General features: G+C 65.1%; 51 protein-coding genes, 3 tRNA genes and 2 pseudogenes. 37 read left to right on the forward strand and 19 right to left on the reverse strand.

Annotated features, from left to right (window positions below):
* The first annotated feature begins 59 nt into the window (after positions 1 to 59).
* The 14 genes from HY058_21935 (at position 60) to dhaK (ending at position 12,660) form a co-directional block, all read left to right on the forward strand.
* On the forward strand, positions 60 to 521 hold the full coding sequence (locus HY058_21935) for a tripartite tricarboxylate transporter TctB family protein (protein ID MBI3499966.1): 462 nt from the start codon (positions 60 to 62) through the stop codon (positions 519 to 521).
* Positions 522 to 533: 12 nt separating this feature from the next.
* A complete protein-coding gene (locus tag HY058_21940; protein ID MBI3499967.1) occupies positions 534 to 2,054 on the forward strand; it encodes a tripartite tricarboxylate transporter permease in 1,521 nt (506 codons plus the stop codon).
* Positions 2,055 to 2,339: 285 nt separating this feature from the next.
* A complete protein-coding gene (locus HY058_21945; protein ID MBI3499968.1) occupies positions 2,340 to 3,671 on the forward strand; it encodes a carbohydrate ABC transporter substrate-binding protein in 1,332 nt (443 codons plus the stop codon).
* 127 nt (positions 3,672 to 3,798) lie between these two features.
* Positions 3,799 to 4,761, forward strand: a complete 963-nt coding sequence (locus HY058_21950; GenBank protein MBI3499969.1) for a sugar ABC transporter permease — start codon at positions 3,799 to 3,801, stop codon at positions 4,759 to 4,761.
* Positions 4,758 to 5,711 carry a carbohydrate ABC transporter permease gene (locus HY058_21955; protein ID MBI3499970.1) on the forward strand — a complete coding sequence of 318 codons (954 nt, stop codon included), beginning with the start codon at positions 4,758 to 4,760 and terminating at the stop codon, positions 5,709 to 5,711. The genes HY058_21950 and HY058_21955 overlap by 4 nt, the downstream gene beginning before the upstream one ends.
* Positions 5,708 to 5,920 (forward strand): hypothetical protein, encoded by a 213-nt coding sequence (locus HY058_21960; protein ID MBI3499971.1) that lies wholly within the window; start codon positions 5,708 to 5,710, stop codon positions 5,918 to 5,920. Before HY058_21955 ends, HY058_21960 begins: the two co-directional genes overlap by 4 nt.
* Positions 5,921 to 5,932: 12 nt before the next feature.
* Positions 5,933 to 7,030 carry an ABC transporter ATP-binding protein gene (locus HY058_21965; protein ID MBI3499972.1) on the forward strand — a complete coding sequence of 366 codons (1,098 nt, stop codon included), beginning with the start codon at positions 5,933 to 5,935 and terminating at the stop codon, positions 7,028 to 7,030.
* On the forward strand, positions 7,023 to 8,039 hold the full coding sequence (locus HY058_21970; protein ID MBI3499973.1) for an ABC transporter ATP-binding protein: 1,017 nt from the start codon (positions 7,023 to 7,025) through the stop codon (positions 8,037 to 8,039). Before HY058_21965 ends, HY058_21970 begins: the two co-directional genes overlap by 8 nt.
* Positions 8,017 to 8,739 (forward strand): dihydroxyacetone kinase subunit L, encoded by a 723-nt coding sequence (gene dhaL / locus HY058_21975; GenBank protein ID MBI3499974.1) that lies wholly within the window; start codon positions 8,017 to 8,019, stop codon positions 8,737 to 8,739. Before HY058_21970 ends, dhaL begins: the two co-directional genes overlap by 23 nt.
* Positions 8,736 to 9,122: a PTS-dependent dihydroxyacetone kinase phosphotransferase subunit DhaM gene (locus tag HY058_21980; GenBank protein MBI3499975.1), complete on the forward strand. Its 387-nt coding sequence runs from the start codon at positions 8,736 to 8,738 to the stop codon at positions 9,120 to 9,122. The genes dhaL and HY058_21980 overlap by 4 nt, the downstream gene beginning before the upstream one ends.
* A 22-nt stretch (positions 9,123 to 9,144) precedes the next feature.
* Complete coding sequence (locus HY058_21985; GenBank protein MBI3499976.1) at positions 9,145 to 9,483, forward strand: HPr family phosphocarrier protein; 339 nt, start codon at positions 9,145 to 9,147, stop codon at positions 9,481 to 9,483.
* Positions 9,484 to 9,565: 82 nt separating this feature from the next.
* Complete coding sequence (locus tag HY058_21990; protein ID MBI3499977.1) at positions 9,566 to 11,164, forward strand: phosphoenolpyruvate--protein phosphotransferase; 1,599 nt, start codon at positions 9,566 to 9,568, stop codon at positions 11,162 to 11,164.
* Between the two features lie 37 nt (positions 11,165 to 11,201).
* A complete protein-coding gene (locus HY058_21995; protein MBI3499978.1) occupies positions 11,202 to 11,630 on the forward strand; it encodes a hypothetical protein in 429 nt (142 codons plus the stop codon).
* A 37-nt stretch (positions 11,631 to 11,667) separates the two neighbouring features.
* Positions 11,668 to 12,660, forward strand: coding sequence for a dihydroxyacetone kinase subunit DhaK (dhaK, locus tag HY058_22000; protein ID MBI3499979.1), 993 nt, complete (start codon positions 11,668 to 11,670; stop codon positions 12,658 to 12,660).
* 4 nt (positions 12,661 to 12,664) lie between these two features.
* On the opposite strand, the gene HY058_22005 is transcribed toward dhaK, so the two are convergent.
* Positions 12,665 to 13,987: an adenylosuccinate lyase gene (locus tag HY058_22005; GenBank protein ID MBI3499980.1), complete on the reverse strand. Its 1,323-nt coding sequence runs from the start codon at positions 13,985 to 13,987 to the stop codon at positions 12,665 to 12,667.
* A 79-nt stretch (positions 13,988 to 14,066) separates the two neighbouring features.
* On the opposite strand from HY058_22005, the gene HY058_22010 reads away from it, so the two are divergent.
* From HY058_22010 to HY058_22040, 7 genes are all read left to right on the forward strand, one after another.
* On the forward strand, positions 14,067 to 14,567 hold the full coding sequence (locus tag HY058_22010; protein ID MBI3499981.1) for a GNAT family N-acetyltransferase: 501 nt from the start codon (positions 14,067 to 14,069) through the stop codon (positions 14,565 to 14,567).
* Between the two features lie 40 nt (positions 14,568 to 14,607).
* On the forward strand, positions 14,608 to 15,717 hold the full coding sequence (gene mtnA, locus HY058_22015) for an S-methyl-5-thioribose-1-phosphate isomerase (protein MBI3499982.1): 1,110 nt from the start codon (positions 14,608 to 14,610) through the stop codon (positions 15,715 to 15,717).
* Positions 15,718 to 15,766: 49 nt separating this feature from the next.
* Positions 15,767 to 16,432 carry an SDR family NAD(P)-dependent oxidoreductase gene (locus HY058_22020; protein MBI3499983.1) on the forward strand — a complete coding sequence of 222 codons (666 nt, stop codon included), beginning with the start codon at positions 15,767 to 15,769 and terminating at the stop codon, positions 16,430 to 16,432.
* A gap of 22 nt (positions 16,433 to 16,454) precedes the next feature.
* The gene (locus HY058_22025; protein MBI3499984.1) at positions 16,455 to 17,168 is read left to right on the forward strand and encodes an SDR family NAD(P)-dependent oxidoreductase; all 714 of its coding nucleotides are present in this window, start codon (positions 16,455 to 16,457) and stop codon (positions 17,166 to 17,168) included.
* A gap of 191 nt (positions 17,169 to 17,359) precedes the next feature.
* Complete coding sequence (locus tag HY058_22030) at positions 17,360 to 19,408, forward strand: bifunctional aldolase/short-chain dehydrogenase (protein MBI3499985.1); 2,049 nt, start codon at positions 17,360 to 17,362, stop codon at positions 19,406 to 19,408.
* A gap of 160 nt (positions 19,409 to 19,568) precedes the next feature.
* Entirely contained in the window at positions 19,569 to 20,474 is a 906-nt protein-coding gene (locus HY058_22035; GenBank protein ID MBI3499986.1) for an oxaloacetate decarboxylase, read from the forward strand.
* 200 nt (positions 20,475 to 20,674) lie between these two features.
* Positions 20,675 to 21,265: a DNA-3-methyladenine glycosylase gene (locus HY058_22040; GenBank protein ID MBI3499987.1), complete on the forward strand. Its 591-nt coding sequence runs from the start codon at positions 20,675 to 20,677 to the stop codon at positions 21,263 to 21,265.
* Between the two features lie 134 nt (positions 21,266 to 21,399).
* Here HY058_22040 and HY058_22045 read toward each other — a convergent pair whose 3' ends face one another.
* The 6 genes from HY058_22045 to sfsA all read right to left on the reverse strand — a co-directional run bounded on the left by HY058_22045 (position 21,400) and on the right by sfsA (position 26,710).
* Positions 21,400 to 22,278: an ABC transporter permease gene (locus tag HY058_22045; protein MBI3499988.1), complete on the reverse strand. Its 879-nt coding sequence runs from the start codon at positions 22,276 to 22,278 to the stop codon at positions 21,400 to 21,402.
* Positions 22,275 to 23,078 (reverse strand): ABC transporter ATP-binding protein, encoded by an 804-nt coding sequence (locus HY058_22050; GenBank protein ID MBI3499989.1) that lies wholly within the window; start codon positions 23,076 to 23,078, stop codon positions 22,275 to 22,277. Before HY058_22050 ends, HY058_22045 begins: the two co-directional genes overlap by 4 nt.
* A 127-nt stretch (positions 23,079 to 23,205) precedes the next feature.
* On the reverse strand, positions 23,206 to 24,261 hold the full coding sequence (locus HY058_22055) for an ABC transporter substrate-binding protein (protein ID MBI3499990.1): 1,056 nt from the start codon (positions 24,259 to 24,261) through the stop codon (positions 23,206 to 23,208).
* A gap of 193 nt (positions 24,262 to 24,454) precedes the next feature.
* Positions 24,455 to 25,153 (reverse strand): DNA repair protein RadC, encoded by a 699-nt coding sequence (radC, locus tag HY058_22060; protein ID MBI3499991.1) that lies wholly within the window; start codon positions 25,151 to 25,153, stop codon positions 24,455 to 24,457.
* A gap of 3 nt (positions 25,154 to 25,156) precedes the next feature.
* Positions 25,157 to 25,981: a type I methionyl aminopeptidase gene (map, locus tag HY058_22065; GenBank protein ID MBI3499992.1), complete on the reverse strand. Its 825-nt coding sequence runs from the start codon at positions 25,979 to 25,981 to the stop codon at positions 25,157 to 25,159.
* A gap of 15 nt (positions 25,982 to 25,996) precedes the next feature.
* Positions 25,997 to 26,710: a DNA/RNA nuclease SfsA gene (gene sfsA / locus HY058_22070; GenBank protein MBI3499993.1), complete on the reverse strand. Its 714-nt coding sequence runs from the start codon at positions 26,708 to 26,710 to the stop codon at positions 25,997 to 25,999.
* Between the two features lie 317 nt (positions 26,711 to 27,027).
* On the opposite strand from sfsA, the gene HY058_22075 reads away from it, so the two are divergent.
* The 4 genes from HY058_22075 (at position 27,028) to HY058_22090 (ending at position 30,725) form a co-directional block, all read left to right on the forward strand.
* Complete coding sequence (locus HY058_22075) at positions 27,028 to 27,786, forward strand: competence/damage-inducible protein A (protein ID MBI3499994.1); 759 nt, start codon at positions 27,028 to 27,030, stop codon at positions 27,784 to 27,786.
* A 144-nt stretch (positions 27,787 to 27,930) separates the two neighbouring features.
* On the forward strand, positions 27,931 to 28,506 hold the full coding sequence (locus tag HY058_22080) for a ferritin-like domain-containing protein (protein MBI3499995.1): 576 nt from the start codon (positions 27,931 to 27,933) through the stop codon (positions 28,504 to 28,506).
* A gap of 249 nt (positions 28,507 to 28,755) precedes the next feature.
* Positions 28,756 to 30,483, forward strand: a complete 1,728-nt coding sequence (locus tag HY058_22085; GenBank protein MBI3499996.1) for an MASE1 domain-containing protein — start codon at positions 28,756 to 28,758, stop codon at positions 30,481 to 30,483.
* 153 nt (positions 30,484 to 30,636) lie between these two features.
* Positions 30,637 to 30,725, forward strand: a tRNA-Leu gene (locus HY058_22090).
* Between the two features lie 230 nt (positions 30,726 to 30,955).
* Here HY058_22090 and HY058_22095 read toward each other — a convergent pair.
* From HY058_22095 to HY058_22105, 3 genes are all read right to left on the reverse strand, one after another.
* Positions 30,956 to 31,312, reverse strand: coding sequence for a DUF86 domain-containing protein (locus HY058_22095; protein MBI3499997.1), 357 nt, complete (start codon positions 31,310 to 31,312; stop codon positions 30,956 to 30,958).
* On the reverse strand, positions 31,312 to 31,611 hold the full coding sequence (locus HY058_22100; protein ID MBI3499998.1) for a nucleotidyltransferase family protein: 300 nt from the start codon (positions 31,609 to 31,611) through the stop codon (positions 31,312 to 31,314). The genes HY058_22095 and HY058_22100 overlap by 1 nt, the downstream gene beginning before the upstream one ends.
* Before the next feature lie 176 nt (positions 31,612 to 31,787).
* Positions 31,788 to 32,108, reverse strand: a complete 321-nt coding sequence (locus HY058_22105; protein MBI3499999.1) for an XRE family transcriptional regulator — start codon at positions 32,106 to 32,108, stop codon at positions 31,788 to 31,790.
* A 367-nt stretch (positions 32,109 to 32,475) separates the two neighbouring features.
* Between HY058_22105 and HY058_22110 the strand changes: the two genes are divergently transcribed.
* From HY058_22110 to HY058_22140, 7 genes and pseudogenes are all read left to right on the forward strand, one after another.
* Positions 32,476 to 32,565, forward strand: a tRNA-Leu gene (locus HY058_22110).
* Positions 32,566 to 32,580: 15 nt separating this feature from the next.
* Positions 32,581 to 33,378 carry a glucose 1-dehydrogenase gene (locus HY058_22115; GenBank protein MBI3500000.1) on the forward strand — a complete coding sequence of 266 codons (798 nt, stop codon included), beginning with the start codon at positions 32,581 to 32,583 and terminating at the stop codon, positions 33,376 to 33,378.
* Positions 33,379 to 33,613: 235 nt separating this feature from the next.
* The gene (locus HY058_22120) at positions 33,614 to 35,587 is read left to right on the forward strand and encodes an ABC transporter substrate-binding protein (protein MBI3500001.1); all 1,974 of its coding nucleotides are present in this window, start codon (positions 33,614 to 33,616) and stop codon (positions 35,585 to 35,587) included.
* 291 nt (positions 35,588 to 35,878) lie between these two features.
* On the forward strand, positions 35,879 to 36,256 hold the full coding sequence (locus tag HY058_22125) for a type II toxin-antitoxin system RelE/ParE family toxin (protein MBI3500002.1): 378 nt from the start codon (positions 35,879 to 35,881) through the stop codon (positions 36,254 to 36,256).
* Positions 36,253 to 36,489 (forward strand): annotated as a pseudogene (locus HY058_22130) (helix-turn-helix domain-containing protein). Before HY058_22125 ends, HY058_22130 begins: the two are co-directional and overlap by 4 nt.
* A tRNA-Leu gene (locus tag HY058_22135) sits at positions 36,487 to 36,636 on the forward strand. Before HY058_22130 ends, HY058_22135 begins: the two are co-directional and overlap by 3 nt.
* A 3-nt stretch (positions 36,637 to 36,639) precedes the next feature.
* Positions 36,640 to 37,501 (forward strand): annotated as a pseudogene (locus HY058_22140) (hypothetical protein).
* Positions 37,502 to 37,701: 200 nt separating this feature from the next.
* Here the strand turns inward: HY058_22140 and HY058_22145 are convergent.
* Both HY058_22145 and HY058_22150 read right to left on the reverse strand, forming a co-directional pair.
* Positions 37,702 to 38,088, reverse strand: a complete 387-nt coding sequence (locus HY058_22145; protein MBI3500003.1) for an XRE family transcriptional regulator — start codon at positions 38,086 to 38,088, stop codon at positions 37,702 to 37,704.
* Entirely contained in the window at positions 38,085 to 38,396 is a 312-nt protein-coding gene (locus HY058_22150; GenBank protein MBI3500004.1) for a type II toxin-antitoxin system HigB family toxin, read from the reverse strand. The genes HY058_22145 and HY058_22150 overlap by 4 nt, the downstream gene beginning before the upstream one ends.
* Before the next feature lie 478 nt (positions 38,397 to 38,874).
* Between HY058_22150 and HY058_22155 the strand changes: the two genes are divergently transcribed.
* Entirely contained in the window at positions 38,875 to 41,940 is a 3,066-nt protein-coding gene (locus HY058_22155) for a DEAD/DEAH box helicase family protein (protein ID MBI3500005.1), read from the forward strand.
* 2 nt (positions 41,941 to 41,942) lie between these two features.
* Positions 41,943 to 44,726, forward strand: coding sequence for a site-specific DNA-methyltransferase (locus HY058_22160; GenBank protein ID MBI3500006.1), 2,784 nt, complete (start codon positions 41,943 to 41,945; stop codon positions 44,724 to 44,726).
* Between the two features lie 99 nt (positions 44,727 to 44,825).
* On the opposite strand, the gene HY058_22165 is transcribed toward HY058_22160, so the two are convergent.
* The 6 genes from HY058_22165 to HY058_22190 all read right to left on the reverse strand — a co-directional run bounded on the left by HY058_22165 (position 44,826) and on the right by HY058_22190 (position 47,848).
* Positions 44,826 to 45,164, reverse strand: coding sequence for an XRE family transcriptional regulator (locus HY058_22165; GenBank protein ID MBI3500007.1), 339 nt, complete (start codon positions 45,162 to 45,164; stop codon positions 44,826 to 44,828).
* 36 nt (positions 45,165 to 45,200) lie between these two features.
* Positions 45,201 to 46,118: a nucleotidyl transferase AbiEii/AbiGii toxin family protein gene (locus tag HY058_22170; protein ID MBI3500008.1), complete on the reverse strand. Its 918-nt coding sequence runs from the start codon at positions 46,116 to 46,118 to the stop codon at positions 45,201 to 45,203.
* On the reverse strand, positions 46,096 to 46,518 hold the full coding sequence (locus HY058_22175; protein ID MBI3500009.1) for a type IV toxin-antitoxin system AbiEi family antitoxin domain-containing protein: 423 nt from the start codon (positions 46,516 to 46,518) through the stop codon (positions 46,096 to 46,098). The genes HY058_22170 and HY058_22175 overlap by 23 nt, the downstream gene beginning before the upstream one ends.
* A gap of 161 nt (positions 46,519 to 46,679) precedes the next feature.
* Positions 46,680 to 46,967, reverse strand: a complete 288-nt coding sequence (locus tag HY058_22180) for a DUF4337 family protein (protein MBI3500010.1) — start codon at positions 46,965 to 46,967, stop codon at positions 46,680 to 46,682.
* Between the two features lie 183 nt (positions 46,968 to 47,150).
* Positions 47,151 to 47,489, reverse strand: coding sequence for an XRE family transcriptional regulator (locus HY058_22185; protein ID MBI3500011.1), 339 nt, complete (start codon positions 47,487 to 47,489; stop codon positions 47,151 to 47,153).
* On the reverse strand, positions 47,486 to 47,848 hold the full coding sequence (locus tag HY058_22190) for a type II toxin-antitoxin system RelE/ParE family toxin (GenBank protein ID MBI3500012.1): 363 nt from the start codon (positions 47,846 to 47,848) through the stop codon (positions 47,486 to 47,488). Before HY058_22190 ends, HY058_22185 begins: the two co-directional genes overlap by 4 nt.
* 283 nt (positions 47,849 to 48,131) lie before the next feature.
* On the opposite strand from HY058_22190, the gene HY058_22195 reads away from it, so the two are divergent.
* On the forward strand, positions 48,132 to 48,587 hold the full coding sequence (locus tag HY058_22195; protein MBI3500013.1) for a hypothetical protein: 456 nt from the start codon (positions 48,132 to 48,134) through the stop codon (positions 48,585 to 48,587).
* A gap of 38 nt (positions 48,588 to 48,625) precedes the next feature.
* On the opposite strand, the gene HY058_22200 is transcribed toward HY058_22195, so the two are convergent.
* Positions 48,626 to 49,201 carry a DUF4337 domain-containing protein gene (locus tag HY058_22200; GenBank protein ID MBI3500014.1) on the reverse strand — a complete coding sequence of 192 codons (576 nt, stop codon included), beginning with the start codon at positions 49,199 to 49,201 and terminating at the stop codon, positions 48,626 to 48,628.
* Positions 49,202 to 50,075: 874 nt separating this feature from the next.
* Between HY058_22200 and HY058_22205 the strand changes: the two genes are divergently transcribed.
* Positions 50,076 to 50,369, forward strand: coding sequence for a hypothetical protein (locus HY058_22205; GenBank protein ID MBI3500015.1), 294 nt, complete (start codon positions 50,076 to 50,078; stop codon positions 50,367 to 50,369).
* Entirely contained in the window at positions 50,366 to 51,790 is a 1,425-nt protein-coding gene (locus HY058_22210) for an amidase (protein ID MBI3500016.1), read from the forward strand. Before HY058_22205 ends, HY058_22210 begins: the two co-directional genes overlap by 4 nt.
* Positions 51,791 to 51,990: the final 200 nt, after the last annotated feature.

Consider the following 51,990-nt stretch of genomic DNA (forward strand, 5'->3'; position numbering starts at 1 on the left):
CCCTTGAGGGGGAGGGATGGGGAGGGGGGTATCCGATGGCCCTCGCGCGGGACTAAGCCATGGCCGACGCTCTGCTCGCCCTCGTCACCATTCTTGGCGCGTTCGTCTATCTCTATGCCGACTCGCGTCTGCCGAGCCTTGCCATCGGCGATCCTCTGGGCCCGAAGGCGTTTCCGGCCCTGATCGGCATCGGCCTGGTCTTGTCCGGGCTGCTCTTGGCCTTCGAGACCTGGCGGAAGCGCCGCCGCGTCGCCAAGAAGGCGCCGGTCACGCCTGAGGATCGGCGCCACCGCCTGATCCTCCTCGGCATGGCGGCGTGGACCGTCCTTTACTATGCCGCTTTCGAGCCGGTCGGCTATGTGCTGGCGACCGCGCTCTATCTCCTGGGCCTGCTCGCCTTCTTCAACCGTGGCCGGCATCTCGTCAATCTCGCGGTGGCGCTCTGCTTCACCGCTTTTGCCTATGCGGTCTTTGTGCGCTTCCTCGGCGTGCTGATGCCGGACGGATTGCTGGCGCTGTGAGGAGCCGGGTCCATGGATAGCCTGGACGGCATCCTGCACGGGCTTGCCGTCGCCGGACAGCCCGTCAATCTCCTCTACACGCTCCTCGGCGTGTTCATCGGCACGATGATCAGCCATCTGCCCGGCATCGGCCCGTCTGCCGGGATCGCGCTCCTCATCCCGGTCACCTTCGGCATGGATCCGCCGACGGCACTCATGATGCTGGCCGGGATCTATTACGGCTGCATGTATGGCGGCGCCGTGACCGCGATCCTCCTGAACACCCCCGGCGATGCGGCCGCGGTCATGACCGTGCTCGACGGTTATCCGTTGGCGCGCAAGGGCCGCGCCGGAGCCACGCTCGCCATCGCCGCGGTCAGCTCCTTCATTGCCGGCACCATGGGTGTGACGGCGCTCGCCTTCATCGCCATGCCGCTCGCCACCCTGGCGCTCCATTTCGGCCCGGCCGAGTATTTCGCCCTCATGCTCTTCGCGCTGACTACGGTGAGCGCCTTGACCGGAGATTCCATCGCCAAGGGCATGATCGCCTGCTTGGTGGGCCTGGCGCTGGCGACCGTCGGCATCGATCTGCAGAGCGGCACGGTGCGCTTCACCATGGGCTTCGTCGAGCTGCAGGACCGGGTGAGCTTCCTCGTGGTGGTCGTCGGCCTCTTCGCCATTGCCGAGGTGAGCCGCATGGTCGAGGGCACGCTCGAGGGCACCATGCACACGGTCAGGATCAAGGGGAGGTTGTGGTTCACGCCGGAAGAATGGCGTCTGGCGTGGCCCGCCATCTTCCGCGGCTCCGCCGTCGGCTTCTTCTGCGGGGCGGCCCCCGGCCTCGGCGGCACCATTGCCGCGATGCTCGCCTACATCACCGAGAAGAAGGTTTCCAAGCATCCCGAACGCTTCGGCCATGGTGCCATCGAGGGCGTGGCCGGGCCGGAGGCGGCGACCAATGCGGATACCTGCGGCGCCTTCGTGCATCTCCTGGCCCTCGGCATTCCCGGATCCGGCGCCACCGCCGTCATCATGGGCGCCTTCATCATGTACGGCATCCAGCCCGGACCGATGCTGTTCAAGACCCATCCCGACCTGGTCTGGGGCCTCATTGCCAGCATGTATGTGGGCAATGTCATGCTCTTGGTCTTGAACCTGCCCTTGGTCGGCGTCTTCGCCCGCGTGCTCTATGTGCCGCCGGCGATCCTCTTGGTCATCATCCTCGGCATCGCCTCGGCCGGGGTCTTTTCCTTCAACACCAACACCTTCGATCTCTATCTGGCGCTTTTTTTCGGGGCGCTCGGCTACGGCTTCCGCAAGCTCGACATCCCGAAGGCGCCGCTCATCTTCGGCCTCATCCTTGGCGGCATGCTGGAGCAATCCTTCCGCCAGGCGATGACCATCTCCGGGGCCAACCCGATCATCTTCGTCAAAAGCCCGATCGCGGCCTTCCTGCTCCTGTGCGCCATCGGCTCGGTGGTGGCCTCGCTGTGGACCAAGCGCAAGCCGCCGGTCGTCACCGCCCCAGCCGCGGCCATGGCGCAGGAGGAGTGAGCCGCAAGGCCGTACCCCAGCCGCCGAACACTCAACAATCACTGAACATAGCGGCTCCGTCGCCTACGGCCGGCCATGCCAGGGAATGACGTTTCGTCGTTTGTTCCCCCATTTCGCGCAATATTTGATCGATTTATCGGTGTGAATGCCGCCGATCCGACGCCGACCATTGACGCATGTTGAGTTTAGTATTATCAACTAAACTAAACATCAATGGACGGTCCCGACAGGGCACCGTCCCGCGGGCCGGACCGCATTATCCGGCATGAAGAAGGGAGAGAACGCATGACGAGGTCGAGCGTAGGCCTTTTGGCGAGCCTCATCGCCACAGCGGTCGCGATGGTGCCAGCGGACAGGGCCGAGGCTCAGGGCAAGTCCCTGACCCTCTGTTGGGCGGCATGGGATCCGGCCAATGCATTGGTCGAGCTGTCGAAGGACTTCACGACGCAGTCCAACATCCAAATGAAATTCGAGTTCGTCCCTTGGACGAGCTATGCCGATCGCTTCCTCAACGAGCTCAACACCAAGAGCAAGCTGTGCGATCTGATCATCGGCGACAGCCAATGGATCGGCGGCGCGGCGGAGCAAGGTCACTACGTCAAGCTCAACGACTTCTTCGCCAGGGAAGCCATCAAGATGGATGACTTCATGCCGGCGACGGTGCTCGGCTATTCGGAGTGGCCGAAGCATACGCCCAACTATTGGGCGCTGCCGGCAATGGCGGACGCGGTCGGTTGGACCTATCGCAAGGACTGGTTCTCCAGACCGGCGATCCAGGCCGAGTTCAAGCAGAAGCACGGCCGCGATCTGGCTCCGCCGAAGACCTACACCGAACTGAAGCAGATCGCCGAGTTCTTCCAAGGCCGCGAAATCGACGGCAAGAAGGTTTACGGCGCCTACATCTTCACCGAGCGCGGCTCGGAAGGCATCACCATGGGTGTCACCAACGTGCTCTATGACTTCGGCTTCCAGTACGAAGATCCGAAGAAGGCGTACAAGATGGAAGGCTTCGTCAACTCTCCCGATGCGGTGAAGGGGTTGGAATTCTACAAGGCGCTCTACAAGTGCTGCACCGCGCCCGGCATGACCAACGCCTACATGCAAGAGGGGCTCGATGCCTTCAAATCGGGCCAGGTGGCGATGCAGATGAACTGGTTCGCCTTCTTCCCCGGCCTCTACAAGGATCCCAATGTCGGCGGCGAGAAGATCGGCTTCTTCGTCAATCCGGCCGAGAAGCAGCATGCGACCCAGCTTGGCGGCCAGGGCATCTCGGTCGTTTCGTATTCCGAGCGCAAGGATGACGCGCTTCGCTACATCAAGTGGTTTGCCCAGCCCGACGTGCAGAAGAAGTGGTGGGCGCTCGGTGGCTACTCTGCCCATAAGGCCGTCGTCAATGATCCAAGCTTCCCGAAGAGCGCACCGTTCGCGCCCGACTTCCTCAAATCCATGGAGATCGTCGTCGATTTCTGGGCGGAGCCCGCCTATGCGGAGCTGCTGCTCGACATGCAGAAGCGCATCCATGACTACGTCGTAGCCGACAAGGGCACGGCCAAGGAGGCGCTCGATCTTCTGGTCAAGGACTGGGAGAAGGTCTTCAAGGAAGAAGGCAAGCTCTAGCCGCTCAGATCGCCTCCGCTCGAGTCGCCCCCGCACGGGATCGCTCCCCGCGCGGGGGAACTCGAGGCGGCGTCGCGAGGGACATGTCTTGCCCGACCTGCCCATTCGAGATCAAAGTGGCGTTTCCATGCACGAGGCTGCCGCCAGCGCGTCCGTTGCCGAACGTGTCGCCGCCGCGACGCCGGAGACGATCGTCCGGCGCGTGCGTGGCCTGTCGGATCGGGCGATCGCCTGGGTATTCGTCCTGCCGACTATGGCGCTGCTCCTCGCCATCAACATCTTTCCGTTGATTTGGACGATCCGGCTCTCCTTCACCAACTACCGGGTGAACCGCGCGAATGCGCCGCTCCGCTGGGTCGGCATCGACAACTATGTCAGCATCCTGACCGATCCCGACATCTGGAGCAGCATGCAGGTGACCGCTCGCTTCGTCTTCTGGACGATCGCGATCGAGACGATTCTCGGCTTCCTCCTCGCCGTTCTCATCGACCGCAAGTTCCGCGGCCACGGCTTCTGGACCACCGTCATTCTCATTCCGATGATGCTGTCTCCGGCCGTCGTCGGCAATTTCTGGACATTCCTCTATCAGCCGCAGATCGGCCTTTTCAACTACGCCGCCTCGTTCATCGCCGGCATCCCGCCGTCCTCGTTCCAGATGATCGGCGATGTCAGCCTGGCACCGTGGTCGATCGTGATCGTCGATGTCTGGATGTGGACGCCCTATGTAATGCTGATCTGCCTCGCCGGGCTCCGCTCCATTCCCGGCTACATCTACGAGGCAGCAGAGGTCGACCGGGCCTCGGCCTGGCGGCAGTTCTGGTCGATCACGCTCCCCTTGGCGCTGCCCTTCATCATGCTGGCGGTGCTGTTCCGCGGCATCGAGAACTTCAAGATGTTCGATATGGTCAATCTCTTGACCAATGGCGGTCCGGGATCGACGACAGAGCTCGCCTCCATCACTTTGAAGCGCGAAGCCTTCGAAAAGTGGCGGACAGGCTATTCCTCCGCCTTCGCGATCGTCCTCTTCGTCGCCATCTTCGGGCTTGCCAACATCTACGTGAAGGCGCTCAACCAGGTGAAGCAGCGATGAGCGGCGGCATCACCGCATATTCGGTCGTCGAGCCCAGCGCCTGGTCCAGGCGTGTGGCCGCGGCGTTGGTGGTGCTCTACGCGCTCGTCTCGATGGTGCCGCTCGTGTGGATCGTCATCACCGGCTTCAAGACGCCGCCCGATTCGATCGCCTATCCCCCGAAGCTGGTTTTTTCGCCGTCGCTGGAAGGCTACGTCAATCTCTTTACCACTCGCTCGCGGCAAACGCCGGAGTACATCCACAGCCTGCCGCCGGCGCAATCCTGGTACGAGGAGCTCGTGCGTTCCCGCAACATGGTGATCGCCGGACCGTCCAAATATCTGCCGCGCTACATCAACTCGCTCGTCATCGGTTTCGGCTCGACGTTCTTGGCGATCCTCTTCGGCACCGCCGCCGCCTATGCCTTCTCCCGCTTCAAGGTGCCGCTCAAGGACGATCTGCTTTTCTTCATCCTGTCGACCCGGATGATGCCGCCGATCGCGGTCGCCATTCCGATCTATCTCATGTACCGCGAGCTCGGCCTCACCGACACCAAGCTCGGCATGATCCTGCTCTATACCGCCGTCAATCTCTCGCTGGCGGTCTGGCTGCTCAAGGGCTTCATCGACGAGATTCCTCGGGAATACGAGGAGGCGGCGATGATCGACGGCTATACGCGCCTGCAGGCTTTCTGGAAGGTGGTTCTGCCACAGGCCTCGACCGGCATCGCGGCGACGGCGATCTTCTGCCTGATCTTCGCCTGGAACGAATATGCCTTCGCCGTGCTGCTGACCTCAGGCGAAGCGCAGACGACGCCACCATTCATTCCCTTCATCATCGGTGAAGGCGGACAGGATTGGCCCGCGGTGGCCGCCGGCTCCACGCTCTTCCTGATCCCGATCGTGGTCTTCACCGTGCTGCTGCGCAAGCTGCTCTTGCGCGGCATCACCTTCGGAGCGGTGCGTCGATGAGCGACCATCTCGATCAAGGGATGCTCAAGGGCTCGCCGCTCGCCCGAATCTTCCGGCGACGGCCTTGGGAGACCCTCGCGACGGTGCTGATCGCGACCGGCATCCTCATGCTGATGCAGCCGATATCCCTCGAGCTCTATACCCATTCCTTCGCCACCATTCTCTTCGGCACGGTGATGTTCATCATCGTCTCGAAGTTTCCCGACTGAGGCGCGCCTTCGATGGCCGAGATCAGAGTCGAAGCCCTGTGCAAGACCTTCGGCGATTTCCTCGCCGTCAAGGGTTCGACCTTCACGGTCGCGAGCGGGGAGTTCTTCTGCCTCCTCGGGCCCTCCGGCTGCGGCAAGACAACGACCTTGCGCATGATCGCCGGCCTGGAGCTGCCGACTTCGGGCCGTATCCTGCTTGGCGGCGAGGACGTGACCTTCCGACGCGCCGCCGAGCGCGACATCGCATTCGTCTTCCAGCTGTTCGCCCTCTATCCGCATATGAGCGTGCGCGCCAATATCGCCTTTCCGCTGAAGTGCCAGGGCATGCGCCGCGCCGAGATTCGCCCGGTGGTCGAGACCGCGGCCCGCATCCTGCGCATCACCAATCTCCTGGATCGACCGGTCTCGGGCCTCACCTCGGGCGATCGGCAGCGAGTCGCGCTCGGCCGCGCCATCGTGCGCCAGCCCAAAGCGTTCATGATGGACGAGCCGCTCGGCGCGTTGGACTCCGAGCTCCGACATATCATGATCGCGGAGCTGCGGATGCTGCACAATCGCCTCCAGGCGACGACGATTTATGTCACCCATGACCAGCTGGAGGCGATGGCCATGGCCGATAAGGTCGCGGTCATGAGCAAGGGCGAGATCGTGCAGCTGGGCACGCCGAAGGAGATCTATGAGCGGCCGGCATCGCTGTTTGTCGCGGATTTCATCGGCTCGCCCTCGATGAACTTCCTGGACTTTCGCTCCGGGCTTAGTAGGGGTACGGCCTCGATTCGGCTGGGCGAAGGCATCGTCGAGGTGCCGGAGATACACGAGGATCTGGAGGAGCGAGATCTCGTTCTTGGCGTCCGCCCCGAGCATGTACGGATCGCCGAGCGCGGCATCATGCCGGCGGACGTGTTCGGCACGGAATATCTCGGCACCATGCAGCTGGTGACGCTCGCCACCCCACACGGCATGCTGCGGGCGCGGATCGCGGCAAATGTGCCGGTCAGGCGAGGCGAGCGCGTCGCCGTGAATTTCCTCGCCCCCAAGCTATCGCTGTTCGAAAAGTCTTCGGGGCGAGCGGTTAGAACCGGTCGCGCGATGGGAGAGCTCCGTGGCTGAGGTCGTCATCCGGGGCGTGACCAAGCATTTCGGTCGCCTTGCCGCCGTCAGCGATCTCACGCTTGCGGTCGGCGACGGCGAGTTCGTGGCGCTACTGGGACCGACCGGAGCGGGTAAGACCACGACCCTGCGCTTGGTCGCAGGGCTGGAGCGGCCCGATGCCGGCTGCATCAGCATTGCCGGACGCGAGGTGACGCGGGCCTCGCCCGCCGAGCGCGACGTCACCTTCGTCTTTCAGCAATATTCGCTCTATCCGCATCTCACGGTGTACGACAATTTGGCGTTTCCGCTGCGTTCGCCGCTTCGCCGCCTGCCGGAGGAGGACGTCCGCCGGCGGGTCCACGAAGTGGCCGAGCTGCTTCGCATCGGCGCCAAGCTAAAGAACCGGGCGACCCAGCTCTCTGGTGGCGAAATGCAGCGTGTCGCCATCGGCCGCGCCCTCGTGCGCCGGCCTTCCGTCTATCTCATGGACGAGCCGCTGTCCTCGCTCGACGCCAAGCTCAGAGGCGAGTTGCGGCTGGAGCTGAAGCGCATCCAGCAGGATCTGGGCGCCACCATACTCTATGTGACACACGACCAGATCGAGGCTATGACCATGGCGACCCGCATCGGCGTGATCGAGCGGGGCCGGCTCGTCCAGCTCGATACGCCGCGCGAGATTTACGAGAACCCGAGAAACGTCCATGTCGCGGCCCGGCTCGGCCATCCCGGCATCAATCTTGTGCCGCGCAGCCTGTTTCCCGAGCTGGGCGCGCCCGGGGCGGCGACGGTGATCGGAGCACGCACCGAGCAGCTTGCGATCGCGAAGGCGGGTCCAGGGACCGCGCGCGGGCGGGTAACATGGATCGAGCATCTGGGTGACCGCAACCATCTGCACGTGCGGATCGGCGACAGCGAGGTCGTCACACTCGCCGATCCCGATGCCGAGCTCGGCGTCGGTGACGATGTATCGGTCGAAGTGGTAAGGCCGCTCTACTTCGACGCCAATGGTGACCGCATTGCCGCTTGACAATTTCACAGGAGCATCCGCGGGCGATGAATTCGGAGCGCCGATGCCGTCGGAGGGATTGATGTTGGCTGACCCCGCCGAGCGCCTGCGGGCGCTCAACGCCTGCGCCGATGTGGTGGCGCAGAACACGCGCTTGCTGACCGATCTAGACGCTGCGATCGGCGATGGCGACCACGGCACCAACATGAGCCGCGGCTTCAAGGCGCTCAAGGAGGCGGCGGAAGATCTCATTCAAGCCGCGCCCGGAGCGATGCTGCAGCGCGCCGGCACCATTCTCGTCGCCACCGTCGGCGGTGCCTCTGGGCCGCTTTACGGCAGCCTGCTGATGGCGATGGGCAAGGCGGCGGGAACGGCGGAGACGCTCGATCTGCCGTTGTTGACCGAGATGCTGAGCGAGGGGGTGAGCGCGGTCGGTCGTCGCGGCAAGGCGAGCCCGGGGGAGAAGACCTTGCTTGACGTGCTCGTTCCGGTCAGGGACGCGCTCAAGCAGTCGCTCGCCCACGGCGCCCGGCCCTTCGATCTCGCCCACAGGGTCGCCGACACGGCCGAGCAGGCTTTGGAGGCGACGCGACCGCTCAGGGCGACGAAAGGGCGCGCCTCGTTCCTGGGCGAGCGCAGTATCGGCCATCTCGATCCCGGCGCCGCCTCGGCCCGGCTGTTGGTCTCCGCGCTTTGCCAGCTCGTGGGAGAAGAGCGATGAGCCGAACCGTCGCAATCGTCGTCGTCTCCCATTCCTCGGATATCGCCAAAGGCACCGTCGACATGGTCCGGCAGATGGTCGGCGACAGCGTGCCTGTCGCCTGGTGCGGAGGCAATCCGGCCGGCGGTCTCGGGACCGACGTGAATGCCATCAAGAGCCGAATCGAGAGCGTATGGAGCGAAGCCGGCGTCGCGGTCCTGGTCGACCTCGGCGGTGCGGAGATGAACGCTGAAATGGCCATCGAAATGCTGGATGAGAAGCGGCGCGCCAAGGTCGTGCTGTGCGCGGCGCCGATCGTCGAGGGGGCGGTCATGGCGGCAACGCAAGCCTCGACCGGCAGCTCCTTGGATGAGGTGCGCGAAGCGGCGGAAGAAGTCGGCTGAAGGGTTCGAGGAGAGCGGAACGATGTCGAGATCGGGTTCCAAACCCAAGGAGGCGCCCGCAAGCCCGCCGGAGAATCCGGTGGGCACCGCGGCGCTGGTCGTTCCGCTGCGCAATGCGGTGGGATTGCACGCAAGGCCCGCGGTCAAGCTCACGCAGTTGGCAGCCCGCTTCGCCGCCACAATCGAGCTCAGGGTCGGAGAGGAGGGCGACTGGGTCGACGCGAAGAGCATCGTCCGGGTCATGGGCCTGAAGGCGCGGACTGGAACCGTGCTGCAGCTGCGCGCGGTCGGAGCCGACGCCGCCGAGGCTCTCGGCAACATCGAGAAGCTGGTGCTCGGTGACTTCGAACAGACATCCTGAGCCGAGCCGCCTGCGTCCGCCGGCCGCTGCCGGCCCCGAGGAGCGGGGCGCGGCATCGGCGCCGACGCGCGGCGAACGGACCTTGCCGGCGCAAATTGCCTCCCCGGGGCTTACCTGGGGCCCGGTCCGCCGGCTGGCCGCGGCGAGGTCTTGCGGCGTGGCCCAGCCGGAGCAGGGACCGCTTGGACCCGAGGTCGAATCCGAGAAGGTCCAATCCGCGCTCCGGCTGGCGCGCGCGCAGCTGGGCGAGCTCGCCCAGGACGGCAGCAGTCTCGCCGCCGACCTTCTGGCCTTTCAGATTGCGCTCACCGAGGACGCGGAGCTCACGCGCCCGGCGCTCGTTGCCATTGCCGCGGGCGAGGATGCCGGCAGGGCCTGGCGCGGGGCGCTGGACACCGAGATCGACGCCTACCGCCGGAGCGGCGACGAGTATTTCGCCCAGCGCGCCCAGGATCTCGTCGATCTGCGCGACCGCGTCTCCAGCCTCATCGATGGGGCTCTCACCCCGCCGCCCCCGCAAGAAGGCAGCATCCTCGTCGTCGACGAGCTCACCCCGTCGCGCTTTCTTGAGGTGGACTGGAAGCGCTACGCCGGCGTCGTATCGAGCGCGGGCGGCATCACCAGCCACGTCGCCATGCTGGCACGAGCGCGCGGCGTGCCGATGCTGATCGGACCGAAAGTGAGCAGCGTCGACACCGACGGCGGAACGCCGGCCATCCTCGATGCAGTATTGGGTGTGCTCATCCTCGACCCGGAGCCGGCGACCTTCGTCTCTTGCGCGGGGCGGCGTCGGGCGCGCGCCGGGAATGCGGCGGCGGCGCTATCGGCGGCCACCGCGCCTGCGATCTCCGCCAATGGGGTTCCCGTCGCTGTCTATCTCAACGTCGACGATCCAGGCCGGTTGGCCGCCGTCAGTCCCGATTTGTGCGATGGCATCGGGCTCACGCGCACTGAATTCCTGTTTCGCGCCGGCGAGGCCTTGCCGGACGAGGAAGCCCAGCTCCGCATCTACCGGCAATTGCTCGATTGGGCTGGCGGCAGGCCGGTCACCATCCGCACTTTGGACGCGGGCGGGGACAAGCCGATTCCCGGCTTGACGCCGGAGGGCGAGCAGAATCCGTTCCTGGGCGTGCGCGGCTTGCGTCTGTCGCTGCGTCGCCCGGAGATCTTCGCAGTGCAGCTGAGGGCGCTGGCGCGCGCGGCGCCGTCCGGCAACCTCAAGGTCATGGTGCCGATGGTGACGAGGCCGGAGGAGCTGGCGGCGGCGCGCATGATGATGGTCCGGGAGGTCGAGGCGCTCACGGCGCGCGGAATTGCCGCCGCCATGCCCGCCTTCGGCATGATGGTCGAGGTCCCGGCGGCGGCGCTTACCGCTGCGGACTTCGCCGCCGATTTTCTCTCCATCGGCACCAACGACCTCCTGCAGTATTTGGCGGCCGCGGGCCGCGATCGCGCCGAGCTCGCCGATCTGCAGGATCCCTTGCAGCCCGCCATGCTTGCGGTCATCGCGCAAGTCGCGGCGGCAGGGCGGGCCCGCGGCGTCGAGGTCAGCGTCTGCGGCGAGATGGCCGGGTTGCCCCATTGCGTGCCGGCGCTCCTGAAGGCGGGTATCCGCGCGCTTTCCGTCGCCGCGACGGCGGCGCCGGCAGTGAAGGCGGCGATCCGCGCCGCGGAGACGTAGCCCGATGAGCGGCACCGGCGATCCGGCCGCGGCGGCGATCCAGGCCGACGCGCCGCCGACGCGCCAAGCGCTGATCGGCGGCTACAAGGTGTTGCTCCGCCGCTACATCGACATGCGCCCCTCCGGCATGCGCCTGAAGATCGCCCGCGTGCTCGGCACGCATCGCAGCTTCGTCTCCCAGATCACCAACCCGAACGATCCCACACCGATTCCCGCCCGCCACCTGCCGGCCATCTTCGACATCTGCCACTTCTCCGATCGCGAGCGCGAGACCCTGCTCGCGGCCTACCTGCTGGCGCATCCGCGCCAGGCCCGCGAGCTCAGGCCCGGAGAGCCGGGGCACGCGCATTATCGGACCTTGCATGTGGAGATCCCCGTACTCGAGGATCCGGTCCGTCAGGCGAAGCTCGAAGCGTTGGTCCGCGACTTCGTCCAGCGAATCGTGTCCCTGCTGCAGAAGGAATGACCGCGTCCGGGGCGGTGGGTTCGAGGGGAGGTGCCGAATGAAAAAATTCATGAATACGGTCGAGGGAGTTCTGGCGGAGAGCCTCAAGGGATTCGCCTCTGCCCATCGCGACATCGTGCGCCTCAACGCCAAGCCGGCGGTGATCTTCCGCGCCGGCGGGGCGGTGCAGGGCAAGGTGGCCTTGGTTTCCGGCGGCGGCAGCGGCCATGAACCGCTGCATGCCGGCTTCGTCGGGCGCGGCATGCTGGATGCAGCATGCCCTGGGGAGGTCTTCACCTCGCCCACGCCCGACCAGATCGTGCTCGCCGCCGAGGGTGCTGCCGGCGGCGCTGGTGTCCTTTTCATCGTCAAGAACTATTCCGGCGACGTCATGAATTTCGAGATGGCGGCTGAGCTGTATGCGGGGGAGCACAAATCGGTGGTGATCAACGACGACGTCGCCGTCGAGGACAGCACCTACACCACGGGCCGCCGCGGCGTCGCCGGTACTCTCATCGTCGAGAAGATCGTCGGCGCCGCCGCCGAGGCGGGGGCCGACCTTCAGGCTTGCGCCGCCTTGGCGCAGAAGGTGAACGTGCGAACGGGCTCCATGGGCGTGGCGCTGACCAGCTGCACGGTACCGGCGGCGGGCCGCCCCACCTTCGATCTCGGAGCGGACGAGATGGAGATGGGCGTCGGCATCCATGGAGAGCCCGGGCGCCGTCGCGTCAAGCTGGCGTCCGCCGATGCGATCGCAAACGAGCTCGTGGCCGCCATCTGCGACAGCCTGAAGCCGAAACGCGGCGCAAAAGGGCTGCTCCTGGTGAACGGCCTCGGCGCCACACCGCTATTGGAGCTGACGCTGGTCTACGCCGCGGCCGAGCGGGCGCTCGGGGATTGCGGCGTCGACATCGCTCGCAGCTTGGTCGGGAACTACGTGACCTCGCTCGACATGGCGGGCTGCTCGGTCACCCTGACGCTGTTGGACGACGACATGCTGCGCCACTGGGGCGCACCCGTGCATACCGCGGCGCTCCGCTGGAAGCGCTGAGGCATCAGGCCGCGTTCGACACCGCGGCCTTGGCGCGGCCGAAGACGCGCTCGAAGATCGTATCCACCGCTTTCAGGTGGTAGCTGAGATCGAAGAGCTCGGTGAGCCGGTCGCCGACCAAGGCCTTCGCCACCTCTGGATCATCCGCGAGCCGCGCCTTGAAGCTGCCGCCCTCGCGCCAGGTCGCCATGGCGTGGCGCTGCACCGTCTCATAGGCGGCCTCGCGGCTCATGCCCGTTTGGGTCAAGGCCAACAGCACCCGCTGCGAGAAGACGAGCCCGCCCAAGCTATCGAGATTGGCGCGCATGCGCTCGGGATAGACCACGAGCTCGTCGACGAGGCGGGCGAGCCGCGTCAGCGCGAAATCAAGCGTGACGGTCGTATCGGGCGCGATCATGCGCTCGACCGAGGAATGGCTGATGTCGCGCTCATGCCAGAGTGCGACGTTCTCCAAGGCCGGCACCACGGCCGCGCGCACCACTCGCGCCAGCCCCGACAGGTTCTCGCTCAAGACCGGGTTGCGCTTGTGCGGCATCGCCGAGGAGCCCTTCTGGCCGGGAGAGAAATACTCCTCCGCCTCGCGCACTTCGGTGCGCTGCAGATGGCGGATCTCGGTCGCCAGCCGTTCCACACCGCTCGCGATCACCGCCAAGGTGGCGAAGTAGAAGGCATGGCGGTCGCGCGGGATCACCTGGGTGGAGATAGGCTCGGGGGTGAGCCCGAGCTTAGCCGCCACATGCGCCTCGATGCGGGGATCGACATTGGCGAAGGTGCCGACCGCGCCGGAAATAGCGCAGGTGGCGATCTCGCTCCGCGCCGCCTCGAGCCTGGCACGGTTGCGGGCGAACTCGGCATAGTGCCCGGCGAGTTTCAGGCCGAAGGTGGTGGGCTCGGCATGGATGCCGTGACTGCGGCCGACGCAGACGGTGAGCTTGTGCTCCCGCGCCCGACGTTCGAGGGCCTTCAGGAGCTGGTCGAGATCGGCCAGGAGGATGTCGGTTGCCTCTTTCAGCTGCACGGCAAGGCAGGTGTCGAGCACGTCGGAGGAGGTCATGCCCTGGTGCAGGAAGCGCGCTTCCGGCCCGACATGCTCGGCCACACTGGTCAAGAAGGCGATGACGTCGTGCTTGGTCGTGCGCTCGATCTCGTCGATCCGCGCCACGTCGAACCCGCCCTTCCGCCAGATCGCCTCGGCTGCCGCTTTCGGCACGATGCCGAGCTCGGCCATGGCGTCGGCCGCATGCGCCTCGATCTCAAACCAGATCCGGTAGCGGTTCTCCGGCTCCCAGATGCGGGCCATCTCCGGCCGGGAATAGCGGGGAATCATCCTCAATGCCTTCGCCTCGTGTGCGACACATTCTAGCAGCCGCCACAGCTCTTATGAAGTAAGCTCGCGGCCCGCTGCCATGAGCCAAGCAAAGCGACCATCGTTGCGAATCGAGCCCTATCGGCCGGAGGACCGGCCGGCGGTGATCGGCTTTATGGATGCGATCCAGGAGCATGAGCGGAGGATGGTGCCGGAGCTGAAGCCGGGCAACGAGATCGGCCGTTTCCACACCGATCGCGTCCTCCGCAAGGTCGCCCTGCGCCACGGCGTGGCGCTCATGGCCAAGGCCGATGGCGAAGCCGTCGGCTTCGCCTCCGCCTGGGTCGATATCGACGATGATCCGCTGCTCAAGGACGAGGCGCAGGGCCAGGGTTACGTCTCCGACATTTACGTCGTGCCGGAATGGCGACGGCGAGGCGTGGCCCGTCTGCTGCTCGGCCGCTTGGATGAGGCCATGCGCGAACGCGGCTGCCGGCGGATGGCGATCTGCTCCAAGGCGGCGAACTTCATGGCGGTGCAATGCTACGCAGCCGTCGGCTATCGACCCTACGAAGTCATCCTCTGGAAGCCGCTGGCATAGCGATATTGCCCGCTGGAAGGCCAGATCCTAGGATGCGCCCATGAAAGTGAAGGGCACGCCCTATCGCACCATCTGGCCGTCAGCGGACGGCGAGACGGTCGAGGTGATCGACCAGACCTTGCTGCCGCATCGCTTCGAGACCGTGCGGCTCGCCGGCCTGGAGGCGGCGGCGCATGCCATCCGCGCCATGCTCGTGCGCGGTGCCCCGCTCATCGGCGCCACCGCCGCCTATGGCTTGGCGATGGCAATCCGCGAAGACACATCGGATGCAGCCCTCGATCGCGCCTATGCGATCCTGCTGGCGACGCGGCCGACGGCGATCAATTTGCGCTGGGCCCTGGACGATGTAAGCGGCCGCGTGCGCAAGCTGGCGCCCGCGGTGCGCGCCAAATCCGCCTGGCGCCGCGCCGGCGAGATCGCGGACGAGGACGTGGCGATCAACCGCGCCATCGGCGAGCATGGCCTTAAGATCATCGAGGATTTGGCGGCGAAGAAGCCGAAGGGCGAGCCGGTCAACATCCTCACCCACTGCAATGCCGGCTGGCTCGCTACGGTCGATTGGGGGACGGCGACGGCGCCGATTTATCTCGCCCATGACGCCGGCATTCCCGTGCATGTCTGGGTCGATGAGACCAGGCCGCGCAACCAGGGCGCGGGCTTGACCGCCTGGGAGCTCGGCAATCACGGCGTGCGCCACACCGTCATCGTCGACAATGTCGGCGGCCATCTGATGCAGCATGGAATGGTCGACATGGCGATCGTCGGCACCGACCGCACCACGGCGGCGGGCGATGTCTGCAACAAGATCGGCACCTATCTCAAAGCGCTGGCGGCGAAGGACAATGGCGTGCCCTTCTATGTGGCCCTCCCGTCCCCGACCATCGACTGGTCGATCGCCGACGGGCTCACGGAGATCCCGATCGAGGAGCGCGCCGGCAAGGAGGTCTCCCACATCGCCGGGCGCGGGCCCGAGGGTGCGCGGGTCGAGGTGCAGCTCATCCCCGACGGCAGCCCGGTCGCCAATTACGGCTTCGATGTGACGCCTTCGCGATTGGTGACCGGCCTCATCACCGAACGGGGCGTGGCACCCGCCAGCCGGTCCGGTCTCGCCGGTCTCTTCCCGGAGCGCCGGGCGAGCGCGGCCGAGTAAGCAAGGGCGGGGCCATCCCTTGACCCAAGCCTGCGACCCACGCGTCGCCATGATCTCCGGCGCCAATCGCGGCATCGGGGCGGCGATCGCTCGGGCATTGGCCGAGCAGGGCTGGCGCTTGAGCCTCGGCGTGCGCGAGCCGAAGAAGCTTGGGAGCGCGCACTTCGCCCATCGCTACGAGGCGCTGGATGCCAAGAGCGAGCGCCTATGGGTGGATGCCACCACGGAGCGCTTCGGGCGCATCGATGCGGTCATCGCCAATGCCGGCATTCTCTCGACCAAGAGCGTGGTTGAAGCCGGCGACGACGACGTCGATGCAATCCTCGAGGTCAACGTGAAGTCGCCCTTGCGGCTGGTGCGCGCGGCTTGGCCGCATCTGGCAAAGAGCGGAAAGGGCCGCGTCGTCGTCATCTCCTCCTTGTCGGGCAAGCGGGTCAAGGCCGCCCAGACCGGCCTCTATGCGGTTAGCAAGTTCGCAGCCCTAGGGCTCGCCCATGCGGTGCGCCACGCCGGTTGGGAGGTGGGGATCCGCACGACCGCGATCTGCCCCGGGCCGGTTGCGACCGACATGATCCGCGCAATTTCCACCTTGAGCCCGTCGGAGATGACCCGACCCGAGGATCTGGCGAAGCTCGTGCTGCTCGTCCTCGATCTCCCCAACACCGCCAGCCTGTCGGAGATTCCGGTGAACGCCCTCATCGAGGGCGGCTATTGAAATCGCCTTGGAGTGAAACCCCATGACTCAAGCCCGTGAAGCCCGCGTCGTCATGATCTCCGGTGCGGCCCGCGGCATCGGCCTCGGCATCGCCCGCGTGCTGGCCGAGCGCGGCTGGCAATTGAGCCTGGGCGTGCGCGAACCGGCCAAGCTGCCGGCAGCACTGACCGCTAAGCCGCACATGGCGCATCGCTACGAGGCGCGGGACGTGAAGAGCGGACAGGAATGGGCCGAGGCGACAGCGGGGCGCTATGGCCGCATCGACGCGGTGGTGGCCAATGCCGGCATCATCATCCGCAAATCCGTGGTCGAGGCCAGCGACGAGGACGTGGACCAGATCCTCGACGTCAATGTGAAGGCGCCGTTGAGACTCGCCCGCGCCGCCTGGCCGTGGCTCACCAAATGCGGCCAGGGCCGCGTCGTCACCATCGCCTCGCTCGCCGCCAAGCGGGTGCCGCGCGCGCCCTCGGGCCTCTACTCCGTCAGCAAGTTCGCCGCCCTCGGCCTCTCCCATGCGATCCGCCATGCCGGCTGGGATTCCGGCATCCGCGCCATCGCCATCTGCCCGGGCTTCGTTGCCACCGACATGACGGCGTCCATGACCACGCAATACCCGGCCGAGAAGATGACCCAGCCCGAGGACATCGGTCGCATCGTGGCGCTCGCCCTCGATCTCCCCAACACCACCAGCATCTCCGAGATCCCGGTCAACTGCCAGCTCGACCCGTCCTATTGAGTTGGCTGGAGCCGGCAGCCCCCACCCCAACCCTCCCCCCGCGCGCTGGGGGAGGGAGTAAAAGAGCGCCTTGCTCCCTCCCTCGCCGTTAGGCGGGGGAGGGCTGGGGTGGGGGCATCTGGCGAGGCGGCGCTTGACGGCGGGGCCGGATTTCCGTTGAGTGCGGCCGCCATCCATAAGAGAGATCCGCGATGCAGAGCCAGTGGAACGACCGCGATGCCGAGCGCATGGTGAAGCACTACGGGGCGGCGGGAATCGGCCGCGAGCTGGCGCTCCGCGTCTACACCACAAGGCTCCTGGGCCAGGATCCGGCCCTCGTCCTTCATGGCGGCGGCAACACCTCGGTCAAGACCAAGGCGCGCGATCTCCTGGGCGAGGAGGTGGAGGTGCTCTGCGTCAAGGGCAGCGGCTGGGACATGGGCAATATCGAGCCGCCGGGCCTGCCCGCCGTGCGCCTTGCCGCCTTGCGCAAGCTGGAACGCCTGGAGCGGCTCTCCGATGAGGACATGGTCAACTTCCAGCGCGGCCAGCTCCTGGATGCGAATGCGCCCAACCCCTCGGTCGAGACCTTGCTGCACGCCTTCCTGGCCGGCAAGTTCATCGACCACACCCATTCGACCGCGGTGCTCGCCATCTCCGACCAGGCGGACGGCGAAGCGCGCCTGAAGAAGCTTTTCGGCGCCGATCTCGCCGTAGTGCCCTACATCATGCCGGGCTTCCTCTTGGCCAAGCGCGCTGCCGAGGTCGCCCGCGCCCATCCCAAGGCCTACGGGCTGGTGCTGCACAAGCACGGCATCTTCACCTTCGGGGCGAGCGCGCGGGAGGCCTATGAGCGCATGATCGAGGCGGTGAGCCGCGCCGAATCCGCGCTCGAACGCGGCAAGAGGAGCGCCTTCGCATCCGTCAAGCTGCCGCGGAAGCTGGCATCCCTGGCCGAGATCGCGCCCGTGCTCCGCGGACTGACGGCGATCGGGGCCGAGCGCCGCCCGATGATCATGGACTTCCGCTCGAATGCGAAGATCCTGGCTTACGCGAACGGAAGCGAGGTCGGCCGCTACAGCCAGGCGGGCGTGGTCACCCCCGACCACACCATCCGCACCAAGAATTCGCCCTTGCTGCTGCCCGCACCGGAAGCCGGCAAGCGCGCCGAGTTCGCCGAGCGCGCCAAGGCGGCGGTCGACGGCTTCGTTGCCGACTATCACCGCTATTTCGAGCGCAACAACAAGAAGGCCCTGGGCAAGAAGAAGGAGCTCGACCCGATGCCCCGGGTGATCCTGGTGCCGGGAATGGGGCTCTTCGGCCTGGGCAAGACCGCCAAGGATGCGGCCATTGCCGCCGACGTGGCTGGGAACGCCATCGACACCATCGCCGCCGCCGAACGCATCGGCCGCTTCCAGAGCATCTCCGAATGGGAGATGTTCGAGGTCGAGTATTGGTCCTTGGAGCAGGCGAAGCTCGGCAAGGCCGCCGACAAGCCCTTCACCGGCCGGGTGGTGCTGGTGACCGGCGGCGGCGGCGGCATCGGCGCCGCCACGGCCGAGGCGTTTGCCCGCGAGGGGGCCGAGGTGGCGGTGCTGGATCGCGACGACAAGGCCGCCGCCGAAATCGCGAAGAAGCTCGGCGGCAAGGCAATCGGCCTCGCCACCGACGTGACCGACGCCGCCCAAGTGCGCGTCGCCTTCGATCGCGTCGTCGAGCGCTTCGGCGGCATCGACGTGGTCGTTTCCAATGCCGGTGCCGCCTGGCAGGGCCGCATCGGCGAGGTCGACGAGGCGACCCTGCGCGCCAGCTTCGAGCTCAACTTCTTCGCCCATCAGAGCGTGGCGCAGAACGCCGTCCGGGTCATGCGCCAGCAGGGCATCGGCGGCGCGCTGTTGTTCAACGTCTCCAAGCAGGCGGTCAATCCTGGCCCGGACTTCGGGCCTTATGGCCTGCCCAAGGCCTCCACGCTCTTCCTGTCGCGCCAATACGCGCTCGAATATGGCGGCGACGGCATCACGGTCAACGCCGTCAATGCCGACCGGGTGCGCACCGGCATCTTCAAGGACGGGCTCCTGGAGGCGCGCGCCAAGGCCCGCGGGGTGACGGTCGAGCAATATCTCTCCGACGGCAATCTCTTGAAGCGCGAGGTCAAGGCCGGCGACGTGGCGGATGCCTTCGTCTTCCTCGCCCGCGCCCAGAAGACCACCGGTGCGGTCATCACCGTCGACGGCGGCAACATCGCCGCGGCGCTTAGGTAATACCGTGCAATCCTGCGGCCGCCCCTCACCCTAACCCTCTCCCCATGGGAGAGGGGATAGGATCAAGACTCGTCCTCCGACTCCCTCTCCCATGGGGAGAGGGACGGGGTGAGGGGAAGCGGCAGAGGCGAGCAAGTCATTTGTCGAGGAGCACGAGCCCATGAAGCGCACCACCCAGTTCCGCCGCTTGCTGGACTCCAAGGAGATCCTGGTGCTGCCCGGCGTGCACGATGCCTTGGGTGCCCGCATCGCCGAGCGCGTCGGCTTCAGTGCGGTCACGTGCGGCGGCTATGGTGCCACCGCCACGCTTCTGGGCGCGCCGGACACCTCGCTGTTGAGCCTCTCGGAGATGGCGGACAACTACGCCCGCCTCGGCGAGGCCACCGCGTTGCCGCTCTTCGCCGATGGCGACACCGGCTTCGGCAACGTGACCAACGTGGCGCGCACCGTCAGGGCCTATGAGCGGGCCGGTGTGGCCGGGCTCTTCATCGAGGACCAGGTGTTTCCCAAGCGCTGCGGCCACATGGCCGGCAAGGACGTGATCCCGGCCGAGGAGATGGTGGCGAAGCTGAAATCGGCCTTGGACGCCCGCGTCGACGGCGAGCTCGTCATCTGCGCCCGCACCGATGCCGCCGCCGTGCTGGGCTTGGACGAGGCGATCCGGCGCGCCCAGCTCTACCGCGCGGTCGGCGTCGACATGATTTTCGTCGAGGCGCCGGCCGACATCGAATCCATGCGCCGGATCTGCCGCGAGATCGACGGTCCCCAGCTCGCCAACATGATCGAGGGCGGCAAGTCGCCGTTCTTGACCGCCGCCGAGCTCGAGGCTGTGGGCTTCGCCGCCGTCGCCTTCCCGGTGGGCGCGACCTATGCCGTGGCCCAGGCCCTGACCGACTATCTCGGAACCCTCGCCCGTGAGGGCACCACCACGTCGATCGCCGCCAAGCTTCCGGATTTCGAGACCTTCAATCAGCTCGTCGGTCTCTCCGAGCTCCGCCGCCGCGAAGCCCAGTACCAGGATTTCGCCCGCGCCCTGACGCAGAAGCCGGCGAAGAAGGCGGGGTAGCGTGCTTTGCTGACCCTCACCCTCCCGCGAGAACGCGGGCCCCTCCCTCTCCCGCGGTGCGGGAGAGGGGCCTATGCGCGAGACCGTCATAGCCCCTCTCCCGCACCGCGGGAGAGGGTGCCGAGCGCCAGCGAGGCGGGTGAGGGTCTGCAGATCGCAAACTGGTGATCCAAGCGACGACGGGCTCGATCCCATCTGCCATGCGCCATCTGAAGCGCTCGGAGCTGCCGGCGGACACGGTGGCGCTGGCGCGCTTCCTGGTGGGCAAGCTGGTGGTGCGGGTCCTGCCGAAGCAGATCCTGGTCGGCCGCATCGTCGAGACCGAGGCCTATCTGGTGGGCGATGCCGCCTGCCATGCCTTTCGCGGCATGACGGAGCGCAACCGCTCGCTCTTCCTCGAGCGCGGCCATGCCTATGTCTATCTGGCCTATGGCGTCTCCTGGATGCTGAACGTGGCGGGCGAGAGTCCCGGCATCGGCACCGGCGTGCTCATCCGCGCCCTCGAGCCGCTCGAAGGCATTGCCGCCATGCAGAAGCATCGCGGTGTTACGCGCTTGGCCGATCTGGCACGCGGACCCGGCCGCTTGGCCCAGGCGCTCCGCATCGATCGCGGCTTGGACGGCATCGATCTTTGCCGCAAGGGTCCGCTCACTCTGGCCCGCGACGAAGGCGAGCCAGGCGTCCTCGGCGAGAGCGTGCGCATCGGCATCACCCGCGACGCCGACCGCGTGCTCCGTTTCTACGTGAAGGACTCGCCCTTCGTCAGCGGCCCGAAACGGCTCAACCGGTGATCAAGATCGTACCGCCGAGGACGCAGAGGAGGCGCAGAGGAACGAGTGAGCAATGAGTCGAGGCGCTCCGCGCAGGACCCGTATCGCCGCCGCGCCCTCAGCGACTTCTCCGCGCCCTCTGCGGTGGATTTTCCTTACCCGCCTCTTTGGTAATGCCCCTGCCAGCGCAGGAGATAGGCCTGCAGGCGGCGGATGATGCTGGCGAGCGCCACGCCGATCGCCATCAGCACGAAGAGGGCCACCATCATGTCGGTGGAATCCGCCCTTGCCTCGGCCTCGACGATCATCTTGCCCAGCCCGCGCTCGGCGCCGATGAACTCGCCGACGATGACGCCTATGAGCGAGAAGGAAATCGCCGGCGTCAAGGCGGCAAACACCCAGGCCAAGGTCGAGGGCACCACCACGGTCAGCGCCACCTGCCATTCGCTGGCGCCGAGCAGCCGGGCCGCATTCACCTGGTCGCGGTCGACGGCGCGGGCACCCTCGAAGGTGTTGAAGAACACCACGAAGAAGACGATGACCCAGGCCGTCATGATCTTCGAGAGATCGCCCAGCCCGAAGATGAGGATGATGAGCGGCACCAGGGCGATCCGGGGCAGCGAGTTGAAGGCGACGATGTAAGGCTCGAAGATCCGGGCGAGGAGCTGGGAGCGCCCGAGCACGATGCCGGCCAAGACGCCGGAGCTGACGCCGACGACGAAGCCCCAGAAGGTGTTGCGCAAGGTGGCGCCGGTGGCGAGCCAGAGATTGCGCTGATTGCCGGTGAGGCATTGGCTGAAGGCGCCGTCCTGGGAGAGGAGCCAGGCGCCGCTGCGGTCGGTGAAGCAGGCGGCGCGCAGCAGGCGCTCCCAGATGCGCGAGGGCTGCGAGAAGAAATAGGGATCGATGGCGGCCGGGATCGGCCAGCCCCGGTCGCGGAGCGCCGGGCCGAATTCCCAGAGAAGGAGCACGGATGCCAGGATCGCCAAGCGCCAGAGAGCGACCGTCCAAGCATCCCGGTCGCGCCCCTTCATGCGGCCCGTCCTTTGCGGAATTCCTCGCCGAGGGAATGCCAGATGCTGGTGTAGGCAGCGCCGAACTCCGGGGTCTCGCGCAAGGAGACCGCGTCTCGCGGGCGTTTGAAGCCGACGGCGAAACTCGCCTTCAGCCGGCCGGGCCGCGCCGACAACAGGATTATGCGGTCGGCCAGGGTCAGGGCCTCGCCCAGATCATGGGTCACGAACAGCACGGTCTGGCGCTGGCGCTCCCAGATCTCCAGCAGGATTTTGTGCATCTCGAGCTTGGTGTGGGTGTCGAGCGCGCCGAAGGGCTCGTCCATCAAGAGGATCTCAGGCCGGGTGATGAGCGTGCGCATGAGGGCGACGCGCTGGCGCATGCCGCCCGAGAGCGCCGAGGGGAAGGCGTGGGCGAAGCCGTCGAGCCCGGCTGATTGGATCGCCTCGGCGACCCGGCGCCTTCGCTCTTCGCGCTTGGTGCCGGCGATCTCCAGGCCGTAGCCGACGTTGCGGGCGACCGTACGCCAGGGAAACAGCGTGTCCCGCTGGAAGACGTAGCCGATCTGCGCGTGCGCTTCGCCGGGTATCGAGGCCTTGCCGTCGATCAGGATGTCGCCGCCGTTCCAGGCGATGAGGCCGGCGATCATGTTGAGGATGGTGCTCTTGCCGCAGCCGGACGGGCCCAAGAGTGCCACGAACTCGCCCTCGGCAATGGCGAAGCTCACCTGGTCCACCGCCGGAATCTCCGCACCCTCCAGGTAAAACCGCTTGGTCAGGCCGCGCACCTCGATGCGGGAGCGGGGGGAGGATTGTGTCATCGGCTTGGCCGGTGTGCCCCCACCCCGACCCTCCCCCACTTGCATGGGGGAGGGAGCAAGAATGTCGTGCTCCCTCCCCCATGCGTCAGCGTGGGGGAGGGTCGGGGTGGGGGCAGTCGCAAGGCGCTCAGCCGAATTTCTTCCGGGCGTTCTCGAGGAAGCGGGCATCGACGGCATCGGCGAAGGCGACCGGCTGGATGTCGGTGCCGTCGCGGAAGAAGACCGGGGCGGCGGTCTTGTATTCGGCCTCGCTGATGGTGCCGGCGTAGTGCCAGGCGGCCTTGTAGTAGCCCATCTCCAGCTTCGCCGATTCCGGGTTGAGGTCGCCCAGATATTTCGGCCCGATCTTGGCGAGGATCGCGTCGACCGAGTTCGTCTTCAGCCACTGCATGGATTTGTAGATGGCGTTCATATAGGCCTGCACCATCTCCGGCTTCTCACGGATGGTGCTCAACTGCGCGTAGACGACCGTGGTCGGCATCGGCCCGCCGAAGGCCTTGTCCCAGGTGGCCTTGTCGAGCACGTTGTAGATGGTCTTGCCCCAGCCATGGGACTCGGCGTCGTAGATCCAGTTCGGCAGCGCCATGATCGCGTCGAACTGCTTCGACTTGAGCCCGCCCAGCATGGTCGAGGTGGAGCCGCCGGCGACCCAGTTGATGTTGTCGCCCACCCCCAGGCGCTCGAAGATGAAGCTGCCATACATCCAGGTGCCCGACCCGATGGCGGTCGCCGCCACGATCGGCTTCGCCCCATCGGCACGCTTCCAGCGGCCGAGCTTCTCCACCGTGTCGATGCCCTGGTCGAAGAGGTCCTTGCGCACGACGATGTTGGCATAGGAGCAGACGGTCTCGCTCGCCATCAGGATCCTGGCCGGCCGGCCGCGGTTGCTGATCTGCAAGGGGTGCGTGGTGTCGCCATGGCCGAACTGCGCTTCGCCCGCCGCCAGGATCTGGCGCGCCTTGGCGCCGCCGTCGGGGATCTGCAGCTTGAGATCGATGCCCTCCTCCTTGGCGAAGCCCATGACGTCGGCCACCATGTTGGGCGCATAGATCGAGCCCGCCGGCCCGAAGGTGGCGACCACCGGCGTCGGCGCCGTCTGCGCCAGGGCACCGGTGCGGGCAAGCGCGCCGGCCGCCCCCATCGCGGTCAAGCCTTGCAGCACGGTTCTGCGGTCGATGGTCATGGCGTTCCTCCCGAGAATTCTTTGATCGGCAGTTTACGCGGGGAGAGCGGCGGAAGGCGAGATCGTAGGCGTGGCCGAATGCCCCCACCCCAACCCTCCCCCACGCTGACGCATGGGGGAGGGAGTAACAGTGTCGTGCCCCCTCCCTCGCCGACAGGCGGGGGAGGGACGGGGTGGGGGCATTCGGCGGCCTTTAGATCAGCCCCTTGGCCTTCATGCTGGTGTGGCCGGAGCGGCCGACGATGACGTGGTCGTGCACGGCGAGGCCCAAGGCGCTGGCGGCGCGGACGACCTCGCGGGTCATGTCGATATCGGCCCGGCTGGGGGTGGTGTCGCCCGAGGGGTGGTTGTGCACCAGGATGAGCGCCGAGGCGCCGAGCTCGAGCGCGCGCTTCACCACCTCGCGCGGATAGAGGGGCGTGTGGTCGACGGTGCCGGTCTGCTGCACCTCGTCGGCGATGATGACGTTCTTGCGGTCGAGGAAGAGAATGCGGAACTGCTCGGTCTTGCCGAAGGCCATGCTGGAGCGGCAGTAGTCGAGAAGCGCCTGCCAGGAGGAGACGGCCGGGCGGTTCACGACTTGGGCCCGCATCAGCCGAAGCGCCGCCGCCTGCGCGGTCTTCAAGGCCGCGACCGTGGCCTCGCCCATGCCCTTCACCTGCTGCAGCTCTTCCGGCGTGGCCGAGATCACCTCGGCGAAGCCGCCGAAGCGCAGGATGAGCCGCTTCGCCAAGGGCTTCATGTCGCCCCTGGTCTGCCCCAGGAACAACAGCAGCTCTAGAAGCTCGTAATCGGGAAAGTCTTCCGGCCCGGCCTTGAGAAAGCGCTCCCGCAAGCGCTGCCGGTGACCGAGATAGTGGGGTTCGCTCTTGTCGCCCACCGCCTCACCCAAGCCTCACATATAGGGCGGCTGGTTGAGCCCGGCCGGCGAGACCGTGAAGATCTCATGGCCGCTCTCGGTCACGCCGAGGGTGTGCTCGAACTGCGCCGACAGGCTCTTGTCCTTGGTGACCGCGGTCCAGCCATCGGCCAGCACCTTCACCTCCCAGCGCCCGGCATTGATCATCGGCTCGATGGTGAAGATCATGCCCGCTCGCAAGGCCAAGCCCTCGCCGGGCTGGCCGTAATGGAGCACGCTCGGCGGCTCGTGGAAGATGCGCCCGACGCCGTGGCCGCAGAAGTCGCGCACCACCGAGAAGCGGTGCGCCTCGGCATGGCTCTGGATGGCATGGCCGATGTCGCCCAAGGTCGCACCCGGCTTCACCGCCTCGATGCCCCGCATCAGGCACTCATAGGTCACCTCGCAGAGCTTGCGCGCCTTCACGCCGACCTTGCCCACATAGAACATCCGGCTGGAGTCGCCATGCCAGCCATCGAGCTTCGGGGTGACATCGATGTTGATGACGTCGCCCTCGACCAGGGTCTTCTTGTCGTCGGGGATGCCGTGGCAGACCACATGATTGACCGAGGTGCAGATAGAGCGGGGGAAGCCGCGATAGCCCAAGGGGGCGGAGACCGCACCACGGGCGGCGATGAACTCGGCGGCGAGCCGGTCGAGCTCGCCGGTGGTAACCCCGGGGCGCACATGGGGTGCTATAAAGTCCAAGGTCTCGGCCGCGAGCCTGCCCGCAAGGCGCATGCCCTCGAAGGCATCGGACCCGTGCAGGCGCACCTTCCCCGCCTCGCCATCGCGTACAACCGGTGCGGTATCTCGGCTCATCTCTTCCATCGTCCTTCAGGGCGCCATGGGGACCGCCCGGGCGAGCTCGATCGCCTCGGCGGTGATGGTGCAATCATAGCACAAGGCCTCCACCCCCGTGAGCCGGGCGCGCCGGAAGGCCTCGGCATAAGCCGGGTCGATGTCGTCGGCCAAGGCGAAGCGATCGCAGTCGCCCCGCTGTATGAGGTAGAGCATCACCGCTCTTTCGCCTCGCGCGGCCACGTGGCCCAGCTCCATCAAATGCTTGGCCCCGCGCTTGGTCACCGCGTCGGGAAACTCCGCCAGCCCCGGACCCGGCCCGCCGTCGCGGCGCAAATGCACGTTCTTGACCTCGACATAGCAGGCCTCGCGTCCCTCATCCTCGAGCAGGAGGTCGATGCGGCTGTTGGTGCCGTAGCGCACCTCGCGCCGGAGGCTGGAATAGCCGGCCAGGGGCGGAATCGACCCGGCACGGATCGCGCCCTCGACGATGGCATTGGGATTGAGAGTGTTGATGCCCACCAGATAATCGCCCACAAGCACCAATTCCAGGGTGTAGGCGAGCTTGCGGGCGGGGTTGGCCGCGCGCGACAGCCAGACCTCGGAGTCCGGATCGGCCAGCCCGATCATGCCGCCGGGATTGGGGCAGTGCACGGTCAAAACCTCCCCCGACTCCAGGCGCACATCGGCCAAAAACCGCTTGTAGCGCCGGATCAGCCGGCCCGGCACCAAGGGCGTGGGAAACCGCATGGGGGGATCGATAGCCGCTCGCGCGCCTCGATTCCAGGTGGATTCACCACGATAGAGGTAAGAGAGGAAGATTTGACCGCGGAGATCGCTGAGAAGCGCAGAGTTCAAGAATGTCTTCAGCCGCGCCGGGCGCGGCACAAGACTTTCCCGTTGCGTTCTCCGCGTTGTCCTCCGCGTACTCTGCGGTTGGCCTTTCCTTGTCTCTCGGGTCCTCGTCCGCGAGCTCTTCGCTCGCCAGACCTCTGTGGTGAACCCTCCTCCCCTTCGGCTATCATCGCCGAAAATGCCTTGAAGGACTTCAGGCTTGGACCCGGAAAATGTCCGCTGACTCCGTCGTGACCGCCGCCGTCATCATCATCGGCAACGAGGTGCTCTCGGGCCGGACCCAGGACACCAATCTGAATTGGCTCGCCCGCGAGCTGACCCAGGTCGGCGTGCGCCTCATCGAGGCCCGCGTCATCCGGGACGAGGAGAGGGCGATCGTGGCTGCCGTCAACGAGCTGCGCGAACGCGTCGACTATGTCTTCACCACCGGCGGCATCGGCCCCACCCATGACGACATCACGTCGGAATGCATCGCCAAGGCGTTCGGGCTGAAGCTCATCCGCAACCCCGAGGCGGTCCGGCGCCTGGAGGCGCATTACCCGCCGGGCAGCCTGAACGAGGCGCGCCTGCGCATGGCGAACACGCCCGAAGGGGCGACACTCATCGAGAACCCGGTGAGCAAGGCACCGGGCTTCCAGATCGGCAATGTCTATGTCATGGCCGGTGTGCCCAGCGTCATGCGCGCCATGTTCGACGGCATCAAGGGAAGGCTCAGAGGCGGGGCGCTGCAGCTTTCGCGCACCGTAAGCTGCACCTTGGGCGAAGGCGTCATCGCCAAGGATCTGGCGGCCCTCCAAGGCCGCTACGGCGATCTCGAGATCGGCTCCTATCCCTATTTCCGCGCCGGCGGCTTCGGCGTGAGCCTGGTCATCCGCGGCACCGAGGCTCTCCGCCTGCTGGCGGCGGCGGAGGAGCTGAAGGCCATCATCCGCGCCCTTGGCGGCGATCCCCGGGAAGAAGAGGCCGCCTAGTGATAAGACAAGATGCCCCCACCCCAGCCCTCCCCCGCCTGACGGCGGAGGAGGGAGCACGACATCCTCGCTCCCTCCCCCGCCTTCATAGGTGGGGGAGGGTGGGGTGGGGGCGCTCGCAGAACCGAAAACGAGGAGTTGGCCATGACCGAACCACGCCTGCCCACGCTGATGCTCCCGCGCCGGCGAATCATCGGCGCCACCTTGTCGGCGACGGCGGTGGCGCTGTTGGCCGGCTGTGCCGCCTCGGGCGAGGGCATGCAATCCGCCCTGGCCACGGCCCCGAAGGACGTGGACCTCCTCAACGTCGCCCTCGATCTCGAATATGGCGCGATTGCCGCCTATCAGCTCGCGGCCGACTCGAAGCTCTTGGAGCCGGGGGTGCTCCAGCTCGCCGGCGGCTTCCAAGCCGATCACCGGGAGCATGCGGCCCTGTTGTCCCGCACCATCGGCCAGCTCGGCGGCAGGCCGGTCGGCCCGAAGCCGGTGGCCGACTACAAATTCCGCACCGACCGCTTGACCAACCAGGCGAACATCCTCGCCTTTGCCGCGGAGCTGGAGCGCCAGGCCGCCAGCGCCTATCTCTCCACCGTCCCCGCCTTCGCCGACCGCAAGCTGGCAGCCGCCGCCGCCAGCATCCTCGGCGCCGAGACCATGCACTGGGCGATCCTTCGCAACGCCCTCGGCCAACCGCCGCTCCCGGCCCCGTTCATCGCCTGAGGGCCATGAGGATTCACCACGGAGACACGGAGATCACGGAGACGAGAGGATTTCATGCGCGCCTTGCGCGCCGATACTCCCTCTTCTCCGTGCCTCCGTGGTGAACCTTGTGCTCGGGTTGAGGCGGGGCTTGGAGGGGGCAGGACCAGGTGACAGAAATAAGATGCCTCGTTCTGTATGTGCACTCTCGATGACAGGCCCCGGTTTCGGCTAAGCTCCGCCGCTTTGACAAGGGGTGGGGACTAAGCATTGCCGTTAACCGCTGATATCGCCGCGGCCGTGGGCCGCAAGCCGAACCCGTGGGCGCCGCCGGCGCTCGCCGAGGGCGGGCCTTTGGTCTGGGTCGGGGCCAACCTCATCGTGGCCGCCTGCTACTTCGCCCTTGCCGGCGTGGTGAGCCAGTTCTTCGCCGCCTATGGGCTGTTTCCGGCACCGATCTGGCTGCCGACCGGCATCGCCTTCGTCGGCGCCATGGCGGGGCAGCTCCGGATGTTCCCCGGCATCTTCCTGGGCTCCTTCCTCGCCAACGCCATCCTCTTCGCCCCGCCCCTCCACATCACCACCATCATCTCCATCAGCAATGCGGCCGGCCCCGTCATCGGCGCCATGGTCATGCGCCGCCTCCGCCCCGATTCCGGCCTCTTCACCAACTTCTATGGCGTGGTCGCCTTCGTCTTCTGCTCGACCTTCCTCTCGCCCGCCATCATCGCCACCGGCGGCACCGTGGCCCTGGTGCTGGGCGATCCCCTCGACTGGACCCGGCTCTATTCCATCTGGGTCAATTGGTGGCTGGCCGACAGCGGCGGCTCGCTCTACCTGGCGCCGGCCTTGACCTTGTGGCTCCGCCTCGAGCACGAGGCGGAGTTCCAGGCGGCCCATAAGCGGCACACCGCACTCCGCCACAACCTCGCGGTCTGGGCCTGGATCGCCGCCGTCAGCCTGGCCTTGTTCCTCACCCCGCCGTTGCAAGGCACCTATATCCGCTCCGCCTTTCCCTTCCTCCTGGTGGTGCCGCTCTCCTGGATCGCGCTCAGGATGTCGCTGCGCTCGGCCTATAGCTTGGTGACCTTGGTCGCCATCGCGGCCACCGCCGGCACCGTCGCCGGCTACGGGCCGTTTCAGAACCAGAGCCTCGCCAATCCGCTCCAGCTCGTCGGCACCTTGGTGGTGCTGCTGGCGATGAACGTCTTGACCATCGTGGCGCTGGTCGGCGAGCGCCACGAGGCGGAGACCCAGAACCAGGTGAAATCCATGTTCCTCGCCACCACCAGCCACGAGCTCAGGGCGCCGTTGAACGCCATCATCGGCTTCTCCACGATCATCGACAATCCGAGCCTGGTCCCGGCGGCCGAGCGCGACCCGGGCAAATATGCCCGCCTCATCCGCTCCTCGGGCGAGCATCTCCTGGCCCTCATCAACGATCTCCTGGAGATGTCGAAGATCGAGGCCGGCCGCTTCGAGCTGACCGAGGCGCCGGTCAGTCTCCGCCGGATCGTGGCCGAGTCGATGGAGCTCATCCTGATGCAGGCCGAGGCGAAAAAGGTCGCGGTCGCCGCCGCCGACGTGCCGGCCGAGCTCACGGTCCGGGCCGATGCGAAGGCGCTCCGCCAGATCCTGCTCAACCTCCTCTCGAACGCGGTCAAGTTCACCCCTGCAGGCGGGCGGGTCACGATCGCCGCGGCGCTGGGACGGCAGGGCGAGCTCGAGCTCCGCGTCGCCGACACCGGTGTCGGCATCCCGGCGGACGCTCTGGAGCGCGTCTTCGCCCCCTTCGAGCGCGCGCATAAGGACAAGGTCGAAGGCACCGGCCTCGGCCTCGCCATCGCCCGCGCGCTGGTCATGCTCCATGGCGGCACCATCGGCCTCGAAAGCACCCTCGGCCACGGCACCACCGCCATCGTCACGCTTCCCGCCAGCCGCACCGCCGACGCCGCCACCCCGCCGCCGCCAAACCCGCAGGCGCGGGCCGCGTCTTAGAGACGGCTCCCCGTGTTCCTACCCCCTCGCCCGCGCGTCATACGCGCGGGAGAGGGTGGGGGTGAGGGTCTTCAACGGGCTGCCGCCGCCCCCAGCATTTCAGCCCCAGCCCGCCCCCTGCTAGATTGCCCCCCCTGTTAGATCGTGCTTTGGGCCCGCTTGGCGGAACCGGTAGACGCAACGGACTTAAAATCCGTTCGCCCGAAACGGCGGTGGGGGTTCGAGTCCCCCAGCGGGCACCAATCGATGCGCGCCTTGGCGTCCCGCCCTGCGCGTGCGCGGGCCTGGGACAGCAGGACGGGGCGCCCGGTCGCGTCGCAAAGACCCTCCCCCCACATGGGCAAGGGAGGAGGAGGCGCCGCTCGGCTCTCTCCCTCGCCGTCAGGCGGGGGCGGCGGTGGCGGCTCGAGACCCCCCGCGGGCACCAATCGACGCGGGACCACACGCGCGGTGTCGTTCGCGTCCGACTCGCTCATGCACCCTTGCCGACGGGGCGTCGTGCGAGCATTGCGTCCAATGCCGCCTTCAAGCCATGCGTCTCGGTCGTGATGATCCCCCACAGGATGGCATCGTCGAGCCGGAAGTACTCGTGGCGGATGCGATTGCCGATGCTCTTGATCTGTGACCATGGCTCGGCCGCAAAATCCGCGAGCCAGTCGTCAGGAATATGCCGAACCGCCTCCGATATCGTCTGGATCGCGTAGGCGGCTGCTCGGCGCGCAATCGGGTCCGCCTTGAATTGGTCGAGCGTCATGCGCGCCGCCAGCTCGTGCAGAATGGCGATCTCCGCCAGGCAATCCCGAATGGCTACCGTGGGATCTTTGGCCATCACAGGACCCGGATGGCATCCCTCTCAATCCGATCCTTCATCAATGGATGCAACGCGTTCCGCGTCGTGATGGTGACCGGGACGCCCAGAACCCCGGCGATCTCCTCCTCGATTTGCATGAGGCGGAACATGTTCGGCACCTTCGATGCGGGGTTGTAGTCGATGAACAGGTCGAGGTCGCTGTCGGGCCGCTCGGTGCCGCGAGCGCGCGAGCCGAAAATGAATAGCCCGGTCGCGCCGTTCTCCCGGAGAGCAGCGTTATATGTCTTCAGGCGTTCGATCAGGCCAGCTCGGTCCATGCCGGGAATGTTGCCACATAAGGCGAGATAGGGCGAGACTCCCGGAGCGCCCCGAAATCCGAAACGACGCCAAGTCTCCTCCAGGCCGCTTCGGATGGCATCTAGAATTTCTCTTGGCGTCAGATCGGTCATTGCGTGGTTCTTTCGATCATCGCCCACCGGTCGAGCCCGGAAACTCAGGCCGCGATGCCGATGCGCGCCGGTACACCGCGGTTCGATGGCCTGACGACGATCCGGACGCTCTGCCCCAGCGCCGTCAGCGCCTGCATGAGGCGCTCCAGAGAAATCCCCCTCAGCTTGTAGCGCCGAATGGCCGAAAGCTTCGGCTGCGGCATCCCGAGCAGGATCGCGGCCGCGGATTGGGTCAAGCCGCGCGCGGCGAGAATGTCGTTGATCTTCTTCGCCAGCATGGTCTTCGCCGACAGCTCCTCGGCATCCGGGAAACCGAGATCGGCCAGCACGTTGTCGGTGCCGGGTGTCTTGCGCGTGCGAGTCATGTCGCCATTCCTCCGCGGTTCCGCGATCGGGCGCCAGAGCGAATTCCGATGACGAGGAATCCCCCTCACCCTGCCCTCTCCCAGTGGGGGAGAGGGTTGCGAAGGGTTGGCGTGGCGCTAGCCACGCCTTACCCGGTCGGGACGGTTGGGGACGGATCCTCCCGTCCCCAACGTCCGCGCCGGAAGGATCCGGCGCGGACGTCCCCGACGGGTGAGGGGGTGATGCTGTCGCAACGGAAGCTACTCTTGACCTGCCCTCGTCTCGGGTCCACCAATTCTATATCTATATGGATATAAGTGCTCAAACCGCTAGCGAGGCGCTCTCGGCGCCGATCGCGTGATCGAGGCCTTAAATTGCAGGGTCAGGGCCCGCCTAGTGGAACCGGGTGACGCAACGGACTTAAAATCCGTTCGCCCGAAACGGCGATGCGGGTTCGAGTCCCTTGAGCGGGCACCACGGGAGACATTGTCCATGCCGGGACTGTTGAACGGGAAGGTCGCTCTCATCACCGGCGGCGCGCGCGGGATCGGGTTGGCCATCGGTCGCTGCTTTCTTGGCGAAGGCTGCCTGGTGGCGTTTGCCGACATCGAAGCGCCGGCCAAGGACGAGACCGCCTTGTCCCAAGCCTCCGCCCGTTTCGACCGCGTGGATATCTCCAAGGGCGATGCGGTCGAAGCCTGGGTCGACGCCGTCGCCGCCACCTGGGGTCGCCTCGATGTGCTGGTCAACAACGCCGCCCTCAACCTGGTCAAGACCGCAGCCGCTTCCAGCGAGGCCGATTGGGACCGGGTGATGGGTGTGAACCTCAAGGGTGCCTGGCTCGCCGCCAAGCATGCCGTTCCCCATCTCGCCCGCCGGGGCGGCGGCAGCATCATCAATCTCGCCTCCGCCCATGGCACGCGCACCGAGCCGGACAAGTTTCCCTACAACGTCTCCAAGGCCGGCATGCTGGGGTTGACGGTGGCACTCGCGGTCGAGCTGGGCCCGCACAAGATCCGCGTCAATTCCATCGTGCCCGGCATGGTCCGCTCGGTCTTCACCGAAGGCTACATCAAGACCTTCAAAGACCCTGAGGAAGCCTGGCGGCGCATCCTGGGCGAGCACCCCATGGGCCGCATCGCCGAGCCGAAAGACATTGCCGATTGCGCCCTCTTTCTTGCGAGCGACCTCAGCGGCTACATCTCCGGCACGCATATCCACGTCGATGGCGGACGCGAGGCCCAGCTCCATAGCTTTGCCGACATTCAGCGAGAGGCTTGGAAGGGGTAGTGTAGACTGGGGCGGGAAACTTGAGCGTGTTCCGATGGCGTGGACCCCCCCTCTTCTCGTCACCCCCGGACTTGATCCGGGGGTCCATCGTGCGATCGAAAGATGGACCCGCGGATCAAGTCCGCGGGTGACGAGCAGAAAAATGATTCCACGCCATCGGAACGCGCTCTAGCGAATTCCGATCGGCGTTCAGCGCTTTGGCACCACGCATGAGCCAGATCAAGGGGAGGACGTGATGGCGCAGCATTCGAAAGACCGTGGCGATCGCGCATACCTTCTGACGTCGCCCTTGTCGCGGCGCGGCTTCGTCGCCGGCATGGGCGGGCTTGCCGCCACGAGCGTTCTGGGCGGCCCCGCTCTGGCTCAGCAGACCAAGGAGGCGCCGGAGCTGGCGCGCCTGGTGGCCGACGGCAAGCTGCCGCCCTTGGCGGAGCGCTTGCCGAAAAGCCCGCTGGTGATCACACCCTGGGAGCGCCAGGGAGTCTATGGCGGGCAGATCCGCCGCGGGCTTCGAGGCGGCGCCGACCACAACGGCATCCTGCGCATGGTCGGCAATCAGGGGCTGACCCGCTGGAATCTGGAATTCACCGAGGCGGTGCCGAACGTGGCCGAGCGCTGGGAGGTGAGCCCGGACACTTCCGAGTTCACCTTCCACTTGCGCGCCGGCATGCGCTGGTCGGACGGGCATCCCTTCACCGCCGACGACATCCTCTTCGCCTTCGAGGACTGCATCGGCAATGCCGAGCTCTACCGCTCGCCCCCCAGCCCGTTCGTGATCAACGGTCGGCTGTGCAAGGTGGAGAAGCTGAGCGACACCGCAATCAAGCTCAGATTCGCCGGGCCCTACGGCCTCTTGCTGGAGCAGCTGGCGACCCCCTTGGGCCAGCACCCGACGCTCTTCCCCAAGCACTATTGCAGCCAGTTCCACCCGAAATACAATCCCAAGATCCAAGACCCGATGCGCCAAGCGAACGTCACCGATTGGGCGCAGCTCTTTCGGCTCCGCTGCGGCGACATCGAGATGCCACAGCGCTGGGGCAACCCGGAGAAGCCGACCCTCGATCCCTGGCTCGTCGAGGAGCCCTACACCGGCGGCGCCACGCGGGTCACCATGAAGCGCAACCCGTATTTCTGGCAGGTGGATGCGGCGGGCAATCAGCTTCCCTATGTGGAACGCATCCAGTTCACCATCTACCAGGACGTGGAAAGCCTGATGCTGGACGCGATGGCCGGGCGGCTCGACATCCAGGAACGGCATCTGGATACCTTGGCGAACAAGCCGATCCTGGCCGGGGCGGCGTCGAAGGGCGGATTCCGCCTATTTGAGACCATCAACGCCAACAGCCAGCAGATGGTCATCTACCCCAACATCACCCACAAGGACCCGGCCGTTCGCGCCATGCTGGCCAACCGCGAGTTCCGGCAGGCCTTGTCGCTCGGCATCAACCGGGCGGAGGTGATCGACATCGTCTATCTGGGCCAGAGCGAGCCCTGGCAGATCGGGCCGAGGCCGACGCATCCCTGGTATCACGAGCGTCTTGCCCGCCAATTCACCGAGCACAAACCCGCCGAGGCGAATGCGATCCTCGATCGCTTGGGCTATGCCAAGCGCGACAGCCAAAACTTTCGCCTGCGCCCCGACGGCCAGCGGGTGTTCTTCGTCGTCGACGTCATCAACGCGCTCTACCCCGATGAGGTCGACGTGCTCGAGCTGGTGAAGCGGCACTGGGCCGGGATCGGCGTCGACATCAAGATCAACACCATCGAGCGGTCGCTCTTCTACACCCGCGGCGGCAACAACGATCACGACATCGCAGTGTGGCCCGGGCCGGGCGGCCTCGACGTCATGCTGAGCTCGTACCCTTATTTCGCCCAGGATCCCCAGGGCTCGCGCTACGCCATCCCCTGGGCCAACTGGTATGTGAGCGGCGGCAAAGAGGGCCAAGAGCCGCCCGCCGACCAGAAGCGGCGCATGCAGCTCTTCGACCAGGCGCGCTCCACCATCGACATCGGCCGCCGCGGCCAGCTGATGAAGGAGGTGTTCAGCCTCTGCGCCGATGCCTTCGAGACAATCGGCGTGTGCCTGGCCCCGAACCTCTTCGGCATCGCCAGCAACAAGCTCCTGAACGTGCCGGCGCGCATGCCGAACGCCTGGTCCTGGCCCAACCCCGGCCCGTCCCTGCCGCAGCAGTACTTCTTTACGAGCTGAGGGGCGGCGTCGGGGGCAACGCATGCTCCCTCTCCCGCACCGCGGGGTCGGGGCCGCGAAGAGCGGACCGACGGCCTGGGGTGAGGGTCGTTCGACGTCGATGGCTCGAGCGTCATGTCCAATGAGGTGTGGGTGCGGAGGTGAGATCGGCTTCCTTGCAACGGGAGTGGGGGCGAGTCCCCCGGCAGGCACCATCCCGCAATCCGCTTCAACTCCCGACGCCCAATGCGTTCGTGGGTGCGGCGCTGCGCGACCACTTGACGATGCTACGGCATTGCCGTACATACGCTTGTGCATAGCGTCATCGAAACTCGCTCGTTCTTGCGAGACGCCCAGAACGTCGGAATGTCCGAATCGGAACGCGAGGCAATCGTAGCGGCAATCTCGCGAGACCCGAAGAGGGGCGACCTGATGCAGGGCACGGGTGGTGCCCGGAAGATCAGGTTTGCCGGGCGTGGCAAGGGCAAGTCGGGCGGATACCGTGTTGTGACGTTTTATGCGGCCGATGCCATTCCGGTGTTCTTGCTTGCCGTCATCTCGAAAGGCGAGCGCGCCAACTTGTCGAGGGCAGAGCAAAACGCCTTGAGAGTCGAGCTTGCTGGGCTCGTCGATGACTATCGGGCCGGTGCAGCGCGAAGGATCGCAGCGTTCACGCGACTGAGGAGATGAGCATGACTTCGTTGGGCAGGAGATTGATCGGCGCTGCGAAAGAGGCACGTGCGATCGTTCGGGGCGAGGTGGATCCCTCGAAATACCGCGTTCACATTCCAGCCGAGGTCGACGTCAGGCGAATTCGCCGACGTCTCAAGTTGACCCAAGGAGAATTCTCGCGCCGCTTCGGCATTCCGCAAGGGACGCTGCGGGATTGGGAGCAGGGGCGGAGGCGACCGGAGGGCCCGGCCAGGGCCTTTCTGTTGGTCATTCAACACGAACCGAAAGCTGTCGAACGGGCGCTCGCCCAGGCCAACACGTGAGGCGCCCTGTCTGTCGGACTTAAAATCCGTTCGCTGGCAACGGCGGTGGGGGTTCGAGTCCCTCAGTGGGCACCATAGTTGGAGTGCAGACGCTGGCGGGCGCTAGCCTCACTGGAGGTTCAATGGCCGAATGGGTGCTCGAAGTGTTTCCGGCAGGCCTTGTCGCTCGGCATCAACCGGGCGGAAATCATCGACATCGTCTATCTGGGCCAGAGCGAGCCCTGGCAGATCGGGCCGCGGCCGACGCATCCCTGGTATCACGAGCGCCTCGCCCGCCAATACACCGAGCACAAGCCGGAAGAGGCAAACCGGATCCTCGACCGTCTGGGCTACGCCAAGCGCGATAGCCAAAACTTTCGCCTGCGCCCCGACGGCCAGCGGGTGTTCTTCGCCGTCGACGTCATCAACGCGCTCTACCCCGATGAGGTCGACGTGCTCGAGCTGGTGAAGCGGCACTGGACCGGGATCGGCGTCGACATCAAGATCAACACCATCGAGCGGTCGCTCTTCTACACCCGCGGCGGCAACAACGATCACGACATCGCGGTGTGGCCCGGGCCGGGCGGCCTCGACGTCATGTTGAGCTCGTACCCTTATTTCGCCCAGGATCCCCAGGGCTCGCGCTACGCCATCCCCTGGGCCACCTGGTATGTGAGCGGCGGCAAGGACGGCCAAGAGCCGCCCGCCGACCAGAAGCGGCGCATGCAGCTCTTCGACCAGGCGCGCTCCACCATCGACATCGCCCGGCGCGGCCAGCTGATGAAAGAGGTGTTCAACCTCTCAGCCGATGCCTTCGAGACCATCGGCGTGTGCCTGGCCCCGAACCTCTTCGGCATCGCCAGCAACAAGCTCCTGAACGTGCCGGCGCGCATGCCGAACGCCTGGTCCTGGCCCAACCCCGGGGCCCTCGCTGCCGCAGCAGTATTTCTTTACGAGCTGAGGGGGTGGGGGCGCCACTCATACACCCTCTCCCGCCTAGCGGCGAGGGCGGGAGCACGATGACGGCTCTCAACTCCCTCCCCCGACGTCTTCGGCGGGGGAGGGTAGGGGTGGGGGCACACGGATTTGCCGACGGACTTCATGCTGCGAGCTTCTCGATCGCGACATCAGCCCCCGCACCGCGTGGGAGGCGGCGCCGTTTCACGCCGCCGACCTTCGTCCCCGCGTTCTGGGCGGCGTGATCAGCGCGTCCGCCGGAATGCCCCACTCGCGGTAGAGGGTCCAGGCCATTCTCATCGTCAGGGGACGCTTCCTGGTCAGGATGTCGGATGCGCGCTGGCGCGAGCCGAGCAGGCGGCCGAGATCGGCTTGGGTATAGCCGCCGATTTCCATGCTGTAACGGATCGCATCGATCGTATCGGGCGGTTCGATCGGCCAGCGCCTGCGCTCATAGTCCTCGATGATCAATGCGAGAAGATCGAAGCGATCGGCTTCCGGAGTGCCCGGTTTCGGTTCGTCTTCGAAGTACCGCTCGATCTCCTCGAGCGCAGCGTCATAGTCAGCTTCGGAGCGAAGTGGACGGATCATTTTTTTCGCCATGATACGGTCTCCGGATCGATGCGGTCGTAAGCCGCGTGGGTGCCGATGAACTTCACGAGCACCCGGCCGAACGTAAACGATACGTGGACGACCAACCGGTATTTATTGCCGCCGAGATCGAAGATAACCCGGTTGTCGCCCACGAAATCGACGGTGCCGCCGAACTGCCGCTTTATCTCGGCTGGATTTGCCCAATCCGCTCTGGCCGCAATCGCGAGCCACGCACGGATCGGGCCTTCGGCATGCGGCTGACGTGCCCAGAATTCCTTCAGCGTCCGACGGGCAATCACCTGCATGGCGAAGACATATCATGTCACCAATCTGGTGACAACTGTGCCGCCCTCCATGCCGAGCGCCTGGTCCTGGCCCAACCCCGGGCCGTCGCTGCCGCAGCAGTATTTCTTTACGAGCTGAAGGGCGGCGGGGGGGCAACTCATGCTCCCTCTCCCGCACCGCGGGGTCGGGGCCGCGAAGCGGACCGACGGCGGGGTGAGGGTCGTTCGACGCTGATGGCTTCGCCCGATTCTTGCTACGGCCTGCTCCATGATAGATTGCGCCCTGGGGCCCGTTTGGCGGAACCGGCAGTCGCAACCGACTTAAAATCTGTTCGCTGGAAACGGGAATCGAGGTTCGAGTCCTCGTTGTGGGCACCAAGAGCAGAAAGAGACGGCTGCAAATTCTTAGCTGGCTCTGTAGGGTGTTGCTACCTGTGGTTCTGGGATGCCTAAATCCGCACGTTCGGGCCACGAAGCAAAAACGCGAGTCAGGCACGAAATGCCCAATCCCTTCTTCGAGCGTCCAGTCCTCAATTCTCCCTACGGGCCCCCACGGCAGCATTGGGAGCTGGATGCTCAGGGTCAGCCTACGCAAAAGATCATCGAACGCCGGCGACGCGCGGAGTTCATCACGCCAATTCCCAAACCGAGGAAGCGCAAGAGCACGGCCAGCCAGGAGCAGATGGTCTTCGATGAAGGGAAGGGGCTTTCGAGCGCTGCGCAGCAATACGATCCGACCTCGATCATCAACGAGCTACGCCAGCATGTGGATGCGTGGCGGACGTTGCCAAACCCCAGCCAGTGGCAGGTCACCCCTGAGACCGCGCGGCTGCTGCAGCACTGGCGGCATCACAACTTCGCCAGTGTCCGCCCGTTCTTCTGCCAGGTGGAGGCGACGGAAACAGCGATATGGCTGACGGAGGTCGCGCCGCAGTCAAGGTCGGGAAAGCGGATTCTCGATCACTTGGCCAGCGCCAACAAGGACGCCAATCCGGAGCTGGAGCGCCTCGCCTTGAAGCTGGCAACGGGCGCCGGAAAGACCACCGTCATGGCGATGCTGATCGCCTGGCAGACGATCAACGCCGTACGCCGCCCCAACAGCAGCAGATTTTCCCGCGGCTTTCTCGTGGTGGCGCCGGGCCTCACGATCAAAGACCGCCTGCGCGTGCTGCAGCCCAACGATCCCGACAGCTACTACGCCAGCCGCGAGCTGGTTCCGGGCGACATGCTCGACGATGTGAACAGGTCGAAGATCGTCATCACCAATTATCACGCCTTCAAGCTCCGCGAGCGGATTGACCTGTCGAAAGGTGGGCGCTCGCTGCTCCAAGGGCGGGGTGAAGAACTGAACACCCTCGAAACCGAGGGGCAGATGCTGCAGCGGGTGATGCCCGATCTGATGGGCCTGAAGAACATCCTCGTGCTCAATGACGAGGCGCACCATTGCTACCGTGAAAAGTCCGGCGATGACGACGAAGACGATTTGAAAGGTGACGACAGGAAGGAGGCCGAAAAGAACAACGAGGCGGCGCGACTGTGGATTTCCGGTCTGGAAGCGGTCAACCGCAAGCTCGGCCTGTCCCGGGTCATCGACCTGTCTGCGACGCCATTTTTCCTGCGTGGCTCGGGCTATGCGGAGGGCACGCTCTTCCCGTGGACTATGAGCGATTTCTCCCTGATGGACGCGATCGAATGCGGCATCGTGAAATTGCCGCGCGTGCCGGTGGCCGACAACATCCCGGGCGACGAAATGCCGATGTTCCGCAATCTCTGGGAACATATTCGCTCGAAGATGCCGAAGAAGGGCCGCGGCAAGACCAAGATCCTCGATCCGTTGAGCCTGCCACCGCAACTCCAAACCGCTCTCGAAGCTCTCTACGGCCACTATGAGAAGACCTACGATCTCTGGCAGAAGGTTGGCATACGCGTGCCGCCCTGTTTCATCGTGGTCTGCAACAACACGTCCACATCGAAGCTGGTCTACGACTTCATCTCCGGCTTTCATCGGGAGAATGATGACGGCTCGACCACGCTGCAGAACGGCCGTCTCGCCCTGTTTCGCAATTTCGATGAGCATGGGAATCCGCTGGCCCGGCCGAACACATTGCTGATCGACAGCGAACAGCTGGAATCCGGTGAAGCGCTGGATGACAATTTCCGCAGAATGGCTACCGACGAAATCGATCGGTTCCGCCGCGAAATCGTCGAGCGCACCGGCGATCCGCGCCAGGCGGAGAACATCACCGATCAAGATTTGCTGCGGGAAGTCATGAACACCGTCGGCAAGCACGGCCGATTGGGTGGTTTGATCCGCTGCGTGGTCTCCGTCTCGATGCTCACCGAAGGCTGGGACGCCAATACCGTGACCCACGTGCTGGGCGTGCGTGCCTTTGGCACCCAGCTCCTCTGCGAGCAGGTCATCGGTCGCGCTCTCCGGCGTCAATCATACGATCTCAACGATGACGGTCTCTTCAACGTCGAATATGCTGACGTTCTGGGCATTCCGTTCGACTTCACCGCCAAGCCGGTTGTCGCACCTCCCCAACCGCCGCGCGAAACCGTTCAGGTCAAGGCCGTGCGGCCCGACCGCGACGCTTTGGAGATCCGGTTCCCGCGTGTCGAAGGCTACCGCATCGAATTGCCCAACGAGCGTCTGACCGCCGCGTTCAACGAGGACTCCGTGCTCGAACTGAACCCGGACCTGGTCGGTGCTTCGGAGACGCAGAATTCGGGAATCATCGGTGAAAGGGTTGACCTCAATTTGGTGCACACGGGCGACGTTCGGTCATCGCAGATTCTATATGAGCTGGCGTCGCACCTTGTCCTTACCAAATGGCGCGACCCCGGCGAGGATCCGAAGCTCTACCTGTTTGGGCAGCTAAAGCGCGTCGCCAAGCAATGGCTCGACGGCTATCTCGTCTGTACAGGCGGTACATATCCCGCGCAGCTCAGATACAAGATGCTCGCCGACATGGCATGCGAGCGCATCACCGCCGGAATAACCCGCGCCTTCGTGGAAGGGCGACCGATCAAGGCCGTGCTCGATCCGTACAATCCCACCGGCTCCACCGCCTACGTCAACTTCAATACCTCCAAGACCGACCGCTGGGAAACCGATCCTCGCCGCAGTCACATCAACTGGGTCGTGCTCGACAGCGATTGGGAGGCAGAGTTCTGCCGCGTCGCGGAAGCACACCCGCGCGTCCGGGCCTACGTCAAGAACCACAACCTCGGCTTTGAGGTTCCCTATCGATACGGCTCCGAGATGCGCCGATATCGACCCGACTTCATTGTGCTGGTCGATGACGGGCATGGTGACAAAGACCTTTTGCATCTGGTCGTCGAGATCAAAGGCTACCGGCGCGAGGACGCAAAGGAGAAGAAGTCCACCATGGACTCCTATTGGGTGCCCGGTGTGAACCACCAAGGCACGCATGGCCGTTGGGCGTTTGCCGAATTTGCCGAGGTGTACCGGATCGAAGCCGATTTCAAGGCGAAAATTGCCAGCGAATTTGGAAAAATGATCGGCGCCGTCGGCGCTCAGCCAGTGGATCAGGAAGCCTAGCCATGGCCAAGAAGCCAGCCGCCGGTAAGACCGTCGAGGCGCTCAAGCACGACGAGGCCAAGCGCAAGAACATCCCGACGGCGGAGTACCAATCGGTCCTACAAAAGGAGCAGGAGAATCCTGTCCGCATCGCCTATGAGCGGCGCAACCGAGACCTCGATCCTCAGTTCGTTTGGCGAGGCAAGGATGAGAAGGACTGGAGCGACCTCGTCGTTCACGCCCCGCCGCTCTACATTCAGGAAAAAGTCCACCCCAAGGTGCTGATCGACGACCTGCTGCGCCAGACGAAGGAGCGTGCGCACGAGTCCGGCGAACTCACCCCGGATTTGTTCGCGGACTTCAACGGCATCCCGAAGGATGTGGATAAGACTGAGTTCTATCAACACGACCAGAATTGGTCGAACCGCATGATCCTCGGCGACTCCCTGCAGGTAATGGCGAGCCTTGCCGAGCGCGAGGGCCTGCGAGGTAAGGTGCAGTGCATCTATCTCGATCCGCCATACGGCATTAAGTTCAACAGCAATTTCCAGTGGTCAACGACCAGCCGGGACGTGAAGGACGGCAATTTTAGCCACATCACCCGCGAACCGGAGCAGGTCAAAGCCTTCCGCGACACGTGGCGCGACGGCATCCACAGCTACCTCACCTACCTCCGCGACCGCTTCACCGTCGCTCGTGACCTACTCACTGAGTCGGGCTCCATCTTCGTGCAGATTGGTGCTGAAAACGTCCACCGCGTGCGGGCCGTCATGGATGAGGTGTTTGGAGACAGCAACCATATTGCGACCATCAGTTTCCAAAAAACGGGCTCGACCGATCAGTCACTTGTGCCGCAAACGGTGGACTATCTTCTCGTCTTCGCGAAGGGCATTGAGAACGTCAAATATCGGCAGCTCTACCTGGAAAGGGCTCGTGGAACTCTTGCCCTGGAAAGGTATGACACGGTTTTGGAGGACGACGGTTCAATTCGACCGATCACGCGAGATGAAGTGGCGAAAAACGAACTCGTGGGGAAGGGTTTTCGTGCCCAACTGACTTCACTTACAAGTGCTCGGCCTGCCGGCGAAGGGGACTTACGTGAGTTTACCTTTAACGGCATCTCATACTCACCTGGTGCGGGCACGTTCAAGAGTGATCTTGAAGGATTGCGCCGCCTTGCAGCCGCGGGACGTGCTCGACCCGCCGGTCGCACGCTCCGCTACCTTCGTCGCGTCGATGATTTTCCGGTCGTGCCGATAAATGACCGATGGGAGTCTGTGCAGCTTGGAACTGGATTAACCTATGTCGTGCAAACGAGCACCAAGGTCATTGAGCGTTGCATCCTCATGGCAACCGACCCCGGCGACCTCGTGCTCGACCCGACCTGCGGTTCTGGTACCACCGCCACTGTGGCAGAGCAATGGGGCCGCCGCTGGATCACGATTGACACCTCGCGGGTGGCGTTGGCGCTGGCGCGCGCTCGAATCATGGGTGCACGCTATCCATTTTATCTACTAGCTGATTCCCGCGAGGGTCAGATCAAGGAAGCCGAAGTCATTCGTACCGCGCCGTCCTCACAGGTGGTACGTGGCAACATCCGTCACGGCTTCGTCTACGAGCGCGTGCCGCATATCACCCTTAAGTCGATCACCAACAACGCTGAGATTGACGTCATCTGGGGAACTTGGCAGGTGGAGTTGGGGCCGTTGCGTGAAAAGCTGAACGTCGCACTCAAGCAGCGGTGGCAGGAATGGGAAATCCCCCACGATGGCGACGCCAAATGGTCCGCTTCTGCAAAGAAGCTGCACGCTGATTGGTGGCAAGCGCGCGTCGGCAGGCAAAAGGAGATCGACGCTTCGATCACTGCCAAGGCGGACTTCGAATACCTCTATGATAGACCCTACGAGGATCGGAGAAAGGTGCGAGTAGCTGGACCGTTCACGGTCGAGAGCCTATCACCGCATCGCGTACTTGGGGTTGATGAGAACGACGAGTTAATCGATGGCCTGGCTGATCCCGGCAACGACTACGGCGCCAAGCAGAGCTTTCCTCAAATGATCCTCGAAAATCTCAAGACCTCAGGCGTCCAGCAGGCGCACAAGGAAGACCGGATCACTTTCACCGCACTCACCCCTTGGCCGGGCGAGCTAGTGTGTGCCGAAGGCCGCTACATTGAGGGCGACGCGGAGAAACGCGCCGCTATCTTCATCGGCCCGGAGTTTGGCACCGTCACACGCCCCGACTTGGTGGCTACCGCCCGCGAAGCGGGCGATGCGAATTTCGACGTTCTGATCGCCTGCGCATTCAACTACGAGGCCCACGCAACCGAATTCAGCAAGCTTGGCCGCATACCCGTGCTTAAGGCACGGATGAACGCTGATTTGCACATGGCTGAAGACCTCAAGAACACCGGCAAGGGCAACCTCTTTGTCATTTTCGGAGAGCCGGACATCACGATCCTGCCCGCCGACGGCGGCAAGCTGCGGGTGAAGGTCAACGGCGTTGATGTCTTCCACCCCAATACCGGAGAGGTCCGTAGCGATGGGCCGGATGGGATCGCCTGCTGGTTCATCGACACCGACTACAACGAGGAGAGCTTCTTCGTTCGCCATGCTTATTTCCTGGGCGCGAACGATCCTTATGGTGCGCTCAAGACCACACTTAAGGCCGAGATCGATCAAGAAGCCTGGGCCACACTCAACAGCGATACCTCTCGCGCCTTCGACAAGCCCAAATCGGGGCGCATTGCCGTCAAGGTGATCAACCACCTTGGCGATGAGGTAATGAAGGTATTCGCGGTCAAATAGCCCATATCCTTCTGTCTACCAATGCAACGCCGTCGGCGGCGAGCGCCCAGCCGCGCCAGCGACATCCGATGCCGCCTTTGGGACGGTAGAGAGCGCAGCCTATGCCGACACCGGATAGCGGATGACCGGTGTCGCTGCTTTGCTGCCGGAAGGTTTCACCACAATGTCGATCTCGCAGCCCAAGCGGCTCAGCACACGCATGATGCGATCCACCGACACATCGCGAAATTGCCCTTTGAGCACCCGTGAAACGTCGGGCTGGCTGAACCCGGTCAGGCGGGCGACATCGGTTTGAGTCAGCTTCCGTCCGCGGATGATGTCGTGCATCCGGCTGACGAGTTGGGCCTTCAACAGATGCGTGTCGGGGTCGGCATAGCCGAGGTCAGCGAAAAGATTGCCGCTGCCGCGCCGGATTGTCGCTCCAGCATGCTTTTTCACTTCTTCTCCACCTCCTTGCGGGCCTTGTAATCTTGCTCAGCGATTTTCAATCGCCGCTTTGACCAAACGCTCGCATGCGGCCAGACCCTGTTCGAAGGTGATCATCTCATCTGGGGCGGCGAACGAAACCTGCGGCACGAAATCCGCATACTCCTTCGCCCATAGCGCGTCGCCGCGCAAGCGATCAAGCATCCCCTCGAGGCGGGCGGCAATGTCTGGCGGAACCTCATTGCCAGCGCGGACGCTATCGGCATCCGCCACTCGACGGGCGAGGTCCGCAAAGCCTGGCGCTCCCATGGCGCGCGCCTCTAGCGCCGCGAGGTCGTGGATATGGCGGACGACAGTCGGGTCGTCATCTTGTGTCCCGCGCTTGCGCGTGTAGACGCGCCAAGCCAATGCGCTGAGCTTGTCAGCCGCCGTTTCGATCGGATCGACGCAAGCGAGGCTTGGCACCTCGGCCGGACTATTCTGGGCTTCGGCAATGAGGGAGCTGATAGGGCGGTCAATCGATGCAAGCAACGCCGGCCGAAGCGTCATCTCCAGTTTGATGTGAGGGCGAAATCCTTGCACCGCGCCGAATTGCGCCGGGTAGGCCAGATCGACCGAAAAGAACAGGCTGCTATTGCCAACGAGTGGTTTGCCGAGCTGTTCGAAGCCGGCGCCAGCGAGAGATTTGAGAATCTTGTCACGAAAGGAACTGCGCTCCCGACCCTCCTGTGCGCGGCTTGCAGCCGCGGGCATCGCCACCTTGAAATCAATGTCCTCGGAGAAGCGCTCGATCAGTCCCCAACCTTTTGAGAGGGAAGTCCCACCGGAGAACGCGGGCACGGCGCCGCCATGATTCATCGCAGCGATGACGCCAAGCGCCTGTACGACGTGCCAGTCCTTTTCGATCAAGCCTTCATCGATGGCGCGCTCGGCCGCGAGTTTTTCAACGAGGCGCCGGTCCAGCACGCTCGAAGCTCAGATAGGTTCCGTTGTAGCCGATGCGTCGGCGTACACGCCGCCCGACGGCAACGGTGCGTCCCGAGGAAACTTGCGTCGTAAGGCCCGCTGTATTCGCTTGTTCAAGGCGCGTTGGGCTCGTATCGATTCCAAGCCGTCCCAGAGCTTCGTTTCCGAGCGCGCGTAGACCTTTCACAGGCGTAGGCTTGCCACTGAAGGGCGACGGTGAGGCGCGGGTATAGAGCCCGTAGCCAAGTTTCACGAGCCGGCCCTTGCGAACGAGACCGCGCAGCGCCCGGCCCACTTGGTCGTAACCGCCAAGGTCCCGGAAGTCGTCGCGCAGAAACACATCGCCCCGCTTGCGGGCAATTCGCTGAGCTACACGGGATTCCAAGTTTTCAGGCTTCATGGTTCCATCTCTGTCAAGATACGACATTGGAAGACGAATTTCAATGGAATATCAATTTACTATCTATACCGCTGATTCAGAACGAAAGCGTTCGCACCGTGCTTGTCAAAATACGACATGACGCGAGCCGGCTTTTCTCATCCGCGGAAGCGTAGACACCCCTACCAATGCAGCGCCATCGGCGCCGCCCAGCCCAAGACGGCGAAAGCCGCACCGACCAGCCCCAAGCCACCGGCGGCAAATGCGAGCCACAAGGCGCCGGTGATGACGGCGGCCGAGGCCAGCACGATGCCGAGCTGGAACGCGCTGGAGCCGATCTCGAAATTGTGGTCGGCGGCGAGTGCCTTGTCGCGCAAGGCTTCGGCCTGCTTGGCGCGGTCCGCCAGCTCCTTCCTTCCTTCGCCGGTCGCGGGCTCGCTGTCGGTGCGGGCGATCGTCAAGGGCGTGATACGGCGTTTATACCGAGTTTATCCATTTATACCTGGAATCAAGTATAACCGTATATAAATGGGTACACATGCTCGCGCTGGCCAATGCCGGCGTTCAGCGACCTCCTACCAATGCGGCGCACGTCTTTGCCCAGCCGCGCCAGCGACATCCGATGCCGCCTTTGGGACGGTAGAGAGCGCAGCCTATGCCGGCACCGGATAGCGGATGACCGGTGTCGCTGCTTTGCTGCCGGAAGGTTTCACCACAATGTCGATCTCGCAGCCTAAGCGGCTCAGCACACGCATGATGCGATCGACCGACACATCGCGAAATTGCCCTTTGAGCACACGTGAAACGTCAGGCTGGCTGAACCCTGTCAGGCGGGCGACTTCGGTTTGAGTCAGCTTCCGTCCGCGGATGATGTCGTGCATCCGGCTGACGAGCTGGGCCTTCAACAGATGCGTGTCGGGGTCGGCATAGCCGAGGTCGGCGAAAAGATTGCCGCTGCCGCGCCGGATGGTCGCTTCAGCATTCTTCTTCATTTCTTTTTCGCCTCCTTGCGGGCCTTGCAATCCTGCTCGGCGATCTTCAAGCGCCGCTCGATGAGTGAGAGATCCTCCTTGGGCGTCTTGATGCCTTTCCGCGACTTCTTCTGAAAGGCATGCAGCACGTAAATCGCCCGGTCGAACCTGACCGTATAAACGGCGCGGTAAGCATCGCCACGATGATCTTCGACGATCTCGATCACTCCGGCCCCGCCGAATCCCTTGAGCGGCTTGGCCTGGTCGGACATGCCGCCGATCTGCGCCTGGTACAAGGCGAAGCCCATCACATCCTGAACCGGGTCAGGAAACCTCCGATAGTCCTTGTAGCTCGAACCGATCCATTCAACGGGCTTCACTTATCCCGCACGAAGGGTATTATGGTGTTTTCACCATAAACGTCAAGCCGAATCCGCGAAAGCTCTTAATTTCCATCGAGCTGGAGGGCGCTGGAGCCGATCTCGAAATTGTGGTCGGCGGCGAGGGCCCGGTGGCACTCCGCATCGACGCGCGCCGGCAATCATCCTCGTTTCGACACCCCACCGCCCTAGGATCGGCTTAATCGGGCGGCACCCTCCGCTCACGCTTCGATGTGGTCGCTCCCCTCATCAGGGAGCGCCGGGCGACAGGGAGGTACCGGGAATGCGTCACCTAGCGCTTGTTGCCATCCTCTTGGGAGTGGCGCTGACGGCCAACGCGCAGCAACCGCTGCCGACGCCAGAACAAGTTCAAGCGGCCGCTCAGGCCATCAAGGCTCTGCAGACGGCGCCCTCGACGGCGCTACCCTCGGCAGGGACTCCGAACGCCTCGCCCGAAGCGCTCTCGGCCAACGTCATGGGGGTGGCCACGCTCGCAAATTCCGCTGGAACCTACGGCTGGAATTATTTCGATAGCTGGTATTGCGGCGGCGCCGCCAGCTCTCACGGAAGCGTCTACTACATGGTCTTCACCGATGGTTCGATCATCTATTCATCGGACCCCGGCGAGGCAGCGATGTTTGCCTCGGCTTGCGCCGCAAGATCGTCGGTCTCCGTCCACGTCACCAGCATCAGCGGCAACGCCTTCGGCTGGGACGAGGCCAATTTCGCTCCGCGATGAGCAAGCGAATCCCCCAACGGTCTAAACCATCGCCACCCCTACCAATGCAGCGCCGTCGGCGCCGCCCAGCCGATGACGGCGAAGGCCGCGCCTAACAACCCCAATCCGCCGGCGGCGGCCACGAGCCACATGGCGCCGGTGATGACGGCGGCCGATGCCAGCACGATGCCGAGCTGGAGGGCGCTGGAGCCGATCTCGAAATTGTGGTCGGCGGCGAGCGCCTTGTCGCGCAAGGCCTCGGCCTTCTTGGCGCGGTCCGCCAGCTCCTTCCTGCCTTCGCCGGTCGCAGGCTCGCTGTCGTAACGGGCGATCGTCGCCGCCCACGCCTCCATCCGCTTCTTGAACTGCGCCAGGCGCTCGGCGTCCAGGCCCTGGGCCTCCAGCTCGAGGGTTTCGGCGGCGGTCCGGAGCACGGTCTGGCGCACGGTCTTCGCCTGGAAGAAGGCCCAGAGGTTGGAGGCGTCGATATTGGCGTTCAAGGCCACCTGCTTGGCGTTGCCGCCGCCGGTCTCGGATATGGCCAGGAACGCCGCCAGGATCGCAATCAGGATGGCGATCTTCTTGTTGTGGCCCCCGGTCTCCGCAATCGCCTCGCTGGTTTCTTCCGGCTTCATCGGTGGTGGCTCCCTGTTCCGTGATCGAGCGCGTCTTGTTTGGCATTTTTGCGCGGGCGGGCGCAATGAGCGGGTGGGATGGCCTGTCTTGTGGCGGAAAACGGCCGCGACCATAGGCGAAAATCCCCCACACTCTCTTGCTGCATCGGCGGCCATTCGCCGGCACGGTCTTCGGGGTGCGCTGCTCGGGCCGCGGCAGCGTCGCCTAATGCTGAGATTCCGACGGTGACGCACCCCGTCCCGACGTCCCCGAGCCTAGCTCTCCTGGAGCGGGACAGGGCGATGGCAAGACCCCCTCACCCTGACCGTCGGTCCGCTCTTCGCGGCCCCGACCCCACGGAGGACGCGGGCGAGGGGACCGGATTGCGAGGGGGGGGCAAATGACGGCAACGAGATTACCGCAGAGCGCGCGGAGGGCACACGAGAGGGCGCGGAGGGCATGAATTTAGGCGCGCGCCCGCGCAAGAATCATCTCTGCGTCCTCCGCGTAACCTCTGCATCCTCCGCGGTGAACTCTGCTTTCAATCGTCATGCGCGGGCTTGGTCCGCGCATCCACGTGGTGCCGCGGCTCGATCGAAGACGTGGATCACCGGGCCAAGCCCGGTGATGACGATAGGAGGCATGGGAGAGGGGACCGGATTGCGTGGGATGGAGCCAATGACGGCAACGAAAATTACCGCAAAGAACGCAGAGGACACGCGAGAGGGCGCTGAGGGCATGAGTTTAGGCGCGCCCTGCGCAAGAATCATCTCAGCGTCCTCTGCGCAGTCTCAGCGTCCTCTGCGGTTGATTCCTATTTGATCCTAGCCTTGCCTGAAGCCCTCGGAAACTTGCTACCATGCCGGGCGGGACGGCATTTGCGGGAGAGCGGGGATGGACGAGGTTCTGACGCGGATCGAGGCGGCGATTGCCTCCTGGCATGGGATCGCCGTGCCCAATGAGGCGGCGCGGCGCATGGCGGGCGAGCTCGCCGATAGCATCCGGGCGTTCGAGCGGCTGCGCGGTACGCTCCAATTCGAGGACGAGCCCTCGAGCTTCGAGGCGGCCCTCCAGGCGACGAAGGAGCAGCCGCCCAAGAAACGCGCCGCGAAGACGAGCGCCGCCCCGAAGCGCAGGGCGCCAAGGCGCGCAGCCCCGAAACGCAAGACCGGGAGGCGCGGGCGATGAGCGACCTCGCCGATCTCACCCTGGTTGAAGCCGCCGATGCGGTGCGCAAGAAGAAGGCGAGCGCGGTCGAGCTGTTAGATGCCTGCTTTGCCAATATCGAGCGGGCGAACAAACAGGTGAACGCCACCATCTGGCTCGACTATGAGGGTGCCAAGAAAGCCGCGCGCCGGGCCGATCAGGCGGTGAAAAGGAAGGCGAAGCTGGGGCGCCTCCATGGCGTGCCCATGGCGCACAAGGACATGTATTACCAGAAGGGCAAGCCCTGCACCTCAGGCTCGAAGATCCGCAAGGACTTCGTGCCGGGATACACCGCGACCGTGATCCAGCGCATGGCGGATGAGGGTGCGTTCACCTTCGGCGGCCTCAACATGGCGGAGTTCGCCCAGAACCCGACCGGGCATAACTGGCATTACGGCAACTGCAACAACCCGTGGAACCTGCCCTATATCACCGGCGGCTCGTCTTCGGGCTCCGGCGCCGCGCTCGCCTGCCGCATGACCTATGCGGCCTTGGGCTCGGATACCGGCGGCTCGGTCCGGCTGCCGGCCGCCGCCTGCGGGGTCACCGGCTTGAAGCCGACGCAGACCCGCGTCAGCCGCTACGGCGTCATGCCGCTCTCCTTCTCCGCCGACAATGTCGGGCCCTTGGCGCGCACCGCCCGGGATTGCGCGCGCATCATGAGCATCATCGCCGGTGCCGATCCCCTGGACCCGACCTCATCCAAAGAGAAGGTGCCGAACTACGAGGCCGCGCTTGATGGCAAATTGCGGGGCTTGCGCATCGGCGTGCCGGAGACGCATTTCCTCGACGGCGTCGATGCGCCGGTCATGAAGGCCTTGGAGGAGGCCTGCAAGGTCCTGGCCGCGCGCGGCGCCAGGGTCGAGCGCATGCGCCTGCCGATGATCGATGCGGTGCTGGCCTATGCCGGCATCGTGTCCAGGGTGGAAGCTGCCGCCATCCATGCCCAGTGGATGCGGGACCATGCCCAGGATTACGCCGTGCATTTGAGCGCGAGGCTCTATGGCAGCTACGCCATCCCCGGCGCCTATTACGTGGAGGCCCTCGCCCGCCGGGGACCGATTCTCAGGGCGTTTGCCAAGGAGGTCTTCGCCAAGGTCGACGTGCTGGCCACCCCCACCATCCGCACCTGCTTGCCCACTCTGGCCGAGACCGACGTCGATCGCGGGCCGCCCGGCACCGAAGCGAAGTTCATGGCGGTCGCCGCCAACACCAGGGCGTTCAACTATCTAGGCCTGCCGGCCGTCAGCTTGAATTGCGGCTTCGATCAGAGAGGCCTGCCCATCGGCCTGCAGCTCGCCGGCCGCCCCTTCGCCGAAGCCCGCGTGCTGCAAGTGGCCGATGCCTATCAGCGAGAAACCGCCTGGCACACAAACCGCCCACCGGTCTTGAAGGGGCGGTGACGCAAGACCCTCACCCGCCTCCCCTTCGCCAAGCTCAGGGTCGGCACCCTCTCCCGCACCGCGCACGGGTGTCCGGGGAAAGTCATGCATAGCTGAAGGTTCCCTGGTTGGGGGAGGCGGTTGGTTGTCGGCGGTTGGGATTAAGCGGGGGCGGTTTGTCGATTTTGGCGAGGGGTTTGCGAACGAAGAGGCAGGAGCCG

The organism is Pseudomonadota bacterium, assembly GCA_016195085.1.
Classification (GTDB): Bacteria; Pseudomonadota; Alphaproteobacteria; order SHVZ01; family SHVZ01; genus JACQAG01.

Excerpts from the sequence above, each read along its gene's own strand:
- HY058_21935 (MBI3499966.1), top strand. The coding sequence starts at position 60 with ATGGCCGACGCTCTGCTCGCCCTCGTCACCATTCTTGGCGCGTTCGTC.
- HY058_21940 (MBI3499967.1), top strand. The coding sequence starts at position 534 with ATGGATAGCCTGGACGGCATCCTGCACGGGCTTGCCGTCGCCGGACAG.
- HY058_21945 (MBI3499968.1), top strand. The coding sequence starts at position 2,340 with ATGACGAGGTCGAGCGTAGGCCTTTTGGCGAGCCTCATCGCCACAGCG.
- HY058_21950 (MBI3499969.1), top strand. The coding sequence starts at position 3,799 with ATGCACGAGGCTGCCGCCAGCGCGTCCGTTGCCGAACGTGTCGCCGCC.
- HY058_21955 (MBI3499970.1), top strand. The coding sequence starts at position 4,758 with ATGAGCGGCGGCATCACCGCATATTCGGTCGTCGAGCCCAGCGCCTGG.
- HY058_21960 (MBI3499971.1), top strand. The coding sequence starts at position 5,708 with ATGAGCGACCATCTCGATCAAGGGATGCTCAAGGGCTCGCCGCTCGCC.
- HY058_21965 (MBI3499972.1), top strand. The coding sequence starts at position 5,933 with ATGGCCGAGATCAGAGTCGAAGCCCTGTGCAAGACCTTCGGCGATTTC.
- dhaL (MBI3499974.1), top strand. The coding sequence starts at position 8,017 with ATGGTGACCGCATTGCCGCTTGACAATTTCACAGGAGCATCCGCGGGC.
- HY058_21980 (MBI3499975.1), top strand. The coding sequence starts at position 8,736 with ATGAGCCGAACCGTCGCAATCGTCGTCGTCTCCCATTCCTCGGATATC.
- HY058_21985 (MBI3499976.1), top strand. The coding sequence starts at position 9,145 with ATGTCGAGATCGGGTTCCAAACCCAAGGAGGCGCCCGCAAGCCCGCCG.
- dhaK (MBI3499979.1), top strand. The coding sequence starts at position 11,668 with ATGAAAAAATTCATGAATACGGTCGAGGGAGTTCTGGCGGAGAGCCTC.
- HY058_22005 (MBI3499980.1), bottom strand. The coding sequence starts at position 13,987 with ATGATTCCCCGCTATTCCCGGCCGGAGATGGCCCGCATCTGGGAGCCG.
- HY058_22010 (MBI3499981.1), top strand. The coding sequence starts at position 14,067 with ATGAGCCAAGCAAAGCGACCATCGTTGCGAATCGAGCCCTATCGGCCG.
- mtnA (MBI3499982.1), top strand. The coding sequence starts at position 14,608 with ATGAAAGTGAAGGGCACGCCCTATCGCACCATCTGGCCGTCAGCGGAC.
- HY058_22020 (MBI3499983.1), top strand. The coding sequence starts at position 15,767 with ATGATCTCCGGCGCCAATCGCGGCATCGGGGCGGCGATCGCTCGGGCA.
- HY058_22025 (MBI3499984.1), top strand. The coding sequence starts at position 16,455 with ATGACTCAAGCCCGTGAAGCCCGCGTCGTCATGATCTCCGGTGCGGCC.
- HY058_22030 (MBI3499985.1), top strand. The coding sequence starts at position 17,360 with ATGCAGAGCCAGTGGAACGACCGCGATGCCGAGCGCATGGTGAAGCAC.
- HY058_22035 (MBI3499986.1), top strand. The coding sequence starts at position 19,569 with ATGAAGCGCACCACCCAGTTCCGCCGCTTGCTGGACTCCAAGGAGATC.
- HY058_22040 (MBI3499987.1), top strand. The coding sequence starts at position 20,675 with ATGCGCCATCTGAAGCGCTCGGAGCTGCCGGCGGACACGGTGGCGCTG.
- HY058_22045 (MBI3499988.1), bottom strand. The coding sequence starts at position 22,278 with ATGAAGGGGCGCGACCGGGATGCTTGGACGGTCGCTCTCTGGCGCTTG.
- HY058_22050 (MBI3499989.1), bottom strand. The coding sequence starts at position 23,078 with ATGACACAATCCTCCCCCCGCTCCCGCATCGAGGTGCGCGGCCTGACC.
- HY058_22055 (MBI3499990.1), bottom strand. The coding sequence starts at position 24,261 with ATGACCATCGACCGCAGAACCGTGCTGCAAGGCTTGACCGCGATGGGG.
- map (MBI3499992.1), bottom strand. The coding sequence starts at position 25,981 with ATGAGCCGAGATACCGCACCGGTTGTACGCGATGGCGAGGCGGGGAAG.
- sfsA (MBI3499993.1), bottom strand. The coding sequence starts at position 26,710 with ATGCGGTTTCCCACGCCCTTGGTGCCGGGCCGGCTGATCCGGCGCTAC.
- HY058_22075 (MBI3499994.1), top strand. The coding sequence starts at position 27,028 with ATGTCCGCTGACTCCGTCGTGACCGCCGCCGTCATCATCATCGGCAAC.
- HY058_22080 (MBI3499995.1), top strand. The coding sequence starts at position 27,931 with ATGACCGAACCACGCCTGCCCACGCTGATGCTCCCGCGCCGGCGAATC.
- HY058_22095 (MBI3499997.1), bottom strand. The coding sequence starts at position 31,312 with ATGGCCAAAGATCCCACGGTAGCCATTCGGGATTGCCTGGCGGAGATC.
- HY058_22100 (MBI3499998.1), bottom strand. The coding sequence starts at position 31,611 with ATGGACCGAGCTGGCCTGATCGAACGCCTGAAGACATATAACGCTGCT.
- HY058_22105 (MBI3499999.1), bottom strand. The coding sequence starts at position 32,108 with ATGACTCGCACGCGCAAGACACCCGGCACCGACAACGTGCTGGCCGAT.
- HY058_22115 (MBI3500000.1), top strand. The coding sequence starts at position 32,581 with ATGCCGGGACTGTTGAACGGGAAGGTCGCTCTCATCACCGGCGGCGCG.
- HY058_22120 (MBI3500001.1), top strand. The coding sequence starts at position 33,614 with ATGGCGCAGCATTCGAAAGACCGTGGCGATCGCGCATACCTTCTGACG.
- HY058_22145 (MBI3500003.1), bottom strand. The coding sequence starts at position 38,088 with ATGATCCGTCCACTTCGCTCCGAAGCTGACTATGACGCTGCGCTCGAG.
- HY058_22150 (MBI3500004.1), bottom strand. The coding sequence starts at position 38,396 with ATGCAGGTGATTGCCCGTCGGACGCTGAAGGAATTCTGGGCACGTCAG.
- HY058_22155 (MBI3500005.1), top strand. The coding sequence starts at position 38,875 with ATGCCCAATCCCTTCTTCGAGCGTCCAGTCCTCAATTCTCCCTACGGG.
- HY058_22160 (MBI3500006.1), top strand. The coding sequence starts at position 41,943 with ATGGCCAAGAAGCCAGCCGCCGGTAAGACCGTCGAGGCGCTCAAGCAC.
- HY058_22175 (MBI3500009.1), bottom strand. The coding sequence starts at position 46,518 with ATGAAGCCTGAAAACTTGGAATCCCGTGTAGCTCAGCGAATTGCCCGC.
- HY058_22185 (MBI3500011.1), bottom strand. The coding sequence starts at position 47,489 with ATGAAGAAGAATGCTGAAGCGACCATCCGGCGCGGCAGCGGCAATCTT.
- HY058_22195 (MBI3500013.1), top strand. The coding sequence starts at position 48,132 with ATGCGTCACCTAGCGCTTGTTGCCATCCTCTTGGGAGTGGCGCTGACG.
- HY058_22200 (MBI3500014.1), bottom strand. The coding sequence starts at position 49,201 with ATGAAGCCGGAAGAAACCAGCGAGGCGATTGCGGAGACCGGGGGCCAC.
- HY058_22205 (MBI3500015.1), top strand. The coding sequence starts at position 50,076 with ATGGACGAGGTTCTGACGCGGATCGAGGCGGCGATTGCCTCCTGGCAT.
- HY058_22210 (MBI3500016.1), top strand. The coding sequence starts at position 50,366 with ATGAGCGACCTCGCCGATCTCACCCTGGTTGAAGCCGCCGATGCGGTG.